The organism is Roseomonas gilardii, assembly GCF_001941945.1.
Taxonomy (GTDB): Bacteria; Pseudomonadota; Alphaproteobacteria; order Acetobacterales; family Acetobacteraceae; genus Roseomonas.
Map to the genome: position 1 here is coordinate 1,132,371 of NZ_CP015583.1, position 54,348 is coordinate 1,186,718.

The 54,348-nt window shown below is 71.0% G+C and carries 52 protein-coding genes; 31 read left to right on the forward strand and 21 right to left on the reverse strand.

Annotation, left to right across the window (positions count from 1 at the left end):
• Positions 1-103: 103 nt before the first annotated feature.
• The 4 genes from RGI145_RS04965 to RGI145_RS04980 all read left to right on the forward strand — a co-directional run bounded on the left by RGI145_RS04965 (position 104) and on the right by RGI145_RS04980 (position 4,165).
• A complete protein-coding gene (locus RGI145_RS04965; protein ID WP_075797487.1) occupies positions 104-616 on the forward strand; it encodes a YcgN family cysteine cluster protein in 513 nt (170 codons plus the stop codon).
• A 99-nt stretch (positions 617-715) separates the two neighbouring features.
• Positions 716-1,042, forward strand: a complete 327-nt coding sequence (locus RGI145_RS04970; RefSeq protein ID WP_075797488.1) for a cupin domain-containing protein — start codon at positions 716-718, stop codon at positions 1,040-1,042.
• A gap of 52 nt (positions 1,043-1,094) precedes the next feature.
• Positions 1,095-1,850, forward strand: a complete 756-nt coding sequence (locus RGI145_RS04975) for a M48 family metallopeptidase (protein WP_083670427.1) — start codon at positions 1,095-1,097, stop codon at positions 1,848-1,850.
• A gap of 215 nt (positions 1,851-2,065) precedes the next feature.
• Positions 2,066-4,165 carry an FUSC family protein gene (locus RGI145_RS04980; protein WP_156878439.1) on the forward strand — a complete coding sequence of 700 codons (2,100 nt, stop codon included), beginning with the start codon at positions 2,066-2,068 and terminating at the stop codon, positions 4,163-4,165.
• Between the two features lie 40 nt (positions 4,166-4,205).
• Here the strand turns inward: RGI145_RS04980 and RGI145_RS04985 are convergent, their stop codons facing one another.
• Positions 4,206-5,051 (reverse strand): TIGR01459 family HAD-type hydrolase, encoded by an 846-nt coding sequence (locus RGI145_RS04985; protein WP_075797490.1) that lies wholly within the window; start codon positions 5,049-5,051, stop codon positions 4,206-4,208.
• Positions 5,048-6,109: a quinone-dependent dihydroorotate dehydrogenase gene (locus RGI145_RS04990; protein ID WP_075797491.1), complete on the reverse strand. Its 1,062-nt coding sequence runs from the start codon at positions 6,107-6,109 to the stop codon at positions 5,048-5,050. Before RGI145_RS04990 ends, RGI145_RS04985 begins: the two co-directional genes overlap by 4 nt.
• A 153-nt stretch (positions 6,110-6,262) precedes the next feature.
• Here RGI145_RS04990 and RGI145_RS04995 point away from each other — a divergent pair, with 153 nt between their 5' ends.
• The 5 genes from RGI145_RS04995 (at position 6,263) to RGI145_RS05015 (ending at position 10,928) form a co-directional block, all read left to right on the forward strand.
• The gene (locus tag RGI145_RS04995) at positions 6,263-7,111 is read left to right on the forward strand and encodes a DMT family transporter (protein WP_027280045.1); all 849 of its coding nucleotides are present in this window, start codon (positions 6,263-6,265) and stop codon (positions 7,109-7,111) included.
• A gap of 88 nt (positions 7,112-7,199) precedes the next feature.
• Positions 7,200-7,835: a histidine phosphatase family protein gene (locus RGI145_RS05000; RefSeq protein WP_075797492.1), complete on the forward strand. Its 636-nt coding sequence runs from the start codon at positions 7,200-7,202 to the stop codon at positions 7,833-7,835.
• A 100-nt stretch (positions 7,836-7,935) separates the two neighbouring features.
• The gene (locus tag RGI145_RS05005; protein WP_075797493.1) at positions 7,936-8,775 is read left to right on the forward strand and encodes a lipid-binding SYLF domain-containing protein; all 840 of its coding nucleotides are present in this window, start codon (positions 7,936-7,938) and stop codon (positions 8,773-8,775) included.
• Between the two features lie 141 nt (positions 8,776-8,916).
• The gene (locus tag RGI145_RS05010; RefSeq protein WP_075797494.1) at positions 8,917-9,810 is read left to right on the forward strand and encodes a DUF2272 domain-containing protein; all 894 of its coding nucleotides are present in this window, start codon (positions 8,917-8,919) and stop codon (positions 9,808-9,810) included.
• Positions 9,807-10,928 carry an NADH:flavin oxidoreductase/NADH oxidase gene (locus tag RGI145_RS05015; protein WP_075797495.1) on the forward strand — a complete coding sequence of 374 codons (1,122 nt, stop codon included), beginning with the start codon at positions 9,807-9,809 and terminating at the stop codon, positions 10,926-10,928. The genes RGI145_RS05010 and RGI145_RS05015 overlap by 4 nt, the downstream gene beginning before the upstream one ends.
• A 73-nt stretch (positions 10,929-11,001) precedes the next feature.
• Here the strand turns inward: RGI145_RS05015 and RGI145_RS05020 are convergent, their stop codons facing one another.
• A complete protein-coding gene (locus tag RGI145_RS05020) occupies positions 11,002-11,373 on the reverse strand; it encodes an FKBP-type peptidyl-prolyl cis-trans isomerase (RefSeq protein ID WP_075797496.1) in 372 nt (123 codons plus the stop codon).
• 120 nt (positions 11,374-11,493) lie between these two features.
• Between RGI145_RS05020 and RGI145_RS05025 the strand changes: the two genes are divergently transcribed.
• Both RGI145_RS05025 and RGI145_RS05030 read left to right on the forward strand, forming a co-directional pair.
• Complete coding sequence (locus tag RGI145_RS05025; protein ID WP_075797497.1) at positions 11,494-12,666, forward strand: BaiN/RdsA family NAD(P)/FAD-dependent oxidoreductase; 1,173 nt, start codon at positions 11,494-11,496, stop codon at positions 12,664-12,666.
• 126 nt (positions 12,667-12,792) lie between these two features.
• Positions 12,793-13,089 (forward strand): hypothetical protein, encoded by a 297-nt coding sequence (locus RGI145_RS05030; protein WP_027280038.1) that lies wholly within the window; start codon positions 12,793-12,795, stop codon positions 13,087-13,089.
• A gap of 23 nt (positions 13,090-13,112) precedes the next feature.
• On the opposite strand, the gene RGI145_RS05035 is transcribed toward RGI145_RS05030, so the two are convergent.
• Complete coding sequence (locus tag RGI145_RS05035; protein ID WP_075797498.1) at positions 13,113-13,862, reverse strand: SDR family NAD(P)-dependent oxidoreductase; 750 nt, start codon at positions 13,860-13,862, stop codon at positions 13,113-13,115.
• 147 nt (positions 13,863-14,009) lie between these two features.
• Between RGI145_RS05035 and RGI145_RS05040 the strand changes: the two genes are divergently transcribed.
• The 4 genes from RGI145_RS05040 to RGI145_RS05055 are packed head-to-tail and all read left to right on the forward strand — an operon-like array spanning position 14,010 to position 17,831.
• Complete coding sequence (locus tag RGI145_RS05040; protein WP_075797499.1) at positions 14,010-14,543, forward strand: MarR family winged helix-turn-helix transcriptional regulator; 534 nt, start codon at positions 14,010-14,012, stop codon at positions 14,541-14,543.
• Complete coding sequence (locus RGI145_RS05045) at positions 14,540-16,711, forward strand: FUSC family protein (RefSeq protein ID WP_075797500.1); 2,172 nt, start codon at positions 14,540-14,542, stop codon at positions 16,709-16,711. The genes RGI145_RS05040 and RGI145_RS05045 overlap by 4 nt, the downstream gene beginning before the upstream one ends.
• Positions 16,711-16,905, forward strand: coding sequence for a DUF1656 domain-containing protein (locus RGI145_RS05050; protein ID WP_075797501.1), 195 nt, complete (start codon positions 16,711-16,713; stop codon positions 16,903-16,905). Before RGI145_RS05045 ends, RGI145_RS05050 begins: the two co-directional genes overlap by 1 nt.
• Positions 16,906-16,910: 5 nt before the next feature.
• Positions 16,911-17,831, forward strand: a complete 921-nt coding sequence (locus RGI145_RS05055; protein WP_075797502.1) for an efflux RND transporter periplasmic adaptor subunit — start codon at positions 16,911-16,913, stop codon at positions 17,829-17,831.
• A gap of 87 nt (positions 17,832-17,918) precedes the next feature.
• On the opposite strand, the gene RGI145_RS05060 is transcribed toward RGI145_RS05055, so the two are convergent.
• From RGI145_RS05060 to RGI145_RS05075, 4 genes are all read right to left on the reverse strand, one after another.
• On the reverse strand, positions 17,919-19,319 hold the full coding sequence (locus tag RGI145_RS05060) for an NAD(P)H-dependent flavin oxidoreductase (protein WP_075797503.1): 1,401 nt from the start codon (positions 19,317-19,319) through the stop codon (positions 17,919-17,921).
• A gap of 227 nt (positions 19,320-19,546) precedes the next feature.
• On the reverse strand, positions 19,547-21,775 hold the full coding sequence (gene pnp, locus RGI145_RS05065) for a polyribonucleotide nucleotidyltransferase (protein ID WP_075797504.1): 2,229 nt from the start codon (positions 21,773-21,775) through the stop codon (positions 19,547-19,549).
• 393 nt (positions 21,776-22,168) lie between these two features.
• On the reverse strand, positions 22,169-22,321 hold the full coding sequence (locus RGI145_RS24935) for an entericidin A/B family lipoprotein (RefSeq protein WP_156878440.1): 153 nt from the start codon (positions 22,319-22,321) through the stop codon (positions 22,169-22,171).
• 304 nt (positions 22,322-22,625) lie between these two features.
• Positions 22,626-23,150, reverse strand: coding sequence for a SixA phosphatase family protein (locus RGI145_RS05075; protein WP_075797505.1), 525 nt, complete (start codon positions 23,148-23,150; stop codon positions 22,626-22,628).
• A 331-nt stretch (positions 23,151-23,481) separates the two neighbouring features.
• On the opposite strand from RGI145_RS05075, the gene RGI145_RS05080 reads away from it, so the two are divergent.
• From RGI145_RS05080 to RGI145_RS05105, 6 genes are all read left to right on the forward strand, one after another.
• Positions 23,482-24,831: an ABC transporter substrate-binding protein gene (locus RGI145_RS05080; RefSeq protein ID WP_075797506.1), complete on the forward strand. Its 1,350-nt coding sequence runs from the start codon at positions 23,482-23,484 to the stop codon at positions 24,829-24,831.
• Between the two features lie 72 nt (positions 24,832-24,903).
• Positions 24,904-25,812 carry a carbohydrate ABC transporter permease gene (locus RGI145_RS05085; protein ID WP_075797507.1) on the forward strand — a complete coding sequence of 303 codons (909 nt, stop codon included), beginning with the start codon at positions 24,904-24,906 and terminating at the stop codon, positions 25,810-25,812.
• A gap of 4 nt (positions 25,813-25,816) precedes the next feature.
• Positions 25,817-26,638 (forward strand): carbohydrate ABC transporter permease, encoded by an 822-nt coding sequence (locus RGI145_RS05090; protein ID WP_075797508.1) that lies wholly within the window; start codon positions 25,817-25,819, stop codon positions 26,636-26,638.
• 10 nt (positions 26,639-26,648) lie between these two features.
• Entirely contained in the window at positions 26,649-27,752 is a 1,104-nt protein-coding gene (locus RGI145_RS05095) for an ABC transporter ATP-binding protein (protein ID WP_075797509.1), read from the forward strand.
• 11 nt (positions 27,753-27,763) lie between these two features.
• Entirely contained in the window at positions 27,764-29,218 is a 1,455-nt protein-coding gene (xylB, locus tag RGI145_RS05100; protein ID WP_075797510.1) for a xylulokinase, read from the forward strand.
• Positions 29,219-29,232: 14 nt separating this feature from the next.
• On the forward strand, positions 29,233-30,714 hold the full coding sequence (locus RGI145_RS05105; protein ID WP_075797511.1) for a mannitol dehydrogenase family protein: 1,482 nt from the start codon (positions 29,233-29,235) through the stop codon (positions 30,712-30,714).
• Positions 30,715-30,757: 43 nt separating this feature from the next.
• Here the strand turns inward: RGI145_RS05105 and RGI145_RS05110 are convergent, their stop codons facing one another.
• Entirely contained in the window at positions 30,758-32,044 is a 1,287-nt protein-coding gene (locus tag RGI145_RS05110) for an MFS transporter (protein WP_075797512.1), read from the reverse strand.
• Between the two features lie 182 nt (positions 32,045-32,226).
• Here RGI145_RS05110 and RGI145_RS05115 point away from each other — a divergent pair, with 182 nt between their 5' ends.
• Positions 32,227-33,264, forward strand: coding sequence for an L-idonate 5-dehydrogenase (locus RGI145_RS05115; RefSeq protein WP_075797513.1), 1,038 nt, complete (start codon positions 32,227-32,229; stop codon positions 33,262-33,264).
• Between the two features lie 48 nt (positions 33,265-33,312).
• Here RGI145_RS05115 and uxuA read toward each other — a convergent pair whose 3' ends face one another.
• The 6 genes from uxuA to RGI145_RS05145 all read right to left on the reverse strand — a co-directional run bounded on the left by uxuA (position 33,313) and on the right by RGI145_RS05145 (position 41,412).
• The gene (gene uxuA, locus RGI145_RS05120) at positions 33,313-34,503 is read right to left on the reverse strand and encodes a mannonate dehydratase (protein ID WP_075797514.1); all 1,191 of its coding nucleotides are present in this window, start codon (positions 34,501-34,503) and stop codon (positions 33,313-33,315) included.
• 117 nt (positions 34,504-34,620) lie between these two features.
• Complete coding sequence (locus RGI145_RS05125; protein ID WP_075797515.1) at positions 34,621-36,087, reverse strand: mannitol dehydrogenase family protein; 1,467 nt, start codon at positions 36,085-36,087, stop codon at positions 34,621-34,623.
• Positions 36,084-36,797, reverse strand: coding sequence for a GntR family transcriptional regulator (locus RGI145_RS05130; RefSeq protein ID WP_075799850.1), 714 nt, complete (start codon positions 36,795-36,797; stop codon positions 36,084-36,086). Before RGI145_RS05130 ends, RGI145_RS05125 begins: the two co-directional genes overlap by 4 nt.
• A gap of 179 nt (positions 36,798-36,976) precedes the next feature.
• Positions 36,977-37,690, reverse strand: a complete 714-nt coding sequence (locus RGI145_RS05135) for a metallophosphoesterase (RefSeq protein ID WP_075797516.1) — start codon at positions 37,688-37,690, stop codon at positions 36,977-36,979.
• A gap of 133 nt (positions 37,691-37,823) precedes the next feature.
• Positions 37,824-38,555, reverse strand: a complete 732-nt coding sequence (gene pdeM, locus RGI145_RS05140; protein ID WP_075797517.1) for a ligase-associated DNA damage response endonuclease PdeM — start codon at positions 38,553-38,555, stop codon at positions 37,824-37,826.
• Between the two features lie 301 nt (positions 38,556-38,856).
• Positions 38,857-41,412: a ligase-associated DNA damage response DEXH box helicase gene (locus RGI145_RS05145; RefSeq protein ID WP_237183210.1), complete on the reverse strand. Its 2,556-nt coding sequence runs from the start codon at positions 41,410-41,412 to the stop codon at positions 38,857-38,859.
• Positions 41,413-41,690: 278 nt separating this feature from the next.
• On the opposite strand from RGI145_RS05145, the gene RGI145_RS05150 reads away from it, so the two are divergent.
• The 5 genes from RGI145_RS05150 (at position 41,691) to argC (ending at position 46,789) form a co-directional block, all read left to right on the forward strand.
• Positions 41,691-42,878, forward strand: a complete 1,188-nt coding sequence (locus tag RGI145_RS05150) for an acyltransferase family protein (protein ID WP_075797519.1) — start codon at positions 41,691-41,693, stop codon at positions 42,876-42,878.
• 225 nt (positions 42,879-43,103) lie between these two features.
• Positions 43,104-43,883, forward strand: a complete 780-nt coding sequence (locus tag RGI145_RS05155; protein ID WP_075797520.1) for an IclR family transcriptional regulator — start codon at positions 43,104-43,106, stop codon at positions 43,881-43,883.
• Positions 43,884-43,899: 16 nt separating this feature from the next.
• Positions 43,900-44,886 carry a 2-dehydro-3-deoxygalactonokinase gene (locus RGI145_RS05160; protein ID WP_083670433.1) on the forward strand — a complete coding sequence of 329 codons (987 nt, stop codon included), beginning with the start codon at positions 43,900-43,902 and terminating at the stop codon, positions 44,884-44,886.
• Positions 44,886-45,509, forward strand: a complete 624-nt coding sequence (locus RGI145_RS05165) for a 2-dehydro-3-deoxy-6-phosphogalactonate aldolase (RefSeq protein ID WP_075797521.1) — start codon at positions 44,886-44,888, stop codon at positions 45,507-45,509. Before RGI145_RS05160 ends, RGI145_RS05165 begins: the two co-directional genes overlap by 1 nt.
• Before the next feature lie 302 nt (positions 45,510-45,811).
• Positions 45,812-46,789 (forward strand): N-acetyl-gamma-glutamyl-phosphate reductase, encoded by a 978-nt coding sequence (gene argC, locus RGI145_RS05170; RefSeq protein ID WP_075799852.1) that lies wholly within the window; start codon positions 45,812-45,814, stop codon positions 46,787-46,789.
• Positions 46,790-46,935: 146 nt separating this feature from the next.
• Here the strand turns inward: argC and RGI145_RS05175 are convergent, their stop codons facing one another.
• Entirely contained in the window at positions 46,936-48,147 is a 1,212-nt protein-coding gene (locus RGI145_RS05175) for an MFS transporter (RefSeq protein WP_075797522.1), read from the reverse strand.
• An 81-nt stretch (positions 48,148-48,228) separates the two neighbouring features.
• On the opposite strand from RGI145_RS05175, the gene RGI145_RS05180 reads away from it, so the two are divergent.
• Positions 48,229-48,642: a rhodanese-like domain-containing protein gene (locus tag RGI145_RS05180; RefSeq protein WP_027280013.1), complete on the forward strand. Its 414-nt coding sequence runs from the start codon at positions 48,229-48,231 to the stop codon at positions 48,640-48,642.
• A gap of 57 nt (positions 48,643-48,699) precedes the next feature.
• Here the strand turns inward: RGI145_RS05180 and RGI145_RS05185 are convergent, their stop codons facing one another.
• The gene (locus RGI145_RS05185; RefSeq protein WP_075797523.1) at positions 48,700-49,707 is read right to left on the reverse strand and encodes a Bug family tripartite tricarboxylate transporter substrate binding protein; all 1,008 of its coding nucleotides are present in this window, start codon (positions 49,705-49,707) and stop codon (positions 48,700-48,702) included.
• A 63-nt stretch (positions 49,708-49,770) separates the two neighbouring features.
• Positions 49,771-50,127, reverse strand: a complete 357-nt coding sequence (locus RGI145_RS25720) for a hypothetical protein (protein ID WP_237183312.1) — start codon at positions 50,125-50,127, stop codon at positions 49,771-49,773.
• Here RGI145_RS25720 and RGI145_RS05190 point away from each other — a divergent pair.
• Complete coding sequence (locus RGI145_RS05190; protein ID WP_237183211.1) at positions 50,060-50,632, forward strand: endonuclease III domain-containing protein; 573 nt, start codon at positions 50,060-50,062, stop codon at positions 50,630-50,632. The two genes, RGI145_RS25720 and RGI145_RS05190, sit on opposite strands and share 68 nt — an antisense overlap.
• A gap of 69 nt (positions 50,633-50,701) precedes the next feature.
• Complete coding sequence (locus RGI145_RS05195) at positions 50,702-51,523, forward strand: c-type cytochrome (protein WP_075799853.1); 822 nt, start codon at positions 50,702-50,704, stop codon at positions 51,521-51,523.
• A gap of 19 nt (positions 51,524-51,542) precedes the next feature.
• Here RGI145_RS05195 and RGI145_RS05200 read toward each other — a convergent pair whose 3' ends face one another.
• The 3 genes from RGI145_RS05200 to RGI145_RS05210 are packed head-to-tail and all read right to left on the reverse strand — an operon-like array spanning position 51,543 to position 53,796.
• Entirely contained in the window at positions 51,543-52,217 is a 675-nt protein-coding gene (locus RGI145_RS05200) for an amino acid ABC transporter permease (protein ID WP_075797524.1), read from the reverse strand.
• 1 nt (position 52,218) lies between these two features.
• Complete coding sequence (locus RGI145_RS05205; protein ID WP_075797525.1) at positions 52,219-52,905, reverse strand: amino acid ABC transporter permease; 687 nt, start codon at positions 52,903-52,905, stop codon at positions 52,219-52,221.
• Positions 52,906-52,923: 18 nt separating this feature from the next.
• Positions 52,924-53,796, reverse strand: coding sequence for a transporter substrate-binding domain-containing protein (locus RGI145_RS05210; protein ID WP_075797526.1), 873 nt, complete (start codon positions 53,794-53,796; stop codon positions 52,924-52,926).
• Positions 53,797-53,985: 189 nt separating this feature from the next.
• Between RGI145_RS05210 and RGI145_RS05215 the strand changes: the two genes are divergently transcribed.
• Positions 53,986-54,192: a hypothetical protein gene (locus tag RGI145_RS05215; protein ID WP_075797527.1), complete on the forward strand. Its 207-nt coding sequence runs from the start codon at positions 53,986-53,988 to the stop codon at positions 54,190-54,192.
• Positions 54,193-54,348 lie beyond the last annotated feature (156 nt).

Sequence of the window (54,348 nt, forward strand, 5' to 3'; positions counted from 1 at the left end):
CGGGGGACATCCTTCCGGCCCCGCCGCATGCACCGGAAACCGGCAGGGCTGGGGCGCCGGTTTTCGCCTTGTACTCCCCGCATCGGATGGTCAGCTTGGCGGAATGCTTCCTGACCTGCCTTTCTGGAAGGCGAAATCCCTCTCCGAGATGACGCGGAGCGAATGGGAGAGCCTTTGCGACGGCTGCGGCCGCTGCTGCCTGCACAAGCTGCGCGACGACGACACGGACGAGATCCATTGGACCGAGGTGGCCTGCCGGCTGCTCGACACCTCCACGGCCCTCTGCTCCGACTATGCCAATCGCCGGAGCAAGGTGCCCGACTGTGTGAAGCTCACCCCGGCGCGGCTGAAGCGCATCGACTGGCTGCCGCCGAGCTGCGGCTATCGCCTCGTCGCGGAGGGCCGGGACCTGCCCGAATGGCATCCGCTGGTGTCCGGCGACCGGGCCACTGTCCAGGGTGCCGGGGTTTCCGTGGCCGGGCGCGTGGTCAGCGAGCGCCGCGCCGGGGCGCTGGAGGACCATGTGGTGGACTGGCCCGGACGCTGGCCCCGCGCTGCCTCGGCGGTGGGCGAGGCGGGCCGCGTCCGCTGGCGCCGCCGCCCCTTGCCAGCCTGAACCCTCGGGGGGAGGCTGGGACAAGCGCTCTCGCGCCCTTCCCACCCTCGCCGCGTTGCCGTGGCCCGCGCCGCCGCACGCCAGCCCAGGAGTCCAGGCATGAGCCAGTCCGCCCGCGAAGCCCTCCGCTGCCGCGTCCCCGCCGTTTCCACCCTTCAGTCGGACAATGAGCGCGTGCGCGTCACCCGCTGGGACTTCGCCCCCGGTGCCGAGACGGGCGCCCACCGCCATGGCTGGGCCTATGTCGTCGTGCCGGTGACGGACGGGACCCTGCTGGTGGAGATGGCGGACGGCACCAGCGTCACGAGCCAGCTCCAGGCCGGGCTGGCCTATGACCGCCTGGCGGGGGCAGAGCACAACGTGATCAATGCCGGCGAGGCGCCGCTCTCCTTTGTCGAGATCGAGATGAAGGGCCTGCCCGGCTGAGGCAGACCGTGCCGGGTATCCCATGTCCGGCGTCAGGACAGGATGCCGGGCGTTGTCCCCGGCCCCCCGTCCGGGCATTCTGCCCGGCATGGAGCCGAGCACCACCGAGAGCGTCCCCCTGCGGACCGGGCCGCTCACCCGGCCGATCCCCTGTCCGGTGCGCTGGCAGCGTTCGAGCCGGGCCCGCCGTGTCTCGCTGCGCATCGACCCCTGTGCCGCCGAGGTGATCGTCACCCTGCCGCCGCGCGCCAGCCGGCAGCAGGGCATGGCGCTGCTCACCGCCCATGCGGCCTGGGTGATGGAGCGCCTTTCCGCCCTGGCGCCGCCGCAGCTCTTCCAGGACGGGGCGGAGATCCCCCTTGGCGGGGTGTCGCACCCGATCCGCCACGAGCCGCAGGCACGGGGGGGCGCCTTTCTCCAGGACGGGTGCATCCTCGTTGCCGGCGCGCCGGAATTCCTCGCGCGCCGGGTCGGGGACTTCCTGCGGGCCGAGGCGCGGCGGCGGATCGCGCCGCTGGTGGCGGATCATGCCCAGGCGCTGGGGGTTCGCCCGCGCGCGATCCGGCTGAAGGACACCCGTTCGCGCTGGGGGTCCTGCGCGCCGGACGGCACGCTGGCCTTCTCCTGGCGCCTCGTCATGGCGCCGGGCTGGGTGCTGGACTACGTGGTGGCGCATGAGGTCGCGCATCTGCGGGAACTCAACCATTCCAGCCGTTTCTGGGCGCTGGTGGAAACGCGCACCCCGCATCGCGAGGCGGCGCAGGACTGGCTGCGGCTCAACGGCTCGGCGCTGCTGCGGATCGGCTGAAGGCGCGTCGCGGACCGGGCGTCCGGACGGGTGGGATGGGGCTGGCGGCACGGCCGGGAAAGCCCTTATGCTGCATTGCAGCAATCGTGGATCGCCCCTCATGAATCAACCTGTGGCGAAGGTGGTCCCGGGATGATGCCTCCCGCGATGCCGGGGGCCGCCCCGCCCGGTGCGGGAGGCCGGGAACCCGCGCCTCGCGCGGGGCGAGGGCCTTCGTGACCCCGGCCCGTCCCATGGTGCCCCGGGGCGGCACCGGCCCCGCCTGGCCGGAGCGCCTCGCGGCCCGGCTGGGGCGCTGGTCGATCTCACTCTCTCCCCGCGCCGTCAGCCTGGGCGAAGGGCTCCGTGCCGCCGCCGCCTGCGCCCTGGTGGTGCTGGCGATGGAGCTTCTCCACTGGCCCGCCTTGTCCTGGGCGGCGATCGCGGCGCTCTGGACCTGCCTCGCCGATCCCGGCGGCCCCGGGCGGGAGCGGGCAAGGCTCCTGGTGGGCTATGCGGCCGTCTCCACTTTCTGTGCCCTGGCGGGGGCGATCAGTGGCGGGCTGGGCTGGCCGGTGGCGTCGGTGCTGCTGTTCCTCTGTTCCTTTCTCGGCGGGCTGGGCCGCCTCTATGGGGCCGCCATCACCCAGGCCGGCGCCCTGGCGGTGGTGGCCTTCGCGGTGGCGGCCGACCAGCCGGTCCATTCCGCCGGGGCGGCGCTGGAATTCGGGCTGATCTTCGCGGGAGGGTGCCTCTGGGCTCTGCTACTCAGCCTGACCCTCTGGCGCATCCATCCCTTCCGACCCTCGCGCCTCGCCCTGGCGGGGGCCTTCCGCGAGCTTTCGGCCCTGTGCGCCGACCTGGACCGGCTGCTCGCGGAGGGAGCACCGGAGAATGCCTGGGGCGAACATGTCGGGCGTCACCGCCGCGCCGTGCGCCTGTCGATCGAGAATGCCCGTGCCGCCCTGGAGCAGCTTCTGCGCGCCCGCGGGTTGCGCGACGCGGTGGGGCGGCTGCTGATCGGGCTGGAAACGGCGGAACGGCTCTTCGCCTTGCTGATCGTGCTGGAGGACCGGCTGGAGGAACAGGGCCAGCGGTTCCGGGCGCCGGACCGGGCGGCCGCCCGGCGGCGCCTCCGGCAACTGGCGGTCGTGCTGCTGCGTCAGTCCCGCCTGCTGGAAGCGGGGCGTCCGCCCGATGCCCGGTTGCGCGCCGCCCTGGCCCGGCTGGAGGCCATGCCTGCCCCGGCGGATGGGGGGGACAGCGAGAGCCTGCGCGCCATGATGGCCGCCCTGCGCGGGCTGATCGACAATGCGCCGGCCGGCCCGCCCGTGCCGCAGCCGCGCCAGGCCCACAGGGGCTGGGTGCTGCTGCTGGCCAACCTGCGCTGGGAATCGCTGGTCTTCCGCCATGCCCTGCGTTCCGCCGTGCTGGTGACGGGGGTGATGGTGCTGGCCCATCTCCTGCGGCTGCCGCAGGCCTATTGGGCGACCATGGCGGTGATCCTGGTACAGCAGCCGGAGATCGCCACGACCTGGCCCCGGGCGCTGGAGCGCGCGGTCGGCAGCGTGCTGGGCGGGCTGCTGGCCGCCCTGCTCGGCTGGGTGCTGGACGGCCCCGTGGCGCTGACCCTGGCGATCTTCCCGCTGGCCATGGCGACCATGGCGGTGCGGGGGGTGAGCTATGCGCTCTTCGTCCTCTTCCTCACGCCGCTCTTCGTGCTGCTGGTGGACCTGACCGCGCCCGGGGCGAGCCATGCGGGGCTGGCCGGGTTGCGCGCCTTCAACAACGTGCTGGGCAGTGTCGTCGCGCTGGCCGGGGCCATGCTGCTCTGGCCGGAGCGGGCGCCGCAGCGGCTGCGGCTGGCCCTGGCCGGGGCCGTTTCGGCGCATGCGCGCTATGCCGCCCTGGCCTTCGGGCCCAGCCCCGATCAGGCCGCGACCGAGGCGGCGCGCCGCGCGGCCGGTCTGGCCAGCGTCAATGCGGAGGCCCTTCGCGAGCGTGCCGCGCATGAGCCCTGGGGGCGGCTGGGCGCGCGGGAGGGGGAGGCGCGGCAGGAGGCGGCCGGGGCCGCCCTGCTGCTGTTGCGCCGGCTGGCCGGTGCCAGCACCGCCGCCTGGCTGCGGCCTGCTCCCCGGAACGGGGCGGCGGATTTCGGCGCGGATCTGGCCGCAGGGCTGGAGAGCGTGGCGGAGGCCCTGCGCGCGGGGCGGGCTCCGCCGGAGTCCGCATGGCCGCCGGAGGATGCTTCGGAGGAAGGGCTGGCGCCGGAACAGCGCCGCGCCCTGCGCCAGGCCCGGCTGCTGCGGCAGGCCGGGGCGCGCTACCTGGGCTGAAGAGGCTGCGCGGGCGGTCGCCCCGGGATCGTCCCCTCGATCAGGGGCGGAAGGCGCGCAGTGCCGCGAGGGGCGAGACCTTCTCCGCGGCGGCGATGGTGTCGAGCTGGTCCGGCGCCAGCGCGGCGGAAAGGCCGTTCAGCACCCAGACGCAATCCAGCCCGGCGGCCTTGGCCCCGGCGAGGTCGGTGCGCGGCCCGTCGCCCACGGCCAGGACCTTCTCCTTCGGCACGGCCAGCCGCCGCAGCACCGGGCCATAGACGGTCGGGTCCGGCTTGCCGACCTCGAAGATGTCGGTGACGCCCAGCAGGCGGTAACGGTCGGCGAAGGCGCCGGCGCAGAGCAGGGTGCGGCCGCCCACCACCACCTCGCGGTCCGGGTTCACGCAGACCATCGGCAGGCGCTTCCCGGCGCAGGCCTGGAGCACCGCGTCATAGGGCTCCAGCGCATGCGGGCCGAGCTGCGGGTCGGGGCCGGTGTTGAGCAGGAAATCCGCGCCCTCCGGCCGGTCCGCGAGGGTCAGGTCCAGCGTCTCGATCACGCTGAGATCGGTGGCCGGGCCGAGGTGGTAGGCGCGGCGGCCGAGCCGCGCGAACCAGGGATCGGTGCGGTCGCGCAGCATCTCCCAGGCGACCTCGCCCGAGGTCACGGCGTCCACGTAGAGCGAGCGCGGCACGCCGAGCCGGGCCAGCAGATCCTCCACCACCCAGGAACGGCGGGGGGCGTTGCTCAGGAAGACCACGCGCTTGCCCGCGGCCTGGAGCTGCGCCAGCGCGTCGGTGACGCCGGGATAGGCCTGCACCCCGTCATGCACCACGCCCCAGAGATCCACCACGAAGCCGTCATAGCGCTCCGCCAGCGGGGTGATGCCCTCGAAGACCTTCATGCCGCGTCCACTCCCACCGCGTCCGAGATATGCGCGAAGCCGTCGCGCCGCAGCAGCGCGGCGAGGCCGCGCCTGATGTCCGGGATCAGCGCCGGCCCCTCATAGGCCAGCGCCGCGTAGATCTGCACCAGCGAGGCCCCGGCCCGGATCTTGGCATAGGCCTGTTCCGCGCTGCCGACGCCGCCCGCGCCCACCAGCACCAGCCGCCCGCGCGCCAGCCGGTGCACCGCGGCCAGCATGGCAGTGGAGGGGGCGAAGAGCGGCGGGCCGGACAGCCCGCCCGCCTCGCTCCGGCGCGGCGAGCGCAGCGTCGCGGGGCGGGCGATGGTGGTGTTGGAGACGATGATCCCGGCCACGCCCTGGGCGATGCAGGCCTCCACGATGGCGGGCAGGGCATCCCCGGCGAGGTCGGGGGCGATCTTCACCAGCAGCGGCGGCTGCTCCGCCAGCCCGGCGCGGCGCGCCGCCACCGCGGACAGGATGGCGGCCAGCCGCTCCTCTCCCTGAAGGTCCCGCAGCCCTGGCGTGTTGGGGGAGGAGACGTTCAGCGTCACGTAGTCCGCGTGCGGCGCCACGGCGGCATAGAGCGCCGGGTAGTCGCGCTCCGGATCGGCGCCTTCCTTGTTGATGCCGATATTGGCGCCCAGCACGGCGGGCAGGGGGCGGGGCAGGGCGGCCAGCCGCGCCACATAGGCGGCGAGGCCACCATTGTTGAACCCCATGCGGTTGATCACCGCCCGGTCCTCCTCCAGCCGGAAGAGGCGCGGCTTGGGGTTGCCCGCCTGGGGGCGCGGCGTGATGGTCCCGGCCTCGACGAGTCCGAAGCCCAGCCGCATCAGCGGCAGCACCGCCACCGCGTCCTTGTCGAATCCGGCGGCGAGGCCGACCGGGTTGCGGAAGCGCAGCCCCAGCGCCCCGGTGGCCAGGATGGGATCGTCCGGCGTGCGGTCCTGGCCGGCGAGGCCGAGGCGCAGGGCCCGGAGCGCGGCGCCATGCGCACGCTCGGGGTCCATGCCGCGCATCAGCGGCATGAGGGCGGAGGCGAGGGCAGGGGTCATGTCGGCGCCCCCTATGGACCGAAGCCGGGCATGGGGGAAGCGCATGTTGCGCGGGTTGACCGCGCGTCCGGCGGCGGGGAGAAGCCGCGGCAAGGACATGCGGCCGGCGCGCGACGCGCCCGGCATGCGCGGGGGACGGGGAGGCGGAACGGGGTGCGCGGACCTCTGCTGCTGCTGGCGGCGCTGGGCCTCTTCGCCCTGCTGGACACGAATTCCAAGCTGCTGTCGGGGCACTATCCGCCGCAGCAGGTGGTGGGGATCCGCTATGCCACCATGCTGGCCCTGCTGCTGCTGGCGCGTTTGCTGCGGCCCGGCCTGGGCGGGGGGCTGGGGACGCGGCACCCCTGGCTGCACCTGCTGCGCGCCGCCGGGATGCTGGGCTCGGCCTTCGGCTTCTTCCTGGCGCTGCGCGGCCTCGCGCTGGCCGAAGGGTATCTGGTGTATTTCACCGCGCCCTTCTTCACCCTGGCCCTGGCCGCGCTTTTCCTGCGGGAGCCGGTGCCCGCCTCGGCCTGGGGCTGGTGCGCGCTGGGCTTCGGCGGGGTGCTGATGTCGCTGCTGCCCGGGCTGACCGGCGGCGCGCCGGTGGCCTCCTATCTCTGGGCCCTGATGGGCACCGTCTGCTACTCCATCGTCATGACGATCAACCGCTGGCTGCGGCACGAGGCCGGGATGGCGCGGCTGATCCTCTGGACCTCGGCACCGGGCCTGCTGGTGCTCCTGCCCTTCCTGCTGGAAAGCTGGGTGCCGCCCGGGGCGCGGGATTCCGCGGCGCTGATGGCCAATGGCGTCTTCTCCGGCGTGGCGTCGCTCTGCCTGGCCGGTGCCTTCCGCCATGCCTCGGCCTCCCGCCTCGCGCCGCTGGAATTCAGCGCGCTCGCCTATGCGGTGGTGTTCGACCTCGCGATCTGGGGCGTGGTGCCGGGGCCCTGGGCCATGGCGGGGGCGGCGGTGGTGATGCTGGCGGGGGTGATGAGCCAGCGCTCGGCGCGCGCGGCCTGAACCGCCGCCGGCTCGTGCCGCCACGGCACGGGAGGGGCGCCGTCAAAGGGGGCTCACACCGGCACGCGCCTCGGCCATAAGCAGGGCCATGATCCTGACGCGTCTCTTCCTGATCCGGCACGCCATCGTCGAGCCCTCGGCCCGGCTGACCATGTACGGGGACATGGACGTGCCGCTCTGCACCGTGGCGCTGGCGGCGGAGCAGGTGGCCCATGCCTGGCTGGCCGAGCGCCTGCCGCGCCCGGCCCGCTGGTTCTGCACGCCGCTGGCGCGGACCCGCTCCACCGCGGCGGCCATCTTCGCCGGCGGCTATCCCGAGCAGCGGTTGACCGAGCTGCCGGACATGCGGGAGCAGAATCTGGGCCGCTGGCAGGGGCTGACGCATGAGGAGTTCACCGCCCTGCTGCGCGACCCGCCGCACCCGTTCTGGCCGCATTCGGCCGAGGAGCGGCCGCCCGGTGGGGAAAGCGTGAGCGATGTGGTGAAGCGCGTCGGCCCGGTGCTGGAGGATCTGGTGGACAAGTATCCGGGCGAATCGCTGGTGATCGTGGCGCATGGCGGCTCGATCCGCGCCGCGCTGGCCCATGCCTGCGGCTTCACCCCCTATCAGGCGTTGCAGTTCTCCGTCCGCAACCTGTCCCTGACGCGGCTGGAGAATCTCAGTGGCCAGTGGCGCGTCGGCGCGGTGAACGAGGAGCCGCCCGGGCTCAGCGTGCTGCACTGAGGCCGGTGGAAATCCGTCCACCGGGGCTCCGACTCTTGGTCACGGCCGCCCTTTGCGTTTAGAACAGGGATCGGGACCAAGGGGTTAGGGGGAGAATTTGATGCGCCGTGCGATGTGCCTTGTGCTTCTCATGGCGCTGGCGGCCTGTGGCGGGGGCTCGATCCCGCCGGCCGCCGAGCAGCAGACGCTGGTGGACCGCGCGACGCTGACGGCACAGGAGATGCTGGGCCAGGGCGACACGGGCGTCCGGCAGGACATCCAGGGCTCGCTCCGCCGTTCCCGCGCGGTGATGATCTGCCCGCGCGTGCTGAAGGCAGGTTTCATCCTGGGCGCCCAGGGCGGGAGCTGCGTGCTGACGGCGCGTGACGGGGCCGGTTCCTGGTCCTCGCCCGCCTTCTACAGCTTCGGTTCCGGCTCGCTCGGCCTGCAGATCGGGTTGCAGGACGCGCAGCTCATGTTCTTCATCCTGACGGACAAGGGGCTGAACGCCGTGCTGGACAACCAGGTCAAGCTCGGCGGCGACATCTCCATCGCCCTGGTGACGGTGGGCGGCGGCATGGGGGGGGCGACCACCACGGCGGCGGGGGCGGATGTCGTGGCCTATGCCAGGACCCGCGGCCTTTATGCCGGGATCACCCTCGATGGCGCGGTGATGAGCCCCTATCACGAGGGCAATCAGGCCTATTACGGCCGGCCCGTCGCGGTGCGGGACATCGTGCTCAGCATGACCGCCTATAACCAGGGGGCCGATCCGCTGCGCGCGGTGCTGATGCAGTACGGCGCCGGCCAGGCCGTCGTGCCTCCGCCCTCCCAGCCCTATGCGGCGCCGGCCCAAGGGGGTGCGGGTGTACCGGGTGGGGCTCCCTATGGGCAGGCTGCGCCCCCCGCCTACAGCGCGCCGGTGACCGGCGGCGGGATCACGCGCGAGACGTTGCACTGACCGTTCCGGAACGGCGACCGGCCGTGGCGGCCGGGGCGCCGCTTCTCCCGGAAGACTGCCCTGGACGGGTGTGAGACACGGCCGTCCATTCCCTCCACGGACCCGGCGCGAAGCCCGGTCCCTGCTCCGGATCACCGCCCGATGCGCCTGTCCGCGCCCTCCGCTTCCGCCGGGAGGCGGGTCCGCGCCCTGCTGCTGGCGCTCTGCCCCGCCGCCATGCTCGCCGCCTGCGCCGCGCCGCCGCAGACCACGGCCCGGGCCTTCCGCGAGCCGCCGCTGCCCTATCCGCCTTCGACCCGGGAGCGGATCGTCCGCTTCGCGCTGACGGAATGGCAGGACTGGGGCGGCTACGTCACCACGCCCGGGGAGAAGCATCCGCCCAGCAAGGCGCCGGGGCCGGAATCGGCGCTCGCCAACTTTCCACGCGTCCTCGCCTATTGGCGCGCGGTGGAGGAGGACCGGCCGGTGATCGACCGGAACCGGGACCGCTACGCCACGGCCTTGCAGGGCGCGGCGACGGCGCCCTGGCGTGAGCCCGCCTGGTCGGCGGCCTTCATCTCCTGGGTGATGCGCTCCGCCGGGGTGGACCAGCGCGAGTTCGCCGGGAATGCGGCGCATTCCTTCTACCTCGATGCCATCATCGCCGATGCGCGGGATTTCCCGGCCCAGGCGCCCTTCGTCCCGCACAGCGTCGGGGATTATGCCCCCGCGCCGGGCGACCTGGTCTGCGGCGACCGGTCCCGCCGCCCGCTCGCCGACTGGCGCGACCGCCTCGCCGAGATCGGGCAGTTCCGTGCCATGCATTGCGACATCGTCGTGCGGGTCGGGCCTTTCGTGGTGGAAGCGGTTGGCGGCAATGTGGAGGATGCCGTCACCATGACGCGCTTCCCCACCGATGCCTCGGGGCGCCTGCTGCCGCGCCCGGCGGGGGAGCCCGTCCTGTTCGGCGTGATCGAGGACCGGATCGGCAGGCTGCCGCCCTTCGGCGCGGCCATGCCCGTCCCCGCCACCAGCATCGGAGCACCTGTCTCTTGAGCGACCAGCCCGCCACCTCGCTCTTCGCGCCGCTGACCCTGCGCGGCGTGACCCTGCCGAACCGGATCGGCGTTTCGCCCATGTGCCAGTACTGCTGCGCGCCCGATGGGAAGCCCACGGAATGGCATCTGCAGCACCTCTTCTCCCGCGCCCTGGGCGGGGCGGGGCTGGTGATGACCGAGGCCGCCGCCGTGCTGCCGGAGGGGCGGATCACCCCCTGGGACCTGGGGATCTGGGAGGAGGCGCAGGTGCCGGGCCATGCCCGCCTCGCCGCCGCCATCGCGCGCGCCGGCGCGGTGCCGGCGATCCAGCTCGCCCATGCCGGGCGCAAGGGCAGCCGGAACCCGCCCTGGATGCATGGCCCGGCCTCGGAGCATGGCTGGGAGCCGGTCGGGCCGAGTGCCGTGCCCTTCGAGGGCTATGCCACGCCGCATGCGATGAGCGGGGCGGAGATCGATGCCACGATCGCCGCTTTCGTGGAGGCCGCGCGGCGGGCGGTGCGGGCGGGCTACCGGGTGGTCGAGCTCCATGCGGCGCATGGCTATCTGCTGCACCAGTTCCTCTCGCCCCTGGCGAACCGCCGCGACGACGGCTGGGGCGGCGATTTCGCCGGGCGGACGCGGCTGGCGCGGGACACGGTGGCCGCGCTGCGGGGGGCTCTGCCGCAGGACGTGCCGCTCTGGGTGCGGATCAGCCACACCGACTGGGTGGAAGGCGGCTGGACCACGGAGGAGAGCGTGGAGCTGGCGCGCCGGCTGCGGGATCTCGGGGTGGACCTGGTGGATGTCTCCTCCGGCGGCAATGCGGCGCATGCGGAGATCCCGGTCGGCCCGGGCTATCAGGTGCCGGGCGCTGCGGCGGTGCGCCGGGGCGCGGGCATTCCGGTGGCGGCCGTGGGCATGATCACGGAGCCGCAGCAGGCCCAGGCGATCCTGGCCGAGGGCAAGGCCGATCTGGTGCTGCTGGCCCGGGCGATCCTGAAGGACCCCTACTGGCCCGTCCGTGCCGCCGAGGCGCTGGGCCGCACGGACGCGCTGTCCATCCCGCCGCAATACGAGCGTGGCTGGGGCAAGTATCCGCTGCGGGACGAGGTGGCGGCGCCGATGCCGACGCTGTAGCCGGAACGGCGCTGTCCCGGACCGGTGCCATCGCGCCGGCCCGGAAGATCCGGTCTTGACCGGAAGCCTGGGCTCAGCCGAGGCCGAGCAGTTCCACGTCGAAGATCAGCGTGGCGTTGGGCGGGATCACGCCGCCGGCGCCGCGCGCGCCATAGCCGTGCTCCGGCGGCAGGACGAGGGTGCGGCGGCCGCCCACCTTCATGGTGGAAACGCCGATATCCCAGCCGGAGATCACCTGCCCCATGCCGATCATGAACTGGAACGGGTCGCCGCGGTCGCGAGAGCTGTCGAACTTGCGGCCCGGCTTGCCCTGGTCGTCGAGCCAGCCGGTGTAGTGGACGGTGACCCACTGGCCGGGGCGGGGGGATTCCCCTTCGCCCACCACCTCGTCATGGTAGCGGATGCCCGAGGGCAGGGTGGTGTACTGGTCGGCGCTGGCGGTCATGCCGGAACTCCATGAACTGGGGCCTTCCGCGCTTGTAGGGCAGGGTGGCGCCCGAGCCAAACCGGAGCCATCCCGGGGCGCCGGTTTTCCCCGGGGCGCCATCTGCTCTAGGAAGCCGCGATGGAATCCTTCGATGCGGTGATCCTCGGTGCCGGCGCGGCGGGGCTGATGTGCGCCATGGCGGCGGGCCGGCGCGGACGGCGCGTGCTGCTGCTCGACCATGCGGAGCAGGCCGGGGCCAAGATCCTGATCTCCGGCGGCGGGCGCTGCAACTTCACCAATCTGGGCGTGGTGCCGGAGCGCTTCTTCTCCGCCAACCCGCATTTCGCGAAATCCGCCCTGCGCCGCTACACGCAGCACGACTTCCTGGCGCTGGTGGAGAAGCACCGCATCGCCTGGCACGAGAAGACGCTGGGGCAGCTTTTCTGCGACGGTTCGGCGCGGGCGATCCTCGCCATGCTGCTGGCGGAATGCGGGGCGGCGGGGGTGGAGCTGCGGCTGCGGCACCGGATCACCGGGATCGGCCATGACGGCGGCGGCTTCCGGGTGGAGACCGACCGGGGCGCCTTCGCCGCGCCCGCCTTGGTGCTGGCGACGGGCGGCCCCTCCATCCCGAAGATGGGTGCCACCGGCTTCGCCTACGACGTCGCGCGCCGGTTCGGCCTGCCGCTGGTGGAGCCGCGTCCGGCCCTGGTGCCGCTGACCTTCGCCGGGGAGGCGCTGGAGATGATGCGCCCGCTGAGCGGCGTGTCGCTGGAGGCGGTGGCGCGCTGTGGCCGTCATGCCTTCCGGGAGGCGGTGCTCTTCACCCATCGCGGCCTGTCCGGCCCGGCCATCCTGCAGGTCTCCTCGCCCTGGCGGGAGGGGGAGGCGGTCATCCTGGACCTGTTGCCGGACCGCGATGCCGCCGGTTTCCTGATCGAGCGCAAGAACAGCCGCCCGCGTGCCGAGCTGCGGACCGTGCTGGGGGAGGTGCTGCCGCAGCGCTTGGCGGTCGCCCTGGCGGAAGGCGTGGCGCGGCCCATGGGGGAGTTGCCGGACCGGGAGCTGCGCCGGGTGGCGGAGGGGCTGAAGAACCGGCGCCTGACCCCCAGCGGCACGGAGGGCTATGCCAAGGCCGAGGTCACGCTGGGTGGCATCGACACGCGGGCGCTTTCCTCCCAGACCATGGAGGCGCGAGACGTGCCCGGCCTCTACGCGATCGGGGAGGCGGTGGACGTCACCGGCTGGCTCGGCGGCTACAACTTCCAGTGGGCCTGGTCGAGCGGCTGGTGCGCCGGGCAGGCGCTCTGACAGGCCCCAAGGGAAGGAGCGAGGGGCGAGCGGGCAGTTCTTTTTCCGTTCCGAGGTGGCCCTGGACGGAAATCAGGTTTTTCAAGGGTTTGTATTCGGCGCAGGCTTGCGGTCTATGAGGGGGCCATGTTCAAGCTCCGCGCCTTTCTCCGGAACCTTGCCGTCGTTGCCGTGACCGTGCTGATCGGAACGGGGGTCGTCGCCTTGACGGGCTTTCCCTGGTGGGTCAGTGGGCCGCTCTATGTCGCCGTGGTCGCCGGGCTGCTGACCTGGGCCGAGGGCCTGCCGCCGCCGAAGCCGGCGAGGAAGCGCGTGCGGAAGGCACCCTCCGCCCGCCGTCCTGGCAGCGCGGCGAAGCCACGCCGCGCCAAGGCCGATGCGGCGCCCCAGGCCCTGCTGCCGGCGCCGGACAAGAAGGGCTAAGGGCAGGCTCGTCGCCCGCGCGCTCAGGTGCGGATCGAGTTGCCCCCGTCCACGGTCAGCGTGGCGCCGGTGACATAGGCAGCCTTCGCGGAGCAGAGATAGAGCACCGCCGCGGCGGCATCGTCGGGGCCGCTGGTGCGGCCCAGCGGGATGCGGGTCAGCATGTTGGAAACGTATTCGTCGCTCAGCGGGCTGACCTCGCTGCCCGGGGCGAAGCCGGGCTCCACCGCGTTCACCCGGATGTGGCGGGGCGCGAAGTCCAGGGCGAGGCCCTTGGTCAGCCGGTCCAGCGTCGTCTTGGAGGTGCAGTAGGCGACGCGGGCCGGGTTCATCTTGCGCGAGGCGCCGGAGGAGATGTTGACGATGCTGCCCCGCACGCCCTCCGCCACCATCAGATGCGCCACCTCCCGCGACAGGATGAAGACGGCGCGGACATTGATGCCGAAGACCCGGTCCCATTCGCTGGTCGGCAGGTCGAAGAGGTCGCCACCCGGATAGATGCCGGCATTGTTCACGAGGATGTCCACCCCGCCCCAGCCCGCCTTCACATGCGCGGCGAGGTCGCGGATCGAGGCTTCCTCCATCAGTTCCGTCCGGTGGAGCATGATGCGCTCCTCCGGCAGGGCCAGTTCCTCGGCCACCGCCTCCAGCGCGTCCTGCCGGTTGTCGGAAAGGCAGAGGCGCGCGCCCTCGCGGGCGAAGGCCTGGGCGATCCAGCGCCCGTAGATGCCCCCGGCGCCGGTGATGATGACGCGCTTGTCCTGGAATTCCATCGTGCCGAGTCCGGTCGGGAGAGAGGGGGCGCAGCATGGTCCCGGCGCGCCGGTCTGGCCAGGGGTTGCCATCCCTGCAAAGCCAGCGGGGCAGGGGCGCATGCAATTAGATTGCTACCTATTAGCTGCGTCCCTAGCTACCTGCCCATGTGCAGCGAGCGATCCCATCTGGCCGCCGAATTCGGGCGAGACCTCTTCCGCGCCGGCCAGGTCTGGCGGCGGGAGATGGATCTCGGCATGCGCCGGCTCGGCCTGTCGGACGGGACCTGGCGGCCCTTGCTCTATCTCGGCCGCATGGGCGGCGGTATCCGCCAAACGGATCTGGCCGGCGCCCTGGGGATCGAGGGGGCCTCGCTGGTGCGGCTGCTGGATGCGCTGGAGCGCGGCGGGCTGCTGCGGCGGCATCCCGATCCCGAGGATCGGCGTTCCAAGATCCTGCAACTGACCGAGGCAGGGCAGGAAACGGTGGAGCAGATCGAGAGCGCCTATGAGGGCGTCAGCCAGCGCCTGCTCGCCCGGATCAGCGAGTCCGAGCTGGCGCAGTGCCTGCACGTGTTCCGCAAGGTCGAGCTTTCCCTGCGCGGACCCGATGAGGCCATGAGCGGCAACCTCGCCGATCATTCCGCCAGCCGGCCCGTTGGCAATCCCGTTGGCAATCCCTCGGGGGGCAGGGGAGCATGAGCGCCGCGGAAGGCAGCGCCGGCACGGCGCGCAGCAACGCCACCGGGGCGGACAGCACGGCGGGCGGCATCCTGACCACCATGGGCCGCCGCTTCCGGCCGCGCCTGCCCACGTGGCTCGCAGGCTGGAGCCATGTGTTCCGCACCCTGCTGGCCTTTACCATCGCGCTCTATGCCGCTTATGCGCTGGAACTCGACAGTCCTTCCTCCGCTGGCATGACGGTGTTGATCGTGGCCAGCGCCTCGCGCGGCGCGGTGCTCTCCAAGAGCCTCTACCGCGCCGGCGGCACGGTGGTCGGCGCCCTGGCCTCGATCACGCTCGTCGCCTGGTTCGCCCAGGCCCCCTGGCTCTTCATCCTGGGCTTCGCCCTCTGGCTGGGCCTCTGCACCTTTGCCGCCTCGCTGCTGCGCTACTTCCGCAGCTATGGCGCGGTGCTGGCCGGCTACACCATCGCCCTGATCGCCCTGTCCGCGGTGCAGGACCCGGGCAATGTCTTCCACCTCGCCACCGCGCGCATCGCCGTGGTCAGCCTCGGCGTCTTCGTCACGGCGGTGGTCTTCCTGGTGACGGATCTCGGGCCGCGGCGCGGCCAGATCCGGGCCGGGGTCATCCGGCTGGTGGCGGCGGTGGCGGCGGTGACGCGCCAGGCCATGGCGGGGGTGGACGCCACCACCGTCCGGGCCGCCCGCAGCAAGGTCGCCGGGGAACTGAGCGCCCTGGACCAGACGGTGGAGTTCGTCTCGGTCGAGGATACCGGCTTCGGCCGCCATGCCGATGGCGTGCGCCTCGCCGTGGCGGAGCTCTTCGCCGTGCTGACGGCCAGCCAGCGCACCGCGCGGCTGCTGGCCGACCCGGCGCTGGCCCGCGATCCCGAGGTCCCGGCCACGCGGCAGCGGCTGACCGGCCTGCTGGATCGGCTGGCCGCGCTGGCGCCCGACACCCCCCTCGATGCGCTGCGGGACGATATCCGCGCCGCCCAGGCGGAGACGGGCCGGGCCACGACCGCGTGCCGCGACCTGCCGGTGCTGGTGGCGCTGGAGCGCGCCGATGCGATGCTGCGGCAGCTCACGCGGATCGTCGAAACCCTGACCGACCTGCGCGACGACACCCCCCGTGCTCCGGCCCTGCGCCTGCGGATCTATGCCAATCCGGTGACGGCGGCGCGCAACGGGACGCGAGCGGCGCTGGCCGTCTTTCTCGGTGGCGCCTTCTGGCTGGTGAGCGGCTGGTCTTCGGGCGCCAACATCCTGCTCATGCTGGGTCCGATGTGCGCGCTGTTGAGCACCACGGACAGCGCGGCGGCGGCCAGCATCGGCTTCTTCAAGGGGCTGGCCATCGCCATCCCGACGGGGCTGGTCGTGGGCTATGCGGTCCTGCCGATGATGAACAGCTTCCCGCTGCTGCTGGTGAGCACGCTGCCCTTCATCGCGCTCGGCGTCTGGTTCGCCCAGCGGCCGAAGACGGCGGGCCCCGGCACGGCCTTCCAGATCTTCTTCATGGCGACGGTCGCGCCCGGCAATCCGATGAACTACCAGCTTTCCAGCGCCCTCGACGGCGCCTTCGCCAACCTGATCGGCGGCTTTTGCGGCGTGCTGGCCTTCCGCGTTCTGCTGCCGCCCGACCCGGTGGCCGAGGCGCGGGTGCTGCAGCGCTCGCTCGTGCGGGCGGTGCGGCGGCTGGCCAAGGGCCCGCTGCCGCCCTGGCTGGTCTGGGAGCACCTGCAGCACCAGAAGCTTGTCCGCCTGTCGCGGCGGCTGGTGGCGGTGGCGCCGGCGCGGCGCGGCGATGCCATCAGCGATGGCGGCAGCGCGGTGCTGATCGGGCGGGCGCTGATCCGCGCCCGGCTGGTCGCCGGCCATCCGGATATGCCGCCCGCCGGGGCCGCCATCGTGGCGCGGGCGGTGCGGGATTTCGGGCGCATCGCCTCCGCGCCGGCCGAGGTGGCCGCCGAGGCACGGCGCGCGTCCCTGGAACTGGCGGCGCTGGAGGGGGCGAATGCGGCGGTCTTCCATGCCGCCGCCATGCTCAGCGAGGCTGCCTCGATCCTGGAGGAACGCGCGCGTTTCTTCCTGGTCGGGGCGGACTGGCTGGCGGAGTGTCCGCGCCCGGAGGGGGGTGACGGCGGGGGGACGGGCACCCCGGCCGCCCTGGCGGGAGGGGCGGCCTGATGCTGTCGGAGATCAACATCGGCGGCGTCTATCTGGCGCCCATCGTGATCGAGGGGCTGCTCGGTCTGGTGATCTTCGCTCTTTGCCGCTTCGTGCTGGGCCGCCTGGGCGTGCTGAGCCGCATCTGGCACCCGGCGCTCTTCGAGGTCTGTCTGTTCCTGTCCATCGTCTCCCTGCTCGTGCTCCTCCGGTAGAGAAAATGAGATTCCTTCAATCCGTCTTCCGAGTCCTCATCACCCTTGTGGCGGTGGGCATCGCCGGGGTCCTCGTGGTGATGCTGTGGCAGTCCTATATGCTCTCGCCCTGGACCCGGGACGGGCGCGTCCAGGTCCAGGTCGTGAACGTCGCCTCGGAAGTGGCCGGCACGGTCGTGGATGTCCCGGTGCAGGACAACCAGTTCGTCCACAAGAACGACGTGCTGTTCCAGGTCGATCCCACCCGTTTCCGCCTCGCCGTGGCGCAGGCCCAGGCGGCGCTGGAAAGCGCGCAGAACCAGTTGAGCTTCGCCCAGTCCGAATCCCGGCGGCAGCAGCGGCTGACGGTCTATGCCTCGGAGGAGGCGCGGGAGAAGGCCGAGAACACCATGCGGGTGGCGCAGGCCACGCTGGACCAGGCGCAGACGGCGCTGGACGTGGCCAAGCTGAACCTCGCGCGCTCGACCGTGGTCTCCCCGGTGAACGGCTATGTCACCCATCTGCGGCTGCGGGCGGGGGCCTATGTCAACGCGGGCACCGCGCAGATGGCCGTGGTGGATTCGGATTCCTTCTGGATCGAGGGGTATTTCGAGGAGACCAAGCTGCATGCGATCCGGCCCGGCGACCCGGCCCGGATCCGGCTGATGGGCTATGACACGCCCTTCGCGGGGCAGGTGGAGAGCATCGGGCGCGGCATCGCGGATGCCAACGACACCACCAACAGCCGCGGCCTGCCAGCGGTGAACCCGGTCTTCACCTGGGTCCGGCTGGCGCAGCGCATTCCGGTCCGGGTTTCGTTCAAGGACCTGCCGCCGGAGGTGGTCCTCGTGGCAGGCATGACGGCCTCGATCGATATCGGGCCGGAAAGCGAGCAGCGTTCCGGCCTGGGCGGCCGGCTGCTGGAATGGGTGCGCGACAATATGTGACGCCAGGCCACCGGAATGGCCGGAGCGCATGAAAAAGGGCTGTCCCCCACTGAGGGACAGCCCTTTTTCATGTCCTGCGGGCGCTGGTCAGCGGCCGGTGAGGATCCGCTCCACCAACTGCCGCACCGTCGGGATGAAGCCGTTGGAATAGAAGGGGTCCTGCCCGAAGCGATAGGCGTTGTGCCCGGAGAACATGAGGTTCTGCTCCGGGTCGCCGCCGTGGGCGATGTCCTGCAGCGTCTTCTGGATGCAGAAGCTGCGCGGATCGGCCTTCTTGCCGTTGGTGTAGTCCGGCTCGTGCTGCGACCAGTTGGAGAACCGGCACTGCGACAGGCAGCCCATGCAGGCCACCTGGTCGGCCAGGATCTGGCGGGATTCGTCGGGCGACACGAAGATCAGCGTGTCGTCCGGGGTGCGCAGGGCCTCGGTGAAGCCCTCGCTCTCCCATTGCTGCACGTGCTCCAGGTCGCCCGGCACCAGATAGACCGGCCGCTTGCGCGGGCCGACGCCGTAGCGGGCGGAATGCTCTCCGATCGCCTCGGAGGTATAGGCCACCTGGCGGTGCGAGCGCCCCTCCAGGTCGCGCAGGAAGTCGTTGCGCACGGCGGAGGAATAGAAGCCGGTCGGCGAGAAGTTCTGCAGCGACACGTCGCCGGGCTTCAGCGTCAGCAGGCGCTGCTTCCAGGCATCGGGGATCGGGCTTTCCTGCGTCACCAGCGGGCGGGTGCCGAACTGGAAGGCGATCGGGCCGAGCTCCGGATTGTCGATCCAGTCCTCCCACTCCTCCAGCCACCAGACGCCGCCGGCCATGATGATCGGCACGTCGCCCAGGCCGAACTGCCGCATCTGCTCGCGCAGCTTCAGCACGCGGGGATAGGGGTTCTCCGGCTTGCGCGGGTCCTCGCTGTTGGAGAGGCCGTTATGGCCGCCCGCCAGCCAGGGGTCCTCGTAGACCACGCCGCCCAGCCAGTCCTGGGCCTTGTGGTAGGCGCGCTTCCACAGGGCGCTGAAGGCGCGGGCGGAGGAGACGATCGGATAGTAGTGGACGCGGTATTCCCGCGCGATCTCGCTGAGCTTGTAGGGCATGCCCGCGCCGCAGGTGACGCCATGGACGAGGCCCTTGGCCCCCTCCAGCACGCCGCGCAGCACGCGCTCCGCGCCGCCCATCTCCCACAGCACGTTGACATGGACGCGGCCCTGCCCGTTGGAGCGCTCATGCGCCTCCCGGGCCTGGGCGATGCCGCCGGCGATGCCGTACTGCACCAGTTCCTCGTGCCGCTCGCGACGGGTGGAGCCGTGGTAGACCTGCGGGACGACATGGCCCTCGGCGTCATAGCTGTCGGCATTGACGCCGGAGAAGGTGCCCACGCCACCGGCCTCGGCCCAGCCACCGCAGGACGCACCATTGGTGGCGGAAACGCCCTTTCCACCCTCGACGAGGGGGAGGACATCCACGCCTCCCATGCGTATTGCGTTGATCGCCTTCACGGCACGCTATCCTGAAATTCCTGGAACGGGTCTCGATATGGACCGGCCGCCCTCCCGAATCGAGAGGAAATGCAGCCCGCCTTCACCGATTTGTAAGATTGCCCGGAAGGGCACCGGGGAAAACGCCGGCCCCGGACCCGGGGAGGAGATCCCCCCGGGTCCAGGGCGGCGATGGCTGGCCAGGGTCCGCGCCGGCCGGTTCCGGCCGGACGCGGGCCCCGACGGCCTCAGTCGCGGAAGTCGCCGCGGTCGCGGCGCGGGCCACGGCCACGGTCGCCCCGGTCCCCACGGTCGCGGCGGCCCTCGCCGCCTTCCTCGCCCTCGGCGCGGGGGCGGCGGGCGCCGACCTGCTCGGTGATGTCCGCGCCGGTCGCCTGATCGACCACCCGCATGGACAGCTTCACCTTGCCGCGGTCATCGAAGCCGATGACCTTGACCTTCACCTTGTCGCCCACGTTGACGATGTCGGTGGTCTTGTTGACCCGGTCCTGCGCCAGCTCGGAGATGTGGACGAGGCCGTCCTTGGCGCCGAGGAAGTTCACGAAGGCGCCGAAATCGGCGGTCTTCACCACGGTGCCGTTGTAGATCGCGCCGATCTCGGCCTCGGCGGTGATGCCCTTGATGCGGTCGATCGCGGCCTGGGTCGCCTCGGGGGAGGAGGAGGCGATCTTGATCGTCCCGTCATCCTCGATGTCGATCTTGGTGCCGGTCTGCTCGACGATCTCGCGGATCACCTTGCCGCCCGTGCCGATGACTTCGCGGATCTTGTCCTTGGGCACGTTGATGATCGTGACCTTGGGGGCATTGGCCGAAACGTCGGTGCGGGCGCCGGAGAGGCCCTTCGCCATCTCGCCCAGGATGTGGATGCGGCCGTCCCTGGCCTGCTCCAGAGCGGTCTTCATGATGTCGAAGGTGATGGACGTGATCTTGATGTCCATCTGCAGCGCGGTCACGCCCTGCTCCGTGCCGGCCACCTTGAAGTCCATGTCGCCGAGGTGGTCCTCGTCGCCCAGGATGTCGGAGAGCACGGCGAAGCCGCGATCCTCCTTGATCAGGCCCATGGCGATGCCGGCGCAGGGGCGCTTCAGCGGCACGCCGGCATCCATCAGCGACAGGGAGGTGCCGCAGACGGTGGCCATGGAGGAGGAGCCGTTCGATTCCGTGATCTCGGAGACCACGCGCATCGTGTACGGGAACTTCTCCTTCTCCGGCAGCAGCGGGTGGATGGCGCGCCAGGCGAGCTTGCCATGGCCGACCTCGCGCCGCCCCGGCGAGCCCATGCGGCCCGTCTCGTTCACCGAGTAGGGAGGGAAGTTGTAGTGCAGCAGGAAGTTCTCGCGGTACTCGCCCGCGAGCTGGTCGATGATCTGCTCGTCCTGCCCGGTGCCCAGCGTCGCCACGGCGAGCGCCTGGGTCTCGCCACGGGTGAAGAGGGCGGAGCCATGGGCGCGCGGCAGAACGCCGACCTCGGCCATGATCGGACGGACGGTGCGGGTGTCGCGGCCGTCGATGCGGATGCCCGTGTCGAGGATGGCGTTGCGGACCACGTCCGCCTCCAGCTCCTTGAGCAGCCCCTTGGCGGCGGCCGCGTCCAGGCCCTCGGCCTCCAGCGCCGCCAGGACCTCCTTCTTGACGTCGCCGACCTTGCCCTGGCGGAGCAGCTTCTGCGTCTCCTTGTAGGCCTCGGCCATCTTGTCGCGGCCGAGATCGGCGATGCGGGCCTTGAGCGCCGTCAGGCTCTCATCCGCCTCGGCCAGCGGCCAGGGCTCCTTGGCGGCGCGCTCGGCGAGATCGATGATGCCCTGGATCACAGGCTGGAAGCCCCGGTGGCCGAATTCCACGGCGCCGAGCATCACTTCCTCGGAGAGCTCCTGCGCCTCGGACTCCACCATCAGCACGCCCTCGGCGGTGCCGGCGACCACGAGGTCGAGCTGCGAGCGCTTGCGCTCCTCCAGCGTCGGGTTCAGCACGTACTGGCCGTCGATATAGCCGACGCGCGCCGAGGCGACCGGGCCGAAGAAGGGGATGCCGGACAGCGTCAGGGCGGCGGAGCAGCCGACCATCGCCACCATGTCCGGGTCGTTCTCCATGTCATGCGACAGCACCGTCGCGATGACCTGGACCTCGTTGCGGAAGCCCTCGGGGAAGAGCGGGCGGATCGGGCGGTCGATGAGGCGCGAGATCAGGGTCTCGCTCTCCGAGGGACGGCCCTCGCGCTTGAAGAAGCCGCCGGGGATCTTGCCCGCGGCGAAGGCCTTCTCCTGGTAGTTCACGGTCAGCGGGAAGAAGTCCTGCCCCGGCTTGACCGAACGGCTACCGACCGCCGTGCAGAGCACGATGGTATCGCCCAGGCGGGCCATCACGGCGCCATCGGCCTGGCGGGCGACCTTGCCCGTCTCCAGCGTCAGGGTCTTGCCGCCCCAGGCGATGTCCTTGCGGTAGTAGTGGTCGAACATGCGGTCGTCCTAATGCGCCCCGCTGCCGGACCGGATGGCCGGCGGGCAGGGCTGTGGATGCGACGCGGGAGGGTGCGGCTGGAGCGGTCGGCAGCCCGGGGATTCGGGTGCCCGGCGTCTCGGGCGGCATGGAAGGCCGCGATAGTGGGGCGGCAGGGAACCATGTGGCCGGAAACGCCGCGGCGCGGCTCGTCCATATGCACCACCGCGTGCGCGGAAGTGGGGAGCGGCCGGAAGCCGCACCCTTGAGCCGGGCTATATGCCTCCGTCCGGCGCGGATTGCCAGTCCCAATGTCCGGTCCAAGGTCCGGCGGGACTTGTGCCAGGGCGCAGCGGGTCCGGGTCGGGAGCCGGCGGCGGGGCCGCCGGGCCCACTGGGGGGCTGTTGGGGGTCTACTGCCTGACGCGGTCGGCGCCGCGGGTGACCGCATTACCGACGGCCGAGACATCCTGGCCGGCGCCCGAAACGGTGTTGCAGGCCCCGAGCAAGGTAGCGGAGCCCAGCAGCAGGCAGGCGGTCACGGCCGCCGCGAGGGTTCTGGACATGGTGCGAAACTCCACGGAACGACGGGATCGGGACAACGGGCCGCGGGGGGTCGAGCCCCGTGGCCCAGGCTTGAGCTTGAGCCATCTGACACGATTTGCAACACCCCGGGGCGCCTCCGGGGCTGGCACCGTTTCCCGGCGCCGGCCCATGCGCCTCGCGGGTCGCTCGCCGCCCCGCCGCAATGGTGGAGGACGCCATCCCGGGGCGCCACGCATCAGGCGGGACGGGTTCCCGGCGGGGGGCAGCTTTCCCGAATCGGTTCCGGGGGCCTTGCCAGAGCAGGCGGGTGCCGCCGCCGGTGTCTCAATCCGCCAGATCGGCGGGGGTCACGAATCGCACGAGGCGACCGCCACCGGCGGAAAGCCGGTTCCAGGGCCCCTCCACCGTGAACTCGGCCAGGGCTGCGGTGGGATAACCCTCGGCGATCCGGCGCGCGTCCTGCTGCGGGTCATCCAGCGCGTGGCGGCCGAGGAGCTTCAGGACGAGTTCGTGCATCCCAGGATTGTGCCCGATCATCAGCAGGCAGCGTGTCTCCTCCGGGACGAGCTGGATGGCCTCCAGCATCGTATCGGGCGTGGCGAGATAGAGGCTGTCCGTGGCCTCCACCCTGGGCTGGCCGGGGAGGGGGGAGAGCGCCTCCAGGGTCTGGAGCGTGCGGCGGGCGGAGGAGACCAGCACCAGATCGGGCGCCAGTTGCAGCCGGTGGAAGAGCTGCGCGACGGCGGCGGCGGCCTTCCGGCCGCGGCTGTTCAGCGGCCGGGCATGGTCGGAAAGCGCCGGGTCGTCCCAGGAGGACTTCGCATGGCGGAGCAGCAGAAGCCGTCGCATGGATGTGAGGATGCCATGTCCCGGATGCGATGTCGCCCCCCTGCCGGCGCTTCTCTTTCCACTCCCCTATCCTTCCCCGCGGCCTTGTCCGACATCGCTCCTGGTGCGGCGACCGGGCTTCTTTTGCAGTGCGGTGGCAGTTTTTGTGGCCATCGGGAGGAGGTGGCGCAGTAACAGGCACCCAATCCGTGAATGCCGGGCCGGACGAGCCTTCCGTGCGGGCTGCGCCGCAACTTGACGGGAAATGGGGGAAGTGGGACGAATTCTGCCACGCCAGGGCATCGTTCTTGGACGTCCATGAACAGCACAAGAAAATGTGAGGATGAGACCGATGGCCTCCATGCGTCCAAGCGGCAGGATCACGTTGCTGGCCGCCAGCGTCTCGCTGGCCTCGCTCGCGGGCCTGTCCCTCGGTGGTGGGGCCGCCCTGGCCCAGACCACGCTCACCATCGCCACGGTGAACAACGGCGACATGGTGGTGATGCAGCGGCTGTCCGCGAGGTTCGAGCAACAGCACCCCGACATCAAGCTGCGCTGGGTGGTGCTGGAGGAGAACGTGTTGCGCCAGCGCGTGACCACCGACATCGCGACCAGGGCCGGCCAGTTCGACATCATGACCATCGGCAACTACGAGGTGCCGATCTGGGCCAAGCAGGGCTGGCTGGAGCCGATGGAGAACCTGCCGGCCAGCTATGACGTCGATGACCTGCTGAAGCCGGTGCGCGAGGGCCTTACCTACGAGAACAAGCTCTACGCCCTGCCTTTCTATGGCGAGAGCGCCATGACCTATTACCGCAAGGACCTGTTCCAGAAGGCCGGCATCACCATGCCGGAGCAGCCGAACTATGACCAGGTGAAGGAGGCGGCGGCCAAGATCACCGACAAGCCCGGCCAGGTCTTCGGCATCTGCCTGCGCGGCAAACCCGGCTGGGGCGAGAACATGGCCTATGTCACCTCGCTGGTGACGACCTTCGGCGGGCAGTGGTTCGACAAGAGCTGGAAGACCACGATCGACACGCCGGAATGGCACAAGGCGCTCACCTACTACAACGACGTGCTGAAGAACTATGGCCCGCCGGGCGCCACCTCGAACGGGTTCAACGAGAACCTCGCCCTGACGGCGGGCGGGCGCTGCGGCATGTGGATCGATTCCACGGTTGCCGCCGGGCTGCTCTACGACACCAAGCAGTCGCAGGTGGCCGACAAGATCGCCTTCGCACCGATCCCGGTGGGCGATTTCAAGGGCGGGCCGACCTGGCTCTGGAGCTGGAACCTGGGCATCCCGGCCTCCTCCAAGCAGAAGGAGGCGGCGAAGACCTTCACCACCTGGGCGACCTCGAAGGAGTACATCCAGCTCGTCGCGCAGGAGAATGGCTGGGTCGCCGTGCCGCCGGGCACGCGCCGCTCGACCTATGAGAGTGCGGAGTACCAGAAGGCCGCGCCCTTCGCCTCCTTCGTGCTCAAGGCGATCGAGACGGCGAACCCGAATGGCGAGACGAAGAACCCGCGCCCCTATACCGGCGCGCAGTTCGTGGCGATCCCGGAATTCCAGGGGATCGGCACCCAGGTCGGCCAGACCGTCGCCGGCACGCTGACCGGGCAGACGAGCATCGATGCGGCGCTGAAGGCGGCGCAGTCGGCCACCGACCGCACCATGCGGCAGGCCGGCTACGGCCGCTGACGCGCTGATCCCGCCGCCGCGCCGGGGCCACCGGCGCGGCACCCGCATGCCGGGAGGTTTCCGGGAGGTCCCATGTCCGCCATCTCCGCCCAGCACGCCGCGGCCAGGGAGCCGGCCAGGCCGAAGCGTTCCGGCACGCTGCCCCTGATCGCTCCATCGGTCGGCGTCCTGTTGCTCTGGATGATCGTGCCGCTGGTGATGACGGTGTGGTTCTCCTTCCAGCGCTACAACCTGCTGAACCCGATGGTGACGGGCTTCGCGGGGCTGGAGAATTACGAGTTCCTGGTCACCGATCCGGATTTCTGGGCCTCGCTGGTCAACACGCTGGTGCTGGTGGGCTCGGTGCTGGCGATCACCGTGGTGCTCGGCACGCTGCTGGCGGTGCTGTTCGACCAGAACTTCCCCGGCCGGAACGTGGCGCGGCTGCTGGCCATCGCCCCCTTCTTCGTCATGCCGACGGTCAGCGCGCTGATCTGGAAGAACCTGATGATGCACCCGATCTACGGCGTGCTGGCCGCCCTCTGGCGCGGCGTCGGGCTGACGCCGGTGGACTGGTTCGCCCAGTTCCCCATGCTCTCGATCATCGTCATCGTCTCCTGGCAGTGGCTGCCCTTCGCGCTGCTGATCCTGCTCACCGCCATCCAGTCCCTGGACCACGAGCAGAAGGAGGCGGCGCGGATGGACGGCGCGGGGCCGGTCGCGCAGTTCCTCCACATCACCCTGCCGCATCTCGGCCGCGCCATCAGCGTGGTGATCATGATCGAGACGATCTTCCTGCTGACCGTCTTCGCGGAGATCTTCGTCACCACCTCGGGCGGGCCGGGCAATGCCACCACCAACCTCGCCTTCCTGATCTATGCCCGCGCGCTGCTGCAGTTCGATGTCGGCGGCGGTTCGGCGGGCGGCATGGTGGCGATCCTGCTGGCCAATATCGTGGCCTTCTTCCTGGTGCGCAGCATCGCGCGCCGGCTGGAGATCTGACGCCATGCGCGAGAGCACGACGCAGCGCATCCTGGTCGCCATCCTGGGCTGGGCCGTGGCGCTGGCCCTGTTCTTCCCCATCCTCTGGATGGTCCTGACCGGCTTCAAGACCGAGGTGGCGGCCATCGCCACCCCGCCGCAGCTCATCTTCCAGCCGACGCTCGAAAGCTATGCCGAGGTGCGGGACCGGGCGGACTATCTCCACTTCGCGCTGAACAGCGTCGTCATCTCCTTCGGCGGCACCATCCTGGCGCTCGCCTTCGCGATCCCCGCCGCCTATGCCATGGCCTTCCACCCGACGAAGCGCACGCGCGGCACGCTGCTCTGGATGCTGTCCACCAAGATGCTGCCGCCGGTCGGCGTGCTGGTGCCGATCTACCTGATCTTCCGCACGCTGGGGCTGCTCGACAGCCGCACGGGGCTCATCATCATCTACGCGCTGATGAACCTGCCCATCGTGGTCTGGATGCTCTTCACCTTCTTCAAGGAGGTGCCGCACGAGATCCTGGAGGCGGGGCGGATGGACGGGGCGAAGACCTGGGCGGAGTTCCGCCACCTGCTGCTGCCGCTCAGCCTGCCGGGCATCGCCTCCACCGGGCTGCTCTCGCTGATCCTGTGCTGGAACGAGGCCTTCTGGAGCCTGAACCTCACCACCTCGGAGGCGGCGCCGCTCACCACCTTCATCGCCTCCTTCTCCTCGCCGCAGGGGTTGTTCTTCGCCAAGCTCTCGGCCGCCTCCACCATCGCCGTGGCGCCGATCCTCATCTTCGGCTGGCTCAGCCAGCGCCAGCTCGTCCGCGGCCTGACCTTCGGCGCGGTGAAATAGGAGAACCCGCATGGCCACGCTGACCCTGCGCGACATCCGCAAGAGCTATGCCGAGGTCGAGGCGATCAAGGGGATCGACCTCGACGTGCTGGACCGCGAGTTCGTGGTCTTCGTCGGCCCCTCGGGCTGCGGCAAGTCCACCCTGCTGCGCATGATCGCGGGGCTGGAGGAGATCACCTCCGGCGACCTGCTGATCGATGGGCGGCGGGTGAACGATCTCGGCCCCGCCGACCGTGGCCTGGCGATGGTGTTCCAGTCCTACGCGCTCTATCCGCACATGACGGTGCGGGACAACATGGGCTTCGCCCTCAGGATGGCCGGCACGCCGAAGGCGGAGCGCGACCGCAAGGTGGAGGAGGCCGCGCGCATCCTGCAACTGGAACCCTATCTCGACCGGCGGCCCAAGGCGCTCTCCGGTGGCCAGCGGCAGCGCGTGGCGATCGGCCGCGCCATCGTGCGCAACCCGAAGATCTTCCTCTTCGACGAGCCGCTTTCCAACCTGGACGCCGCGCTGCGCGGGCAGATGCGGATCGAGCTGGCCCGGCTGCACGAGGAGCTGAAGGCCACGATGATCTACGTCACCCATGACCAGGTCGAGGCCATGACCATGGCCGACAAGATCGTGGTGCTGCAATCGGGGCGGGTGGAGCAGGTCGGCTCACCGCTGGAGCTCTATCACCATCCGAGGAACCTCTTCGTGGCGGGCTTCATCGGCTCGCCGCGCATGAACATGCTGCCGGCACAGGTGACGGGGGCGGAGGGCGGCGGTGTTGCCGTGCGGCTCGCCTTCGGCCCGGAGCTCGCCGTGCCGGTGCGGGCGGGCTCCCTGCGCCCGGGCGAGGCGGTGACCGTGGGCATCCGCCCCGAGGGCCTGCGGCCCGATCCGGGCGGTCCGATCCAGGGGGAGGTGCTGCTGGCCGAGCGGCTGGGCGGGCTGACGCTGCTGCATGTGCGCCTCTCGCCGGATCAGGTGGTGATCGTGCAGCTCGACGGCAGCGATGCCACGCGGCCGCACGAGGTGCTGCGGCTTTCCGTCGATCCGCGCCTCTGCCATGTCTTCGACGAGCGCGGCGAAGCCCTGCCGCATCTCGAAACGCACCACCTCGCGGCCTGAGGAGGGCCGGCATGTATCTCGGCCTGGATTTCGGCACCTCCTCGGTCAAGGCCCTGCTGGTGGACGAGGCGCAGCGCGTGCTGGCCAGCGCCAGCAGCCCGCTCGCCGTCTCCCGCCCCGCGCCCGGGCACAGCGAGCAGGACCCGCGGGACTGGTGGCAGGCCATGCTCGATGCCGTGGCCGCCCTGCGCGCGCGGGAGCCCGCCGCCTTCGCCGCGCTGCGCGGCATCGGCCTGTCGGGGCAGATGCATGGCGCCGTGCTGCTGGATGCGGCGGGCGAGGTGCTGCGGCCCGCCATCCTGTGGAACGACACACGCGCCATTGCCGAATGCCGCGAGATGGAGGCGGCCTTCCCGGCGCTGCACACGGTGGCGGGCAACCTCGCCATGCCGGGCTTCACCGCGCCGAAGCTGCTCTGGGTGCGGAAGCACGAGCCCGGGGTCTTCGCCCGCACGGCCCGGGTGCTGCTGCCCAAGGCCTGGGTGCGCTACCGCCTGACCGGCGAGTTCATCGAGGACATGTCGGACGCTTCCGGCACGCTCTGGCTGGATGTCGGGCGGCGCGACTGGTCCGATGCCGCGCTGGCCGTCACGGGGCTGTCGCGCGACCACATGCCGCGCCTGGTGGAAGGCAGCGCGCCGGGCGGGATGCTGCGGCCGGAACTGCGGCGCGAATGGGGGCTGTCCGGCCCGGTCGTGGTGGCGGGCAGCGCCGGCGACAACGCGGCGGGCGCGGTCGGGCTGGGGGCGATCCATCCGGGCGATGCCTTCGTCTCGCTGGGCACCTCCGGCGTGCTCTGGGCGACGACGGACCGCTACGCGCCCTATCCGAAGGCGGCGGTGCATGCCTTCTGTCATGCCCTGCCGGGGCTCTGGCACCAGATGGGGGTGACGCTCTCGGCGGCCTCCTGCCTCGGCTGGTGGGCGCAGGTGGCGGGGCAGGGGGAGGCGGCGCTGCTGGCCGAGCTGCCCGCGATCCGCAGGCCATCGGATGCGGTCTTCCTGCCCTACCTCTCCGGGGAACGCACGCCGCACAATGACGGCGCGATCCGTGGCGCCTTCGCCGGCCTGTCGATGGACACGGACCGCGCGGCGCTGACCCAGGCGGTGCTGGAGGGCGTGGCCTTCTCCTTCCGCGACGGGCTCGACGCGCTGGCCGCCTCCGGCACGGTGATCCGCGAGGCGGACGTGATCGGCGGCGGTTCCCGCTCCCGCGCCTGGATCGGCATCATCGCGGCGGTGCTGGGCATTCCCCTGCACGTGCTGGCGGAGGGCGAGTATGGCGGCGCCTTCGGGGGGGCGCGCCTCGCCCGGCTGGCCGTGACGGGCGAGGACCCGACGGCCGTCTGCATCCCGCCGAGGCGGCTGGAAACGGTGATGCCCGACCCGGAACTCGCCGGGTCCTATGCCGCCCCACTGCGCCGCTACCGCGCCCTCTATCCGGCCATCGCCGGTTCCTTTTCCTGAGCCGAGGTCTTCCCATGAGCGCCATTCCGCTCAACCGCGCCAATCTGGCGATGCTGCGCCCGCCCATCCAGGTCCCAGCCTATGATCCCGTGACGGTGACGCCGGGCATCGTGCATCTCGGCCTGGGCGGCTTCCACCGCGCGCACATGGCCCGCTACACGCACGAGCTGATGGAGCGCGATCCCGGGGCGCGGGAATGGGGCATCGCGGGGGCCGGCATCCAGCCCGCCGACAAGCGGATGCGCGAGAGCCTGGGGCCGCAGGACTGGCTCTACACGCTGGTGGAGCGCGAGGGCGAACAGGAGAAGGTCGCGGTCATCGGCGCGCTGACCGAGATGATCTATGCGGGCGAGGATTCCACGGAGGTGCTGGCCCGCATCGCCGATCCGCGCATCCGCATCGTCAGCCTGTCGGTGACGGAGAACGGCTACTGCCTGAACCGCGCCACCAAGCGGCTGGACACGGAGCACCGGCTGATCCGGCAGGACCTCGCCACGCCGGAACGCCCCGCCAGCGCCATCGGCATCATCGTGGAAGGCTTCCGCTGCCGGAAGGAAGCCGGGCTGCCCGCCTTCACCGCGCTGAGCTGCGACAACATCCAGCACAATGGCGAGGTGCTGCGCGATGCCGTGCTGACCCTGGCGGGGCTGCGCGACAAGGCATTGGCGGCGTGGATCGAGGCCGAGGCGAGCTTCCCCAGCACCATGGTGGACCGCATCACCCCCGTCACCACCGAGGCGCAGATCCGCGAGCTGGCGGAGAAGCATGGCATCGCCGACAACTGGCCGGTCTTCGCCGAGCCCTTCTCGCAATGGGTGATCGAGGACCGCTTCCCGCTGGGCCGCCCGGCCTGGGAGGCGGTGGGGGCGCAGTTCGTCGGGGATGTCGCGCCCTATGAGTTCATGAAGCTGCGGCTGCTGAACGCCAGCCATCTCGCCATGTCGGGGCCGGGGCGGCTCGCGGGCTATACCTATATCGACGAGACCATGGCGAACCCGCTTTTCCGCCGCTACATGGCCGCGCTGATGGACCGGGAAACGGAACCGACCCTGGCGCCGGTGCTGGGGATTGACCTCGCGGACTACAAGGCCACGCTGATCCGCCGCTTCGCCAACACCGCGATCAAGGACACGGTGGAACGGGTCAACACCGATGCGCCGCTGAACGTGCTGGTCGATCCGATCCGCGACCGGCTGAAGTCGGGCGGCGGGGTGGATCTGCTGGCCATCGCGCTGGCCGCCTGGATGCGGCGCGTGCGCGGGGAGGACGAGCAGGGGCGGGAGATCGAGGTGAAGCACCCGCTGGCCGGGTTGCTGCGCGAGAAGGCCATCGAGGGCGGGCCGGACCCGGTGCCGCTGCTCTCGATCGGACAGCTCTTCGGGGAGCTGGGGCAGGACGAGCGCCTCGTCGCGGCGCTGCGGAAGTGGCTCGGCTCCTTCTACGGGGTGGGGAGCCTGAAGACGCTGGAGCGGGCGGCGGCCGAGCTGGAATTCTGACCGAGGCTCCCGGGAAAGGCGGACCTTTCCCGGGAGCGGACGCTCAGCCCAGCGTGGCCCGGCGCTGCGTCACCGCGGCCGTCTCGCGCGGGGCGCGCACCAGCACCGTCACCGCGATCACGCCCAGCACGGCGATGGAGCCGGCCAGCACGAAGGCGCTGGTGAAGGAGCCGGTGGACTGCACGATGAAGCCGGTGACCGCCGGGCCGATGATGCCCGCGATGTTCGCCAGCCCGTGCACGAAGCCGCCGGTGGCGCCAACATATTCGCGCGGCACGGCATCCTGCACGATGGTCCAGTAGGTGCTGCCGGTCAGATAGAGGGCGCAGATGGTGATCGCGGTCAGCGCCACCGCGCCGGTCACCGTCGTCATCATGCCCGCCACCATGATCGCCACGGCGGCGATGCCCAGGCAGACCACCAGCACGATCTTGCGGGAGAAGAGCGCGTTGCCCGTGCGGCGGTAGATCACGTCGGTCAGGAAGCCGCCGCCGATCAGTCCCATGCAGCCCAGGATCCAGGGGATCACCGTGACCAGGCTCATGTCGTGCAGGCTGAGCCCGCGCGCCATGGTCAGGTAGCTGGGGAACCAGGTCAGGAAGAAGTACAGGATGTAGTTGTAGCCGAAGAAGGCGAAGGCCGTGGCCAGCACCGCCGGCTTGCGCAGCTGCGAACCCAGCCCGGGCGGCGAGACATGCGAGGGCAGGGCGTCCGGCTGGTCCCCGGCGATCTCGCGCCGCTCCTCCTCGCTGACGCGCGGGTCGCCTTCCGGCGAGTTGCTCATCAGGGTCAGCCAGAAGACCAGCCAGACCAGGCCGATCGCCGCCACCACGAAGAAGGAGACGCGCCAGCCGAAATGCAGAACGGTGAAGCCCACCAGCGGCCCGGCGATGGCGCCGCCCAGCGGCGTTCCGCCATTGGCGATGCCGATCGCGGTGCCGGCCTCCCGCCGGGGGAACCAGTTGCTGACCATCTTGTTGGCGCTGGCGGAGAAGGGGCCCTCGCCGATGCCGAAGCCGATGCGGATCAGCAGCATGGAGACGAAGCCGCCGGCCAGCCCGGTCAGGCCGCAGAAGACCGACCAGACGCCCATGGAGAGGGAGAAGACCCGGTAGGGCCCCGCCTTGTCCGAGATCAGCCCGCCGATGAAGTTGAAGATGGCGTAGCCGAAGAAGAAGCTGCTGAAGACCAGGCCCATTTCCGAAGGGCTGAGGCCCAGATCGCCCGAAACCGCGGGGGCCGCGATCGAGAGGGCGCTGCGGTCCATGTAATTGATGATGCCTGCCAGAAAGAGCAGGAAGACAGCCAGGTGGCGGCGCTTCTTCCACATGGGTGGAGGGTCCCTCTTCGCGTTCCTCTCGGAGGCGGGGCACGGGGAGGGGAAGGCACGCCCCGGGGCGGGGCGGCGGCGTTTCCTCGTCCGGGCGCGCCCTTGCCGGGCTCCAGCCTCGTCATTACCGATGACATTGCATTCTACCATGGTAGAATGTCAACGAAGATAGGGAGGTTGCCATGCGAAGTTGCGTGCTGCATGCGGCGGAGGACCTGCGGATCGAGGAACGGCCCCTGGCCGGGCTGGGCCCGAACGAGGTGCGGCTGCGGGTCCGGGCCGGCGGGATCTGCGGGTCCGACCTGCACTACTTCTTCCACGGACGGGTCGGCGATTTCGTGATCCGGGAGCCGTTAGTGCCCGGGCACGAGTTCGCGGGCGAGGTGGCCGAGACCGGCCCTGCCGTCACACGGGTGAAGGCGGGCGACCGGGTCTGCGTGAACCCGTCGCGCACCTGCGGCCGCTGTCCGCGCTGCCGCGAGGGCCGGCCCAACCTGTGCGAGAACGTCTTCTTCATGGGCAGCGCCAGCAAGTTCCCGCACATGCATGGCGGCTTCACCGAATATGTCTCGGTGGAGGAGGGGCAGTGCTTCCCGGTCTCGGGCGACCTGCCCTTCGCCGAGATGGCCTTCGCGGAGCCGCTCTCGGTCGCGCTCCATGCCGCGCTGCGCGGCGGCAACCTGATGGGGCGCAAGGTGCTGGTGACCGGCGCCGGGCCGATCGGCCAGCTCGTGCTGCTGGCGGCGAAGCGAGGCGGGGCGGCGCATCTGGCCATCACCGACATGATCGACGAGCCGCTGGCGGTGGCCCGCCGGATCGGCGCGGACGAGGCCTTCAACGTTGCCGCCGGCACGGGTGAGCTGGACGAGGCCGCGAAGCGCCTCGGCGGCTATGACGTGGTCTTCGAGGCCTCCGGCGCCTCCCCGGCGCTCAATGCCGGGCTGATGGCGGTGCGGGCGGGCGGTATCGTGGTGCAGGTCGGCTCCCTTCCGGGCGGCCAGACGCCGGTGATGGCCAACCGCATCATGGCGCGGGAGATCGACCTGCGCGGTGCCTTCCGCTTCGGCGATGTCTTCGGCGACGCGGTGACCTGCCTGGAGAAGCGGCAGATCGACATCCGCCCGATCCTGACGGCGAAGATGCCGATGGAACGGGCGGGCGAGGCTTTCCACGCGGCGCGCGACCGGGCGAGGAACCTGAAGGTCGTGATCGAGTTCTGAGCCGGTTCCCGGGGGGGAGGGGCGGGCCGCTCCCCCCCGGGACGGGCTTCAGTGCAGCCCGCCCTTGCGGAAGGCCTCGACGGTCCGCATCACGCCGCGGATCTCGGCCAGGCCCTTGAGGCGGCCGATGCAGGAATAGCCGGGGTTCACCCGCTTGCCGATATCGTCCACCAGCAGGTGGCCGTGATCGGGGCGCATCGGGATCACCGCATCGGCGCGGCCCTCCGCGGCGCGGCGGTCCTCCTCCTTCATCAGCGCGGCCACGACGCGCACCATGTCGGTGTTCCCGTCGAGGTGGTCGGCCTCGTAGAAAGAGCCGTCCGGCTCGATCGTCACGTTGCGCAGATGCGCGAAGTGCACGCGCGGCCCGAACTCCTCGGCCATCGCGACCATGTCGTTGTCGCGGTTGCTGCCGAAGGCGCCGGTGCAGAGCGTCAGCCCGTTGGCCTGTTCCGGCACGGCGTCGAGCAGGGTGCGCGCGTCGCCGGCGGTGGACATCACGCGCGGCATGCCGAAGATCGGGAAGGACGGATCGTCCGGATGGATGCAGAGCCGGGCGCCTTCCTCGGCCGCGATCGGGGCGATCTCGCGCACGAACTCGATCAGGTGCCGCTGGACGCCCTCGCGCCCGATATCCTTGTAGGTGTCGAGCATCTTCTGGAAGCCGGCGCGGTCATAGACGAATTCGCGGGCCGGCAGCCAGTCGATCATCAGCTTCTCCAGCTTGTCGATCTCGCCTTCCGACATCGCCTTGAAGCGGGTCTCGGCGGCCTTGCGCCGGGCTTCCGGGTGGTCGGCCTCGGCGCCCGGGCGCTTCAGCACGAACAGGTCATAGACGGCGATGTCCGTCCAGTCGAAGCGCAGCGCGTAGCCGCCATTCGGCAGGCGCCATTCCAGGTCGGTGCGCGTCCAGTCGGTGATGGCCATGAAGTTGTAGCAGATGGTCTTCACCCCGGCCCGGGCCACGGCGCGGATGGAATCCTTGTACTGGCCGATGCGGGTGCGGAAATCGCCCGTGCGGGTCTTGATGTCCTCGTGCACCGCGATGCTCTCGACCACCTCCCAGGTGAGGCCGGCCTTCTCGATCATCGCCTTGCGCTTCAGCACCTCCTCCTCGGGCCAGGCGCGGCCCTGGTTGATGTGGTGAAGCGCGCTGACCACGCCGGTCGCGCCGGCCTGCCGCACATGCTCCAGGGTCACGCCGTCATCGGGGCCGAACCAGCGCCAGGTTTGCAGCATCTCTCGCACTCCTGCTTGAAAAAGGGGTCAGGCCCGCCCGGTGCGGCGCACCGCGGTTTCGGGCAGGGCGGCCGTGCAGGCCAGGGTGATGGGCTCCGCGAAGCCGGCGGGGAGCCGCTAGGCGGCGAGCGTCTTCCGCACGCCCTGCGCCAGCAGCCGCCCGAGTGCCTCCCGGACCGCGACGCGGAAGCCTTCGTGCTCCGCCAGCTCGGCCGGGAAGATCTCGTCGATCGCGAAGAGCGCCTGCGACAGCGCGGCGGCGTCGCGGCCCGCCGCCCTCGCCGTGGCGGACAGGCGCTCGCCCATCGGGTCGTCGATGCCGTGCGTGCCGCCGCGCTCGTCGGTGCCGAGGAGGAAGGCCATCCAGCCCGCGACCGCCATGGCGATGGCATGAGGCATGGCGCCCGCCCGCAGCCGCGCGAGGGCCGGGCCGAGCAGGCGCTGGGGCAGCTTCTGCGAGCCGTCCATGGCGATCTGCAGCAGCCGGTGCCGGATCGCCGGATTGCGGAAGCGTTCCGCGAGCTGGGCGGTGTAGGTGGGCAGATCGACCCCCGGCACGGGTGCCAGGGTCGGGATCACGTCTTCCCGCCAGAGGCGCGGCAGGAACCCCGCCAGCGCGGGCTCGGCCATGGCGTCGGAGACGGTCTCCAGCCCCGCGAGCGCACCGAGATAGGCGAGGCTGGAATGCGCGCCGTTCAGGCAGCGCAGCTTCATCAGCTCATAGGCATGGACATCGCCGACCAGCAGCGCCCCGGCCTCCTCCCAGCGTGGGCGCGGGCCGGCGAAGCGGTCCTCGATCACCCACTGGGTGAAGGGCTCGGCGACCACGGGCCAGGCATCCTCGTAGCCCAGCGCGGCGACGGCGGCGCGGTCCTCGTCGCGCGTGGCCGGCACGATGCGGTCCACCATGGTCGAGGGGAAGGTGACATTCTCCCCGATCCAGGCGGTGAGGCCGGGATCGCGGCGCGCGGCGAATTCCGCCACGATGCGCGACACCGTCTCGCCGTTCCGGGGCAGGTTGTCGCAGCAGAGGATGGTGCAGGCGGGCGCCCCGGCGGCGCGGCGCTGCCGCAACGCCTCCACCAGCAGGCCGGGCGCGCTGCGCGGGAAGGCCTCGCCGGCGAGGTCGTGGCGGATGTCCGGATGCGCCGCATCCAGCCCGCCATCCCGGGCGCGGCAATAGGCCTTCTCCGTGACGGTGAGGCTGATGATGCGCGTGGCCGGATCGGTCAGCCGCGCCATGGCCCGTTCCGGCGTCTCCGGCACGGTCAGAACCTCGGCGATGCTGCCGACGATCCGCGCGGCGTCGCCGTCGGGGCCGCGCTCCAGCACGGTGTAGAGCCCGTCCTGCGGCGCCAGCGCCTCGCGCACCGTGGGGGAGCGCAGGCTCATGCCGGAAATGCCCCAGCCCGTCTCGCCCGCCGCCAGACGGTCGTCCGTGTACACGGCCTGGTGCGCCCGGTGAAAGGCGCCGAGGCCGAGATGGGCGATGCCGATGCGGATGTTGGCTGGGTCGTAGGCCGGGCGGCGGATGCCGGCAGGGAGTTGCGGCAGGCTGTGACGCGAAAGCCGGGGCGGGCTCATGGCTGCTCCACCGTCTCGAAATAGTCGGGCATGCGCTGCACGATGCGGGGCAGGGAGGAGAGGATCTCGGAGAGGTGCAGCCGGATCGCCTCCTCCGCCGCATCCGGGTCGTGCCGTGCGATGGCGGCCACGATGGCGCGGTGCTGGGTGATCAGCACGCGGGCGGGCGTGGCGTCGGTCGGGATGCTGAGATAGCGGACCCTGTCCATCTGCAGCTTGACTTCGGCCAGGGTGGTCCAGGCACTCTGCTGCCCCATCGCCTCGGCGAAGCTCAGATGCAGCGCGTCGTCGAACTGCAGGAAGGCACGGTGGTCCTCGGCGCGGATCGCCGCCTCCTGCTCGTCGATCAGCCGGTGCATGGCGGTGATGGCGGCCTCGTCGGCCTCCAACGCGGCCTGTCGCACCACGGCACGTTCCACCGCGTCGCGCACGAAGCGGCCGCCGGCGACACGGGACAGGGAGATGCGGGACACGGTGGTGCCGCGCTGCGGCAGGATGCGCACGAGGCCGCCTTCGGCCAGGCGGATCAGTGCTTCCCGCACCGGCTGTCGGCTGACGCCCAGGAGGTTGGCGAGGTCGCTCTCGGACAGGCTCTGCCCGGGTGGGAGCTGGTTGGTGATGATCTTGTCGCGCAGCAGGGCGACGACCTGCTGGCCGACCGGGCCGCCGCCGGGCATGGGCTGAAGCGGCTTCAGGACTTCGGCGAGCATGTTTCCCTCCCCGGGGTCGATCTTGTATTCTACCATACAAGATGATGCACCGCAGGGGAAGGCTCTTGCGCGCTGCCTGCGAGACCGCCGTGCCGTCACCCCGGTCTCAGGGATCCAGCCTCATGGATTGGGTGGCGTGGATCGCGAAATGGCCGGAACCCCGGCGCGGACGGCGGCTGCTACCAGGGCAGGTCCACCCAGGACAGGTGGCCGCCCTTGCCGGCCCCCGTATCCATGAAGACGGCCGCCCCGCCCTGGGCCCCGATATGGGTCAGCGGCCTTCCGTCCGAGGAACGGACCTCATGGCCGCAATAGATGGTGAAGCCCTGCGGGATGCGGTCCACCCAGTCGTGCAGCCGCTCCGGGAAGCCGTCCGGCCGCATGCGGCTGGTCACCTGCCCGAACAGGGCGCGCGGCACCAGTCCTTCGGGGCGGTTGGCGCCGGCTTCGGGGGGAGGGGGCAGGTGCAGCATGCGTGGGTGGAAGCCGCCATGCACGAAGACACGCTGGTCGATCCGCAGCCAGGCCGGGGCGCGCGCCACCTCGGCCATGATGCGGTCGCGCAGGGTGTCCCGGTCGGGGGCCTGCTCGATCTGCTGCAAGGTGTTGCCGAGCCCGTTGGCGTCGATATGCAGGCGCGCGCCGCTCAGGGCGCGGCGCAGCTTGTGGTCGTGGTTGCCCAGCAGGAAGATCCCCGCCCGCGCATCCAGCAGGTCGAAGGTCCGCCGCAGCACCTCGGGGGAATCCGAGCCGCCATCGGTCAGGTCCCCGAGCTGGATGATGAAGAGCCGCTCCGCGCGCGCCCCCTCCACTGCCGCCGCATAGGCATCGGCGTCGCCATGCACGTCGCCGATCACGCGCAACCCCTCGAACTGGGAGCGGATATTCGTCATTCCGCCCACCCCGTGCCCGGATAATCCGGGCGCCGCCGGTCTGTTCCCCGCACGGACCGCGGCCGGGATGGCGCGGGGGACCGAGGGTGGGGCGGAGGCGGCGGGTGCCCGGGGCTCTGGGTGGCTCTTCGCATCATGGTGCTGATATGAGGCGCTTTTCCGGCGGCGCCACCCGTTCCGCCGCGCCATGCGACGTGACCGGCATGCTGAACAGGCGGTCGCGCCCCAGCAGGAAGGCCCGGCCGCCACGCCGGAACAGACCGGCGAGGGCCGGGTCGCGCAGGTCCAGCCCCCCGGTATAGGCGCCGAAGGAAGGCAGGATGACCCGGCGCGGATCGGCCACGAAGCAGGGGCGCGTCACGCCGCCCGCCCGGGTGGGCATGGTGGCCTTGGGATGGAAATGCCCGCTGATCTCCACGGGCCCGGTGCGGGGCAGGGCCGGGTCGGCCTGGTGGCGGAACAGGAAGGGGCCTTCCGCCCAGCTTTCCTGCGCCTCGCCCGGCAGTCCTTCCGGCGGCACCGGATCGTGGTTGCCCAGGACCCAGACCACCTCCAGCCCGTCCAGCGCCCGCCGCAGCAGCGCCAGTTCCGAGGGAGGGAGGCGCGTGGAGCCCTCCGCGTCGTGAAAGGAATCGCCCAGCAGCACGAGGCGCCGGGGACTGTGCCGCCGCAGGGCCGAGATCAGGCGCATCACCGTTTCGCGCGTGTCGTAGGGCGGCACGAGGCAGCCGCGCCGGGCGAAGTGGCTGCCTTTCTCCAGATGCAGGTCGGCCACGGCCAGAAGGCGGCATGCCGGCCAAGCCAGAACGCCCTGCGGGTCCAGCAGCAGGCGCTCGCCGGCCAGGTGAAGCGGGGCCGGGATCATGCCGGCATCCCGAGCGGGCGGCCATGGGGGGCGCCCCATCCCGCCGCATCGCCCCTGTGCCGCCGGAAGGCATGTCCGATGTCTGTCCCATGGGCCACCGGAGGGCAACGCCGCCAGGGGGCATTCGTCACAATCCTGCGGGCCCCACCCCGTGCGATCCTGTCCGGCCATGGCGCTGGTGTCACGGCCGGGGCCGTCCGGCCCTGGCACACGGCGAATCTCATCCGTTCATCCTGTCGCAACTCGCCCCTGTCGTCTTCCGATGGCGCTGTCTGTCCCCATCCGCCATGCCCGCGATCCCTCAGGCCCCGCGCCGCAGGCCGGGCAGGCCACGGCCGCGCCGTTCCCGCCCCTTGCGGTGGCGCGGGCGGTCCACCACCCCGGCGCGGATGCGGACGCCTTCCGTCACCTCGCTCAGCACCTCGGCGAAATGCTCGGCGCCGTCGGTGACTTCCTCCACCAGCGCGGCGGCCTCGGCCAGCAGGGCGTCCTCGGCGCCGCCCGGGACCCATTCGCGCCCTTCCTCGATCAGCGCCGGCACGGCGAGGGGCGAGACACGGTCGAGCGCCCGCACGCGGATGCGCCCGCGCACCCGCGCCAGCAGGTCGGCGATGCGGCGCACATCGGTGAGGCCATAGGCGGCCTCCTGCCGGGTGGCGCGCAGCAGGATGTGGTCCGGGTCGTGCTTCCGCAGCACGTCGTAGATAAGGTCGGCGTTCATCGTCATCTGCCGCCCGCTCTTCTCGGCGCCGGGATGGTTCTTCTCCAGCAGCCCGGCGACGGTGGCGATGTTGCGGAAGGTGCGGCGGAGCATGGAACTCTCGGCGATCCATTCCTCCAGCTCTTCGCCCAGGATGTCCTCCTCGAAGAGGCGTTCCGGCTCGGTGGGCTCGAAGGCGCTCCAGGTGGCGAGCACGTAGTCGGTGGCAAGGTAGCCGAGCGGGCCGTGGCCCATCCCCTCCATCCGCTTGGTCACCAGCATCCCCAGGGTCTGATGTGCGAGCCTGCCCTCGAAGCAGTAGGCGACCATGAACCAGCGGCCGTGATGCGGGAAGCTCTCGATCAGCAGCCCGTCGCGGTCGGGCAGCTCGGACTGTCGCTGCTGCAGCCGCAGCCATTCGCGCACCGGCTCCGGCAGGGCGCGCCAGCGCCGGGGATCGGCCAGGATCGCCCGCACCCGGCGCGAGAGATAGGTGGAAAGCGGCAGCCGCGCGCCGGCATAGGTCGGTACGCGCGGCTCCTCGTCGCCGCCGCGCGAAACGATGACGGAGAGTGCGTCCATTCCCTCGTAGCGCAGCGTCTGCCCGGCGAAGAGGAAGCAGTGCCCCGGCTCCAGCGTGGAAACGAACCATTCCTCCACCTCGCCCAGCACCGGCCCGCCGCGGATGCGCACCTTCACCATCGGGCTGTCGGTGATGGTGCCGAGATTCATCCGCACCTGCCGCGCCACGCGCTCGTCGCGGATGTGGATGAGGTCCTCGCTGTCGCGGAACAGCTTGCGGAAGCGCTCATAGGCCTGCAGCGCGTAGCCACCATCCTCCGCGAAGCGCAGCACGTCGTCGAAGTCGCGCCGCGACAGCGCGGCATAGGGCGCGGCCCGCGTCACCTCGGCATGGAGCTCGTCCGCCCGGAAGGGTGCGTGGCAAGCCATGGCCAGGATATGCTGTGCCAGCACGTCCAGCCCGCCGGCGCGCGGCGCCTCCCCATCCAGCTCATGCGCCGCCACGGCCTCGGTGGCGGCAGTGCACTCGATCACCTCGAAGCGGTTGGCCGGCACCAGTACGGCGCGGGAGGGTTCGTCCATCCGGTGGTTGGCGCGGCCGATGCGCTGCATCAGGCGCGAGACGCCCTTCGGCGCGCCGACCTGGATCACCTGGTCCACCGCGCCCCAGTCGATGCCCATGTCGAGCGAGGCCGTCGCCACCACGGCGCGCAACCGCCCCGCCGCCATCGCGGCCTCCACCTTGCGCCGCTGCTCGATCTGCAGGGAGCCGTGGTGCAGGGCGATGGGCAGGTTGTCGTCGTTGAGGCGCCACAGTGCCTGGAAGATCAGCTCGGACTGGGCGCGCGTGTTGACGAAGACGATGGTGACGCCGGCCCCGCCGATGCGGCGGTAGATCTCGGGCGCGCTGGCCAGGCCCATATGCCCGCCCCAGGGCAGGTGCCCTTCCGGCAGCACGATCTCCAGGCTCGGATCGGCGCCTCCCTTGCCCAGGATCAGCGCCGCGCCCTCGGGCCGCGCATCCGGCGCGATCCAGGCCCGCAGCGCCTCCGGCTGCGCCACCGTGGCGGAAAGGCCGACGCGCCGCAGGCCGGGCGCCAGGGATTGCAGACGCGACAGGCAAAGGGCGAGCTGGTCGCCGCGTTTGGTGCCGGCCAGCGCATGCACCTCGTCCACCACCACGGCGCGCAGGCCGCCGAAGATTTCCGCCGCATCGGGCAGGGAGAGCAGCAGGACCAGGCTTTCCGGCGTGGAAAGCAGGATCTCCGGCGGGTTCTCGCGCTGCCGCTGGCGGCGGTTGGCGGGGGTGTCGCCGGTGCGCGTTTCCACCCGGATGGGCAGGCCCATCTCCTCGATGGGCGTGGTCAGGTTGCGGGCGATGTCCACCGCCAGCGCCTTGAGCGGGGAGATGTAGAGTGTGTGCAGCCCCCGGGTGGCCCCCTGGTCCGGAGAGCCCTGCGCGAGATCGATCAGGCTGGGCAGGAAGCCTGCCAGGGTCTTGCCGCCGCCGGTCGGGGCGATCAGCAGGGCGCTCCGGCCGGCCTCGGCGGCCTCCAGCAGCGCCATCTGGTGGGGCCGGGGCGTCCAGCCACGCGCGGCGAACCAGCCCGCGAAGGGTTCCGGCAATGTTCTCATGGGCGGGCGGTATATGGCACCCCTCGGCGCCACCGGCGAGTCGGCATCCCGCGCTTTTCCGACCTGTCCTTCCCGCCACCCGGCCCGCCGTTATCCAGTGAAGGCCGGACGCCTGCCGGATACGCAGCCGGCTTGTTACAATGAGATCATTAAAAAGATATTTATTGAGATTTTATCCAAAAGGGCACAATTTACGATACGAAAACCAAAAGGGGCCAGAAACACAGGCCCTTGGCCGGGCAGCGTCCCGGTGCCGCCGACAGGGGAAGGACGGGCCGATGAAGCAGCGCCTGTACTACATGGATTTCTGCCGTGCCTTCCTGATGCTCCTCGGCATCCCCTACCGGGCCGGGCAGGTCTTCGGGCCGGACCCCTGGGTGGTGAACCCGGTCACGACCAGCGTGCTGCTGGGCCATGTGAACGACGTCATCCATGCCTTCCGCATGCCCGCCTTCTTCCTGCTCGCCGGGTTCTTCTCGCTGCTGGTGATCCGCAAGGCGGGCCTCGTCGCCTGGCTGAAGGCGCGTCTGGCGCGGCTCGGCCTGCCGCTGCTGGTGTCCGTGGTGCTGCTGAACATCCCCGCCATGTATGTGGCCTCGGTGGCGCTGCACCCTGCCGTGGGCGTCGCGCCCTCCTTCCTTGCCCAGCTCACCTCGCCGGGCGGGCACTGGCTGGGGCATCTCTGGTTCCTGCTGGACCTGCTGCTGATGTGCGGCCTGCTCGCCACCCTGCTGCCGCTCCGCCGCCTCGCCCCCGCGCCGCTGGAGCGGCTGGCGGGCGGGATGCTGTCCAGCGACCTGCTGCTGGTGGCCCTCATGGTGGCCTGGCGCCTGGGGCTGAAGGCCCTGGACGAGCGGCTGCTGGGCGGCCACCTGGAACGGGCCTTCGGCGACACCGTGAACCTGCGCGAACTCCTGCTATACTTCCCCTTCTTCCTGCTGGGCACCTGGCTGCTGGCACGGCCGGAGGCCTTCGAGCGCTTCACCCGTCCGGGGCGCGGCACGCTGCTGCTCTTCACGGCGGGGCTCGGGCTGCTGCTGCTCCAGCGGCATGTGGAGCAGGGGGCGGTGACGCAGGTTTCCGGCGTGCTGCTCTTCGCCCTGATGGGGCTGACGGGCGCGCGGCTGCTGCTGGCCCTGGCACGGCGCCTCGTCCATGCGGGCCATCCCGTGGTCAACGAACTGGTGCGGAGCGCCTTCACCATCTACCTCTTCCACTACCTCGTGGTGATGCTGGTGGCCGAGGGCAGCATCCGCCTGGGCCTCGACAGGCCGCTGCTGGGCTGGGCGATCGCCGTGGCCGCGGGCCTGGGTGTCAGCTACCTGATCCACCGCTTCGTGATCGGCCGCAGCCCCTGGCTGCTCTGGCTGTTCAACGGCATCCCGCTGTCCCGGACGCGCCCCGGCCTCGCCGGACAGGCCGCGCCCATGGTGGCTCCTCTCTCCCACTCGCTCCGGATCGGCTGAGGCCGTCCCAACCCCTTTCGCCGGTCGGGGACGGTCAGGCCAGCGCAGCCCGCGCCGCGCGAGGCGGGCCTGCACCCCGTCACGTGCGCGCCTTCGCGGGTGGCTTGGCGGGATGCTTTTGCCGGCCGAGGACTTGGGAAGGTCGGTTAACCCATATAATGGGATGGAAATTCATATATTGACCGGCTCTGCCACCGGCCTATCCTGGGTGGCGGAGGGGCCGATATGCCGCCGGAAAGCACGCCCGGGACCCAGACGCTGTTCCGCGGCCTCGCCGTGCTGGAGGCGGTGGCCTGTGGGGCACGCGACCTGTCCGCGCTGTGCCGCGCGCTGGGGCTGAGCCGCAGCACCACGCAGCGGCTCGCCAGCGCGCTGGTGAAGGCGGGCTATCTCCGGGGTGAGGGCGACGGCTACGCGCTGGGGGCGAAGTTGATCGAGCTGGGCTTCCAGGCGCGGGAGCAGGTGCCGCTGGCGCGCCTCGCCCGGCCGCATCTGGAGGCTCTGGCCGAGCGCACGCAGGACACGGTGCATCTCGGCCTGCCCGACGGGGCGGAGGTGCTCTACCTCGACAAGATCCCGGGCCAGCGCGGGCTGGAGATGCGCTCGCGCATCGGCCACCGCATGCCCATGGCGCTGACCGGCGTGGGCAAGGCGCTGATGCTCGACCTGCCGGAGGATCGCTGGCGGGCGCTCTACGAGAACGGCCTTGCCCATCCCGCCAGCCGCGGCTCGCCGCGCCCCTGGGAGGCCTATCGCGACGAGATGCGGCGCTATGCCACGCAGTCCGTGGCGCTGGACTTCGCCGAGAACGAGATCGGCATCCACTGCGTCGCGGCCCCGGTGCGCGACGCCGGGCGCGGCATCGTGGCGGCGGTCAGCCTCGCCTCCGCCGCGCAGCACATGCCGGAGGAACGGATGCTGCGGCTGGTGCCGGAGGTCGCGGCCACGGCGGAGGCCATCTCGCGCAGCCTCGGCTGGCGCGCCGCCGCGCCGCGTGCGGCGTGAAGCAGGAGAGGAACGCATGAGCAAAGACCGGATGGAGGACCGCGCCACGGGCGGGGCGGCGGCATCGCGGAAACCGGCCCTGATCGCGCTGGACTGGGGTACGACGTCCCTGCGCGCCTATCTGCTGGGACCGGACGGCGCCGTGCTGGACAGCCGCAGCGCGCCGCAAGGCATCATGCAGGTTTCCGGCGGCGATTTCGCGGCGGTCTTCGAGGCCGTGACCGGCGAATGGCGCCGGCGCTGGCCGGAGCTGCGTTCCATCGCCGCCGGGATGATCGGCAGTGCCCAGGGCTGGGTGGAGGCCCCCTATCTGCCCTGCCCGGCCGGGCCGGAGGAGCTGGCCGGCGGGCTGGTGCCGGTGCCGGGCGGCGCGCTGCTGGTGGTGCCGGGCGTCGCCCGGTACGGCGAGGCCCCGAACGTGATGCGCGGCGAGGAAACGCAGATCGCCGGCGCGTTGGCGCTGGACCCCGCGCTGCGCGAGGGATCGCTGCTGGTCATGCCGGGCACCCATTCCAAATGGGTGAGCATCGAGCAGGGCCGCATCGCGCGCTTCGACACCTACATGACCGGCGAGCTCTTCGCCCTGCTGCGCGGGCATTCCATCCTGGGCCGCTTCGCCCGGGATCTGCCGAAGCCGGCGGAGGATGCGGCGGCCGATGCCGCCTTCCTGCGGGGCGTGCGGGCGGTGCGGGAGGGTGGCCATGTCGCGCCGCTGCTCTTCTCGGCGCGCGCGCTGGTGCTGACCGGGGGGCTGCGGCCGGAGCTGAGCCTCGACTATCTCTCCGGCCTGCTGATCGGCGAGGAACTGCTGTGCGGGTTGCGGGACCGGACGGAAGGCGTGGTGCTGATCGGCGATCCCGCCCTCTGCCGACGCTACCGCGAGGCGCTGGCCCTGCTGGGCGTCTCCGAGGTCCGAGAGATCGAGAACGCCGCCATCGCCGGCCTCTGGCGCATCGCCGTCCAGGCGGGGCTCGTCGCCGGAACATCCAAGGAAGCCGCCTGATGTCCTTCCAGACCTATCTCGACCGCCTGCCGCTCATCGCCATCCTGCGCGGCGTCACGCCGGAGGAGGTGGTGCCCATCGGCGAGGCGCTGGTGGAGGCGGGCTTCGCCATCATCGAGGTGCCGCTGAACTCGCCGCAGCCCGTGGACAGCATCCGCCGCCTCGCCAGCCGCTTCGGCCGGGACGTGCTGATCGGCGCCGGCACGGTGACGGCCCCGGCGCAGGTCGCCGACGTGGCCATGGCGGGCGGGCGGATCGTCGTCATGCCGCATGCCGACGCCACGGTGATCCGCGCCGCCAAGACCACCGGCCTGTTCTGCACGCCGGGCATCGCCACGCCGACCGAGGGCTTCGCCGCGCTGGCCGCCGGGGCGGATGCGTTGAAGCTCTTCCCGGCCGAGCTGCTGACGCCGCCGGTGCTGAAGGCGATGCGCTCCGTCTTCCCGAAGGAGGCGCGCTTCCTGCCCGTGGGCGGCATCACGCCGCAGAACATGGGCGGCTTCCGCGCCGCTGGCGCTGCCGGCTTCGGCCTGGGTTCCGCGCTCTACAAGCCGGGCATGGAGGCGGCGGAGGTCGGCCGGAACGCCCGGGCTTTCGCCGAGGCCTGGCGGGCGCAGGGCTAGGAGGGCCCGGCCGGATAGGGCCGGGAAGCAAACTCCCGACTCCTATGGCGCAAGTTGACGAAAGGACCTGTTCACCGGCACGTTCAGTCCGTGAGCACCCATCTCTCCCTGCTGGCCAACCGACGCCGACGCTGCTTGTCAGCGGCGGTACTGGCGGCTGCGCGTGGAATGGCCCTTTCTGGTGGACATAGCCGTTTGTAAGGCATCCAGCAGATCCAGGAGCTGAACGCTCACTCTTCAGACCCCCGCAGCCTCCCGGCTCCGGGGGTTTTCTTTTGCCCGAATCCCAGAAGGACACCACCATGAGCATTCGCGCCGGCATTGTCGGGATCAGCGGTTTTGGCGGCGGCGAGGCGATGCGCCTGATCGCGAGCCACCCTTCGTTCGAGCTGGTCTATGCGGCGGGCGAAGGCAGCGCGGGCAGCCGTTTGGTGGACCGCTTCCCCGGTGTGCCGGCCAAGCTCGCTGGACTGGTGATCGAGAAGTGGGACCCCGAGACCCTGCCGAAGCTCGACGTGCTGTTCGCGTCGCTGCCCACGGGCACCTCGGCCGAGGCACTGGCGCGCGTCCCCAGGGACGTGAAGATCGTCGATATCGGCGGCGACCACCGCTACGTCGAGGGTTGGGCGTACGGCCTGGCCGATGTCTGGCCGGCCCAGATCGAGGGACAGGTCCGCGTTGCCAACCCCGGCTGCTTCCCCGCGGCGACGCTGACCGCGTTGGCGCCGCTGCTGGCCGACAAGCTGATCGAGCCCGGCAACATCGTGATCGACGCCAAGACCGGCATCTCCGGTGCCGGCCGGGGCGGCGCCGACAGCAGGTTCGGCTATGCCGAGAGCAACGAGAACCTCGTGCCCTATGGTCTGCTCAGGCACGTCCACATGCCCGAGATGGCCAGGACGATCGAGCGGCTGAGCGGCGGCAGCGCCGCCGGGCTGGTGTTCACGCCACACCTGGTACCGATGACCCGCGGCGTACTCGCCACCATGTACTGCCGCGGCCGCGCCACCACGGACCAGTGCCTGGACGCGGCCCGGCGCTTCTACGCCGGGCGGGCTTTCGTCCGCGTGACCGACAAGCCGCCGCAGACCAAATGGGCTACCGGCTCGAACCTCGCATTCGTCAGCTACGCGGCCGATCCTGAGCGCAACCTGGTGATCGCGATGGGCGTGGTCGACAATCTTGGCAAGGGAGCGGCCGGCCAGGCGGTCCAGAATGCGAACCTGATCTGCGGCCTGCCGGAAACCACGGGGCTGGACGGCGTTCCCGTTTGGCCATGATGCAGGCGGGCCTCCGGGCCGTTGTTCAATCCGCTTCGTAGGCCCGCCCAGGGTTGAAAGCGGCCTCGCCGATCGGGTTTTCACCCCGGGGATCGCTCCCGTCCGGGCGCCGCCAGCGGAGGTGCCCGGCCTTCGCCCCGTCCGCCTCAGCCCCGTCGGCCGGACGGCGGCGCGCCGAGATTCATCCAGGCCGCCACGAGGCAGGCCGCGAAGGCCATCGCCGCCCCCGCCGCGGCGATGCCCTGGATGCCGAGCCCCGCGATGGCAATTCCGGCGAGCAGCGCGCCCGTGGCCTGGCCCAGGAACATCGCCGAGGAATTCGCCGCCAGCACCACGTTGCGAGCCTCCGGCACCAGCGCCACCAGCCTTGTCTGCAGCAGCGGCGCCAGCGCGAAGGCGCAGGCGCCCGCCACCAGGATCACCCCGCCCTGGAACAGGATCGCGCTCGCCATGCCATCCGCCGCGCCGGAGAGCAGGGCATAGTGCGCCAGTGCCGCCAGCACCATCACCGCCGGCAGCAGCCAGAGCTTCCGCACCGCCCCATGATCCGCCATCCAGGCCCCCAGCGGGATGCCGGCGAAGGAGGCGGCGCCGACCAGCGCCTGCATCAGCCCGACCTGCCCGCCAGTCAGGCCGCTCACCCGGTTCACCGCCGGGCCGATGAAGGCACTGGTGCAGAAGCTGGCACCGAAGGCTAGGAAGGTGACCGCCAGGGTCTTGCGCACCCCCGTCCGCATCAGGTTGCCGAGGCCGCGCAGCCCGCCGTGCTCTCCGGCCACCTCGGGCAGCAGCAGCCGGATCGCCAGTGCCGCGCCCAGGGAAAGAAGGGCGGCGAGGCCGAAGGCGCCGCGCCAGCCGAAGACCTCGCCGGCCAGGGAACCCAGCGGGACGCCGAACAGGAAGGCGCAGGTGGAGCCCGCCACCACCGTCGCCAGGGCGCGGCCGCGATGCTCGGGCGTGGACAGCGCCGCCGCCGTGGCCGCGGCCGCCGGCACCACCATCCCGGCCGCCATGCCGCAGAGCAGGCGCAGCCCCATCAGCGCGGCGAAGGAATGGGTCACCACGATCAGCCCGTTCAGCAGCGCGAGCAGGCAGAGCATCCCCACCAGCAGCCGGCGCCGGGGCCAGCGGGCGGTGAGCGCCGCCAGGAAGGGGGCGGAAAGGCCGAAGGCCATGGCGAAGACCGTGGCCACCTGCCCGGCCTGCGCGACAGGGATGGCAAGATCCGATGCCATCTCGTTCAGCAGGCCGGACACCACGAAGGTCTGGGTCGAGGTGGCGAAGGAGGCGGCGGCAAGGACGGGCACGCGGCTGGATCGTCCCGCCTGGTCGGTGGCGGGAGGGGGGGATGCGGACATGCGCGGAAAGAGGTCCCTGCCTGTATGGACGCGGCGCCCTCATCAAACCAGATTGCATCCAACAGATCGAGGAGCCCTGGAATGACGATCGAGGATGTGCCGCCCGGCCTGGTCTGGGACAGGCTGCGCGACGATCCGGACGCCATGCTGGTGGATGTCCGGACCGATGCGGAATGGAATTTCGTGGGCCTGCCGGATCTTTCGGAACTGGGGCGCCAGCCGGCGCTGATCCCCTGGCAGGTCTATCCGTCCATGCAGGTCAATGGCGGGTTCGCCGACATGCTCCGGCGGGCCGGGGCGAAGCCGGAAACGCCGCTCTATTTCATCTGCCGCTCCGGCGCCCGGTCCCTGGCCGCGGCGCAGACGGCGCAGGCCGCCGGCTACGGGAAGGCCTATAACGTCGCGGATGGCTTCGAGGGGCCGCCCGATGCGTCGGGCCACCGCGGCACGGTGGCGGGCTGGAAGGCCGAGGGGCTGCCCTGGCGGCAGCGCTGAGGATGCGGGAAGGGGCGCGCCCCGCGGGACGCCCCCTGCCGCCATCCGCGCGGCGGATCACTCCACCTTCACGTTCGCGGCCCGGGCCACGTCGCCCCAGCGCTTGGTCTCGGCGGCCACGAATTCCTTGAACTCGGCCGGGGTGAAGCCGCTGGGCGAGATCCCCAGCTCCTCGTAGCGCGCCGTCACCTCCGGCGACCGGACCGCGGCAAGGGCCTCCTTGTTCAGCTTCTCCACGATGGCGGGCGGCGTGCCCGCCGGGGCGAAGAGGCCGTGCCAGGACAGGGATTCGAAGCCCGGCAGCGTTTCCGCCAGCGCCGGCACGTCCGGCGCGACCTTCATGCGTTCCTTGGAGCCGACGCCGATCGCCCGCAGCCGCCCGTCGCGCGCATGCGGCCAGGCGGAGGAGAAGTTGTCGAAGCTCATCGGCAGGGAGCCGCCGAGCATCTCGGTCATGATCTGGCCGCTGCTGCGATAGGGCACGTGCACCGCATCCGTGCCGGTCATCTGCAGGAACAGCACGCCCGCCAGGTGGATCGAGGTGCCGACACCGGAGGAACCGTAGTCGAAGGAGCCGGGCTTGGCCTTCATCAGCGCCACCAGCTCCGTCACGTTGGAGGCGGGCACGTTGTTGGCGACGACGAGGATGTTCGGCTGCGTCGCCAGCAGCGCCACCGGCGCGAAGTCCTTCTGGCTGTCGAACGGCATCTTCGGATAGATGCTGGCATTGATCGCATGGCTGCTGATCGTGCCGACGCAGAGCGTATAGCCGTCCGGCGCGGACTTGGCGCAGACATCGCTGCCGATGTTGCCACCGGCACCCGCACGGTTCTCCACCACCACCGGCTGGCCCAGCCGCTTGCTCATGGTCTGTCCGACCAGCCGCGCCACGAGGTCGGTGGTGCCGCCGGCGCCGAAGGGCACGATCACGCGGATCGGCCGGTCGGGGTAGTTCGCCACGGCCTTGTCCTGAGCCTGGGCCGGCTGGGCGCCACCCCAGGCAAGGCCGAGCAGGGTTCCGCAGGCGGCCAGCAGCGTGGCCCTTCGGGTGCGGCGGGCGGTCATGGGGGCATTCCTCCGGAAGAACGACGGCGCGGGATGTCGTTCATCATTTATATGGATTAACTTTCAGAAAATATCACGCCATCCGGAGGCTGTCACGCTGCCGAACTGGTCAGGTGCAGGCGCGTTCTCCTGCTTCCCGGAGAATGACGCGCCATGGCCCAGATGCCGCAGGACCACAGGTTTTCCGCCGATGACCGGCCCGCCCTGCTGCGGCAGGTCCATGCCCGCCTGTGCGAGGCCTATCACTGCCCCATCGCCTATTTCCACGCGCTCGATCCGCTGGACGAGCTCCGTTTCCTCGCTGCTGTCACACCGTACGAAGAACGCCGACAGCGCCCGCGCCTTCCGCCAGTTGCGGGAACGTTTCCCGGACTGGGAAAGCGTGCGGGACGCGCCGGTGGCCGAAGTCGAGGCCGCCATCGCCCCCTGCACCTGGCCCGAGGCGAAGGCGCCGGCCCTGCAACGCACGCTGCGGGCCCTGACCGAGCGGCAGGGGCGGCTGGACCTTGGCCATCTCGCCGGCATGGAGGTGGCGGAGGCGCGCGACTGGCTCGAATCCCTGCCCGGCATCGGGCCGAAGACCAGTGCCGCCGTACTGTCCTTCTCCTCCCTGCGACGCCGCGCCCTGCCGGTGGACAGCCATCATCATCGGGTCGCCATCCGGCTGGGGCTGATCCCGCCGAAGCTCGCGGTCGGCCCGGCGCATCGCGTGCTGGAGGCCATGCTGCCGCCCGAATGGGACGCGCAGCAGGTCTATGACGACCACGAGGTGCTGATGCTCCACGGTCAGCGGTGCTGCTTCTTCCGCCAGCCGGCCTGTCATCGCTGCGTGCTGCTCGATCTCTGTCCGACCGGGCAGGAACGGCGTGGCGGCGCCAAGAGCGGGGTGGAAGAGGGGGAGGGCTTCCATGGTCTTCCGGGATAGAAACGACCCGTTGCCACGCGTCCGGGGTTATTGTTCCCTATCAAGAACAACCTTGGCGAGAATCTCCGCATGTCATCCCTTTTGGCAGCCCTGGCCACCTTCCTGGCCCTGTCGCTTCCCGCCGTCGCGGCCACGCTGCGTCTCGAAAGCGGCGTGGAGAGCCTGAGCTTCGACAGCGGCGAACTCCTCCAGGACCGGGAGGCGGCAGAGATCGAGATCGTGGCGGACCCCGCCTATCACCAGCCCCGGCGGTACAGGGCCCTGCCGCTCGCCTCCTTCCTGTCGCGCCTGACGCCCCCCGAGGACAGTGTCCTGGAAACCGTGGCGCTGGATGGCTATGCGGCGCAGATCCCGCTGCGTGCCGTTCTCGGCACCGGGGGCGAGGAGGGCAGCCGCGCCTGGATCGCCGTCGAGCCGGCCGATGCCCCCTGGCCCGCCATGCCCGGCAAACCCGTGGGGACGGGGCCGTTCTACATCGTCTGGGAAAGGCCCGAGGCCAGCGGCATTCCGACCAAGTACTGGACCTACCAGCTCGCCACCCTGCGCTATGTCGCCTCGCCGACGGCCCGTTGGCCGATGATGGAGCCGGACCCGGCCCTGCCCGGCAGCCACCCGGCCCGGCGGGGCCTCGCCGTCTTCGTCACGCAGTGCCTGCCCTGCCACCGGATCAATGGCGGCGGCACGGCCATGCTGGGGCCGGACCTGAACCGCCCGATGAACCCGGTGGAGTATTTCCAGCCCGCCTCCCTGCGCCGCTATCTCCGCGACCCGGCCAGCCTGCGCCACTGGCCGGACCAGAAGATGCCGGGATTCACGGAGGAGCAACTGCCCGAGCGGGACATGGAAAGCCTCATCGCCTATCTGGCGCAGATGGCGGCCCAGCGCCCCTGACGGGGCGCCGGCACCCTCTTCATCGCCCTCCGGCCACGGCGCGGTTCTCCAGCCGGGAAAGAAGCCGCACCACCGGCCAGAGCAGCAGGAAATAGGCGAGGGCCGCCGCCACGATGGGCGAGGCGTTGTAGGTCACGCTCTGAGCCTGCCGCGCCTGGAAGAGCAGCTCCGGCAGGGCCACCACCGAGGCAAGGGAGGTGAGCTTCACCACCTCCAGCGTGTTGCTCACCAGGTCCGGCAGCACGTTGCGCAGGGCCTGCGGCAGGATCACCAGCAGCATCGCCTGCCAGGAGCGCAGCCCCAGCGCCCGCGCCGCCTCCGTCTGGCCGCGCGGCACGCTGTCCAGCCCGGCGCGCAGGATCTCCCCGTAATAGGCGCCGGTGTTCAGGAAGAAGCCCAGGGCCACCGCGCCCCAGGCGCCGATATCCAGCCCGAGGAAGGGCAGGCCGGCATAGAGGAAGACCAGCAGCACCAGCGGCGGCACGGCGCGGAAGAGATCCGTGAGCGCCACGGCGGGCCAGGCGATCCAGCGTGTGCCGGCGCGCGAGGTGAAGGCCAGGATCAGCCCGCCCAGCACGCCGAGCGGCACCGTCATCAGCGAGAGCAGCAGCGTCTGCTTCAGCCCGGACCAGAGGATCGGCAGCGCCTGCCCGATGATCTCGGTGTTCAGGAAGGCGGCGGTGAACTCCTCCATCTCAGGCGCTCCTCGCCCGGCCGAGCGTGAAGCGCCGCTCGATCCAGCGCCCCAGCCCGACCACCGGCAGGAACAGGACCGCATAGGCGATCGCGCCCAGCGTCAGCGGCGTCGGATTGGCCGAGAAGGCCATGGAGGACTGCGCCGCGCCCAGGATCTCCGAGACCCCCACCACCGAGGCCAGGGCCGTGCCCTTGGTGATGGCGATGGTGCGGTTGGTCAGCGGCGGGATCACCATGCGGACGGCCTGTGGCAGCACCACCAGGAACAGCACGGGCAGGAAGCGGAAGCCCAGGGCGCGCGCCGCATCCCATTGCCCGCGCGGCACGGCGGTGATGCCGGCCCAGTAGATCTCCTCGGCGAAGGCGGCCAGCACCAGTGTCAGCGCCAGCCAGGTGGCCCAGAAACCGGAGAGCGACATCCCCGCCGAGGGCAGGCCGAAATAGAGCAGCACCAGGATCACCAGCGGCGGCAGGGCGCGGAACAGGTCCACGAAGAAGACGATCAGCCAGTTCAGGGGACGGATGCCCAGCGCCCGGACCGCCGCGAGCCCCAGCCCCGCCGCGAGCCCCGCGACGACGATCAGCGCGGCGAGCGCGAGCGTCAGCGCGAAGCCCTCGGCGATGCGGGGCCAGTACTCGGCGGCGACGCGGGCGTTGAGGAAGGAGAAGGCGAAGCCCGAGTCCACGAGACGGAAGACCTGTCTTCAGCCGCAGCGCGGCTCATGCGGCGCCGGGTCGTAGCCGGGCAGGCCGGGCACGCCATAGCCGGGGAAGGGGGTGTTCTCGGCATCGTCGGCGGCCGGCTTGCTGCCGAACCACTTCTCGCTGAGCTTCGCCAGGGAGCCGTCGCGCTTCATGCATTCCAGCACGTCCTCGACCTGGTTGCGCAGCGCCACCTCGTCCTTGCGGAAGGGCGCGGCCCAGTGGGCGCGGGTTTCCTTGATGACGAAGTCCGGCACGAGCTGCGGCTGCCGGGATGCCGCATACTTCACCACCGTATTGCCCGCGAGAACGGCATAGGCCCGTCCGGCGACCACCGCCTGCACCGCATCCGGGTTGCTGTCATAGGTCTGGTAGGTGAAGCCGAGCTTCGCCGCGTTGGCCTGGGCCCAGGCGTCATAGGCGCTGCCCTTGTTCACCGCGATCGCCTTGCCCTTGATGTCGTCGAGCGAGGCGATCGGGGCATTGCCCTTGCGGATGCCGAACTGGAACTCGGTGTAGAGATAGCCCTCGGTGAAGAGCAGGTTCTCCGCCCGTTCCTTCGTGACGGTCACCGGGGCGGCGAGGAAGTCGTAGCGCCCGGCGTTCAGTGCCGGCACCAGCCCGGAGAAGGAGGCGCTGTCGATGGTGATCGGCCGGCCCAGCCGCTTCGCCACCTCGGTGAAGAGATCCACGTTGAAGCCTTGGACGCCGCCATCCAGCTTCGGGAAGGCATGGGGCGCGAAGGTGCCGTCCACGGCGGTGCGCAGCGGCGCGGGGCCGGATTGCGCCCAGGCGGAGGTGGAAAGGGCCGGGGCGAGAAGGGCGGCGAGCAGGAGCAGGCGGCGCATGGCGGGGTGGGATCTCGTGACGGTCATGGTCGCCAACCGGCAGCAAGAACCATGCAAGCGGGGCACTGCGCATACCGGGGAGCTGCCATGAACCATCTGGTCCGTCTGCCCGAATCATGCCACAAAAGGGTCCTCACCATGCCGCGAGCGGCCCCCATCTTCCGCTCCAGAGGCCGGAAACGGCCGGATCACTCAGGCCTGGGAGTCCCCAGTATCATGAAGTCCTTCGCCATCTCCCTCGTCTTCCTCGGCATCGCCACCATCCTGGCCGTGGTCGGCACGCTGCTGGGCAGCGCCGGTGCCAGCCAGCTCCTGGCCCTTCCGGTCGCGCTGGCCGCCATGACCGCCTGCCTGATGCTGGTGGGTGGGCTGCTGATCCTGGAATTCCGCCGCCCGGTCGCGCCCCTGGCGCTGGCGGCCTGAACCGGACCGCCGCTGCCGGCCCGCCCCCTGGAATGGGGGCGAGGCAGGGCCGGAGCGGATGACGGACCGGAACGATGAAAAGGGCGCCCTGGACGGGGCGCCCTTTTTTCATGCCCGGCGCGGCCTGAAACGGCGAACCGCCGGTTCCCTGGATGG

What these genes read in the sequence shown, in the direction of transcription:
- RGI145_RS05145 (WP_237183210.1), bottom strand. Translation starts at nt 41,412, where the DNA reads ATGAGAACATTGCCGGAACCCTTCGCGGGCTGGTTCGCCGCGCGTGGC.
- RGI145_RS05200 (WP_075797524.1), bottom strand. Translation starts at nt 52,217, where the DNA reads ATGGAGGAGTTCACCGCCGCCTTCCTGAACACCGAGATCATCGGGCAG.
- RGI145_RS05050 (WP_075797501.1), top strand. Translation starts at nt 16,711, where the DNA reads ATGCTGTCGGAGATCAACATCGGCGGCGTCTATCTGGCGCCCATCGTG.
- RGI145_RS05040 (WP_075797499.1), top strand. Translation starts at nt 14,010, where the DNA reads ATGTGCAGCGAGCGATCCCATCTGGCCGCCGAATTCGGGCGAGACCTC.
- RGI145_RS05195 (WP_075799853.1), top strand. Translation starts at nt 50,702, where the DNA reads ATGTCATCCCTTTTGGCAGCCCTGGCCACCTTCCTGGCCCTGTCGCTT.
- RGI145_RS05045 (WP_075797500.1), top strand. Translation starts at nt 14,540, where the DNA reads ATGAGCGCCGCGGAAGGCAGCGCCGGCACGGCGCGCAGCAACGCCACC.
- argC (WP_075799852.1), top strand. Translation starts at nt 45,812, where the DNA reads ATGAGCATTCGCGCCGGCATTGTCGGGATCAGCGGTTTTGGCGGCGGC.
- RGI145_RS05210 (WP_075797526.1), bottom strand. Translation starts at nt 53,796, where the DNA reads ATGACCGTCACGAGATCCCACCCCGCCATGCGCCGCCTGCTCCTGCTC.
- RGI145_RS04985 (WP_075797490.1), bottom strand. Translation starts at nt 5,051, where the DNA reads ATGAAGGTCTTCGAGGGCATCACCCCGCTGGCGGAGCGCTATGACGGC.
- RGI145_RS05150 (WP_075797519.1), top strand. Translation starts at nt 41,691, where the DNA reads ATGAAGCAGCGCCTGTACTACATGGATTTCTGCCGTGCCTTCCTGATG.
- pnp (WP_075797504.1), bottom strand. Translation starts at nt 21,775, where the DNA reads ATGTTCGACCACTACTACCGCAAGGACATCGCCTGGGGCGGCAAGACC.
- RGI145_RS05035 (WP_075797498.1), bottom strand. Translation starts at nt 13,862, where the DNA reads ATGGAATTCCAGGACAAGCGCGTCATCATCACCGGCGCCGGGGGCATC.
- RGI145_RS24935 (WP_156878440.1), bottom strand. Translation starts at nt 22,321, where the DNA reads ATGTCCAGAACCCTCGCGGCGGCCGTGACCGCCTGCCTGCTGCTGGGC.
- RGI145_RS05085 (WP_075797507.1), top strand. Translation starts at nt 24,904, where the DNA reads ATGTCCGCCATCTCCGCCCAGCACGCCGCGGCCAGGGAGCCGGCCAGG.
- RGI145_RS25720 (WP_237183312.1), bottom strand. Translation starts at nt 50,127, where the DNA reads ATGGCGGCCTCGACTTCGGCCACCGGCGCGTCCCGCACGCTTTCCCAG.
- xylB (WP_075797510.1), top strand. Translation starts at nt 27,764, where the DNA reads ATGTATCTCGGCCTGGATTTCGGCACCTCCTCGGTCAAGGCCCTGCTG.
- RGI145_RS05075 (WP_075797505.1), bottom strand. Translation starts at nt 23,150, where the DNA reads ATGCGACGGCTTCTGCTGCTCCGCCATGCGAAGTCCTCCTGGGACGAC.
- RGI145_RS05000 (WP_075797492.1), top strand. Translation starts at nt 7,200, where the DNA reads ATGATCCTGACGCGTCTCTTCCTGATCCGGCACGCCATCGTCGAGCCC.
- RGI145_RS05090 (WP_075797508.1), top strand. Translation starts at nt 25,817, where the DNA reads ATGCGCGAGAGCACGACGCAGCGCATCCTGGTCGCCATCCTGGGCTGG.
- RGI145_RS05155 (WP_075797520.1), top strand. Translation starts at nt 43,104, where the DNA reads ATGCCGCCGGAAAGCACGCCCGGGACCCAGACGCTGTTCCGCGGCCTC.
- RGI145_RS05130 (WP_075799850.1), bottom strand. Translation starts at nt 36,797, where the DNA reads ATGCTCGCCGAAGTCCTGAAGCCGCTTCAGCCCATGCCCGGCGGCGGC.
- RGI145_RS05175 (WP_075797522.1), bottom strand. Translation starts at nt 48,147, where the DNA reads ATGTCCGCATCCCCCCCTCCCGCCACCGACCAGGCGGGACGATCCAGC.
- RGI145_RS05135 (WP_075797516.1), bottom strand. Translation starts at nt 37,690, where the DNA reads ATGACGAATATCCGCTCCCAGTTCGAGGGGTTGCGCGTGATCGGCGAC.
- pdeM (WP_075797517.1), bottom strand. Translation starts at nt 38,555, where the DNA reads ATGATCCCGGCCCCGCTTCACCTGGCCGGCGAGCGCCTGCTGCTGGAC.
- RGI145_RS05110 (WP_075797512.1), bottom strand. Translation starts at nt 32,044, where the DNA reads ATGTGGAAGAAGCGCCGCCACCTGGCTGTCTTCCTGCTCTTTCTGGCA.
- RGI145_RS05080 (WP_075797506.1), top strand. Translation starts at nt 23,482, where the DNA reads ATGGCCTCCATGCGTCCAAGCGGCAGGATCACGTTGCTGGCCGCCAGC.
- RGI145_RS05030 (WP_027280038.1), top strand. Translation starts at nt 12,793, where the DNA reads ATGTTCAAGCTCCGCGCCTTTCTCCGGAACCTTGCCGTCGTTGCCGTG.
- uxuA (WP_075797514.1), bottom strand. Translation starts at nt 34,503, where the DNA reads ATGCTGCAAACCTGGCGCTGGTTCGGCCCCGATGACGGCGTGACCCTG.
- RGI145_RS05055 (WP_075797502.1), top strand. Translation starts at nt 16,911, where the DNA reads ATGAGATTCCTTCAATCCGTCTTCCGAGTCCTCATCACCCTTGTGGCG.
- RGI145_RS05025 (WP_075797497.1), top strand. Translation starts at nt 11,494, where the DNA reads ATGGAATCCTTCGATGCGGTGATCCTCGGTGCCGGCGCGGCGGGGCTG.
- RGI145_RS05160 (WP_083670433.1), top strand. Translation starts at nt 43,900, where the DNA reads ATGAGCAAAGACCGGATGGAGGACCGCGCCACGGGCGGGGCGGCGGCA.
- RGI145_RS04970 (WP_075797488.1), top strand. Translation starts at nt 716, where the DNA reads ATGAGCCAGTCCGCCCGCGAAGCCCTCCGCTGCCGCGTCCCCGCCGTT.
- RGI145_RS05020 (WP_075797496.1), bottom strand. Translation starts at nt 11,373, where the DNA reads ATGACCGCCAGCGCCGACCAGTACACCACCCTGCCCTCGGGCATCCGC.
- RGI145_RS05010 (WP_075797494.1), top strand. Translation starts at nt 8,917, where the DNA reads ATGCGCCTGTCCGCGCCCTCCGCTTCCGCCGGGAGGCGGGTCCGCGCC.
- RGI145_RS05115 (WP_075797513.1), top strand. Translation starts at nt 32,227, where the DNA reads ATGCGAAGTTGCGTGCTGCATGCGGCGGAGGACCTGCGGATCGAGGAA.
- RGI145_RS05095 (WP_075797509.1), top strand. Translation starts at nt 26,649, where the DNA reads ATGGCCACGCTGACCCTGCGCGACATCCGCAAGAGCTATGCCGAGGTC.
- RGI145_RS04965 (WP_075797487.1), top strand. Translation starts at nt 104, where the DNA reads ATGCTTCCTGACCTGCCTTTCTGGAAGGCGAAATCCCTCTCCGAGATG.
- RGI145_RS05005 (WP_075797493.1), top strand. Translation starts at nt 7,936, where the DNA reads ATGCGCCGTGCGATGTGCCTTGTGCTTCTCATGGCGCTGGCGGCCTGT.
- RGI145_RS05185 (WP_075797523.1), bottom strand. Translation starts at nt 49,707, where the DNA reads ATGACCGCCCGCCGCACCCGAAGGGCCACGCTGCTGGCCGCCTGCGGA.
- RGI145_RS05180 (WP_027280013.1), top strand. Translation starts at nt 48,229, where the DNA reads ATGACGATCGAGGATGTGCCGCCCGGCCTGGTCTGGGACAGGCTGCGC.
- RGI145_RS04990 (WP_075797491.1), bottom strand. Translation starts at nt 6,109, where the DNA reads ATGACCCCTGCCCTCGCCTCCGCCCTCATGCCGCTGATGCGCGGCATG.
- RGI145_RS05105 (WP_075797511.1), top strand. Translation starts at nt 29,233, where the DNA reads ATGAGCGCCATTCCGCTCAACCGCGCCAATCTGGCGATGCTGCGCCCG.
- RGI145_RS05165 (WP_075797521.1), top strand. Translation starts at nt 44,886, where the DNA reads ATGTCCTTCCAGACCTATCTCGACCGCCTGCCGCTCATCGCCATCCTG.
- RGI145_RS05215 (WP_075797527.1), top strand. Translation starts at nt 53,986, where the DNA reads ATGAAGTCCTTCGCCATCTCCCTCGTCTTCCTCGGCATCGCCACCATC.
- RGI145_RS05125 (WP_075797515.1), bottom strand. Translation starts at nt 36,087, where the DNA reads ATGAGCCCGCCCCGGCTTTCGCGTCACAGCCTGCCGCAACTCCCTGCC.